This is a genomic window from Psychrobacter sp. TB15 (genome assembly GCF_000511655.1).
GTDB classification, from domain to species: domain Bacteria; phylum Pseudomonadota; class Gammaproteobacteria; order Pseudomonadales; family Moraxellaceae; genus Psychrobacter; species Psychrobacter submarinus.
Genome location: NZ_AYXN01000041.1, coordinates 115,343 through 173,013 on the forward strand (window position 1 = coordinate 115,343; position 57,671 = coordinate 173,013).

Annotated in this window: 44 protein-coding genes and 1 pseudogene (1 of these 45 cut by a window edge); 23 read left to right on the plus strand and 22 right to left on the minus strand. The window is 46.1% G+C overall.

Features of this window, described 5'->3' with window-relative positions; translation table 11 throughout:
• From pheA to W234_RS0111165, 6 genes are all read left to right on the plus strand, one after another.
• Nucleotides 1–233: the 3' portion of a prephenate dehydratase gene (gene pheA, locus W234_RS0111135; protein WP_025646925.1), read on the plus strand. The gene continues 907 nt to the left of window position 1, outside the view; the window shows 233 of its 1,140 coding nt (coding positions 908–1,140); the start codon falls outside the window, past its left edge; the stop codon is at nucleotides 231–233.
• Between the two features lie 64 nt (nucleotides 234–297).
• Nucleotides 298–1,425 (plus strand): histidinol-phosphate transaminase, encoded by a 1,128-nt coding sequence (gene hisC, locus W234_RS0111140; RefSeq protein ID WP_025646926.1) that lies wholly within the window; start codon nucleotides 298–300, stop codon nucleotides 1,423–1,425.
• 172 nt (nucleotides 1,426–1,597) lie between these two features.
• Complete coding sequence (locus W234_RS0111145; protein WP_025646927.1) at nucleotides 1,598–3,949, plus strand: bifunctional prephenate dehydrogenase/3-phosphoshikimate 1-carboxyvinyltransferase; 2,352 nt, start codon at nucleotides 1,598–1,600, stop codon at nucleotides 3,947–3,949.
• 313 nt (nucleotides 3,950–4,262) lie between these two features.
• Entirely contained in the window at nucleotides 4,263–5,195 is a 933-nt protein-coding gene (gene rarD, locus W234_RS0111155; protein WP_025646928.1) for an EamA family transporter RarD, read from the plus strand.
• A gap of 66 nt (nucleotides 5,196–5,261) precedes the next feature.
• On the plus strand, nucleotides 5,262–5,642 hold the full coding sequence (folB, locus tag W234_RS0111160) for a dihydroneopterin aldolase (RefSeq protein WP_025646929.1): 381 nt from the start codon (nucleotides 5,262–5,264) through the stop codon (nucleotides 5,640–5,642).
• Between the two features lie 3 nt (nucleotides 5,643–5,645).
• Nucleotides 5,646–6,209: a 2-amino-4-hydroxy-6-hydroxymethyldihydropteridine diphosphokinase gene (locus W234_RS0111165; protein WP_025646930.1), complete on the plus strand. Its 564-nt coding sequence runs from the start codon at nucleotides 5,646–5,648 to the stop codon at nucleotides 6,207–6,209.
• Nucleotides 6,210–6,344: 135 nt separating this feature from the next.
• Here the strand turns inward: W234_RS0111165 and cysE are convergent, their stop codons facing one another.
• The 8 genes from cysE to W234_RS13995 form a co-directional block, all read right to left on the minus strand.
• Nucleotides 6,345–7,280 (minus strand): serine O-acetyltransferase, encoded by a 936-nt coding sequence (cysE, locus tag W234_RS0111170; protein ID WP_025646931.1) that lies wholly within the window; start codon nucleotides 7,278–7,280, stop codon nucleotides 6,345–6,347.
• A 240-nt stretch (nucleotides 7,281–7,520) separates the two neighbouring features.
• Complete coding sequence (locus W234_RS0111175) at nucleotides 7,521–7,964, minus strand: YtoQ family protein (RefSeq protein ID WP_025646932.1); 444 nt, start codon at nucleotides 7,962–7,964, stop codon at nucleotides 7,521–7,523.
• A 66-nt stretch (nucleotides 7,965–8,030) separates the two neighbouring features.
• Nucleotides 8,031–8,924 carry an RNA methyltransferase gene (locus W234_RS0111180; RefSeq protein WP_051397507.1) on the minus strand — a complete coding sequence of 298 codons (894 nt, stop codon included), beginning with the start codon at nucleotides 8,922–8,924 and terminating at the stop codon, nucleotides 8,031–8,033.
• 2 nt (nucleotides 8,925–8,926) lie between these two features.
• Nucleotides 8,927–9,325, minus strand: coding sequence for an Hpt domain-containing protein (locus tag W234_RS0111185; RefSeq protein WP_025646934.1), 399 nt, complete (start codon nucleotides 9,323–9,325; stop codon nucleotides 8,927–8,929).
• An 83-nt stretch (nucleotides 9,326–9,408) separates the two neighbouring features.
• A complete protein-coding gene (dnaE, locus tag W234_RS0111190) occupies nucleotides 9,409–13,095 on the minus strand; it encodes a DNA polymerase III subunit alpha (protein WP_025646935.1) in 3,687 nt (1,228 codons plus the stop codon).
• Nucleotides 13,096–13,616: 521 nt separating this feature from the next.
• Nucleotides 13,617–15,518 (minus strand): gamma-glutamyltransferase, encoded by a 1,902-nt coding sequence (gene ggt, locus W234_RS0111195; protein ID WP_025646936.1) that lies wholly within the window; start codon nucleotides 15,516–15,518, stop codon nucleotides 13,617–13,619.
• Nucleotides 15,519–15,630: 112 nt separating this feature from the next.
• Nucleotides 15,631–16,821 carry a patatin-like phospholipase family protein gene (locus W234_RS0111200; protein ID WP_025646937.1) on the minus strand — a complete coding sequence of 397 codons (1,191 nt, stop codon included), beginning with the start codon at nucleotides 16,819–16,821 and terminating at the stop codon, nucleotides 15,631–15,633.
• A 6-nt stretch (nucleotides 16,822–16,827) separates the two neighbouring features.
• On the minus strand, nucleotides 16,828–19,470 hold the full coding sequence (locus tag W234_RS13995; RefSeq protein WP_198013375.1) for an alpha/beta fold hydrolase: 2,643 nt from the start codon (nucleotides 19,468–19,470) through the stop codon (nucleotides 16,828–16,830).
• A 478-nt stretch (nucleotides 19,471–19,948) separates the two neighbouring features.
• On the opposite strand from W234_RS13995, the gene W234_RS0111210 reads away from it, so the two are divergent.
• The gene (locus W234_RS0111210; RefSeq protein ID WP_025646939.1) at nucleotides 19,949–21,940 is read left to right on the plus strand and encodes a hypothetical protein; all 1,992 of its coding nucleotides are present in this window, start codon (nucleotides 19,949–19,951) and stop codon (nucleotides 21,938–21,940) included.
• Nucleotides 21,941–21,991: 51 nt separating this feature from the next.
• Complete coding sequence (locus W234_RS0111215) at nucleotides 21,992–23,845, plus strand: hypothetical protein (protein ID WP_025646940.1); 1,854 nt, start codon at nucleotides 21,992–21,994, stop codon at nucleotides 23,843–23,845.
• Between the two features lie 111 nt (nucleotides 23,846–23,956).
• Here W234_RS0111215 and hutI read toward each other — a convergent pair whose 3' ends face one another.
• The 5 genes from hutI to hutU all read right to left on the minus strand — a co-directional run bounded on the left by hutI (nucleotide 23,957) and on the right by hutU (nucleotide 31,339).
• Entirely contained in the window at nucleotides 23,957–25,252 is a 1,296-nt protein-coding gene (gene hutI / locus W234_RS0111225) for an imidazolonepropionase (RefSeq protein WP_025646941.1), read from the minus strand.
• A gap of 123 nt (nucleotides 25,253–25,375) precedes the next feature.
• On the minus strand, nucleotides 25,376–26,458 hold the full coding sequence (gene hutG / locus W234_RS0111230; protein ID WP_025646942.1) for a formimidoylglutamase: 1,083 nt from the start codon (nucleotides 26,456–26,458) through the stop codon (nucleotides 25,376–25,378).
• A 38-nt stretch (nucleotides 26,459–26,496) separates the two neighbouring features.
• Nucleotides 26,497–28,059: a histidine ammonia-lyase gene (gene hutH / locus W234_RS0111235; protein ID WP_037059733.1), complete on the minus strand. Its 1,563-nt coding sequence runs from the start codon at nucleotides 28,057–28,059 to the stop codon at nucleotides 26,497–26,499.
• 128 nt (nucleotides 28,060–28,187) lie between these two features.
• Nucleotides 28,188–29,552 carry a YjiH family protein gene (locus W234_RS0111240; protein ID WP_025646944.1) on the minus strand — a complete coding sequence of 455 codons (1,365 nt, stop codon included), beginning with the start codon at nucleotides 29,550–29,552 and terminating at the stop codon, nucleotides 28,188–28,190.
• Nucleotides 29,553–29,623: 71 nt separating this feature from the next.
• Nucleotides 29,624–31,339 carry a urocanate hydratase gene (gene hutU / locus W234_RS0111245; RefSeq protein ID WP_198013376.1) on the minus strand — a complete coding sequence of 572 codons (1,716 nt, stop codon included), beginning with the start codon at nucleotides 31,337–31,339 and terminating at the stop codon, nucleotides 29,624–29,626.
• 251 nt (nucleotides 31,340–31,590) lie between these two features.
• On the opposite strand from hutU, the gene W234_RS0111250 reads away from it, so the two are divergent.
• Together W234_RS0111250 and W234_RS0111260 are read left to right on the plus strand one after the other, a co-directional pair.
• Nucleotides 31,591–32,376 carry a UTRA domain-containing protein gene (locus W234_RS0111250; RefSeq protein ID WP_025646946.1) on the plus strand — a complete coding sequence of 262 codons (786 nt, stop codon included), beginning with the start codon at nucleotides 31,591–31,593 and terminating at the stop codon, nucleotides 32,374–32,376.
• Nucleotides 32,377–32,723: 347 nt separating this feature from the next.
• Complete coding sequence (locus W234_RS0111260) at nucleotides 32,724–33,050, plus strand: GNAT family N-acetyltransferase (protein ID WP_051397508.1); 327 nt, start codon at nucleotides 32,724–32,726, stop codon at nucleotides 33,048–33,050.
• Nucleotides 33,051–33,161: 111 nt separating this feature from the next.
• Here the strand turns inward: W234_RS0111260 and W234_RS14570 are convergent.
• Nucleotides 33,162–33,329, minus strand: a pseudogene (locus tag W234_RS14570) (DUF1275 domain-containing protein); the annotation flags it as partial.
• Nucleotides 33,269–33,415, minus strand: coding sequence for a hypothetical protein (locus tag W234_RS14950; protein ID WP_413771578.1), 147 nt, complete (start codon nucleotides 33,413–33,415; stop codon nucleotides 33,269–33,271). The gene W234_RS14950 and the pseudogene W234_RS14570, both read right to left, overlap by 61 nt.
• Nucleotides 33,416–34,118: 703 nt before the next feature.
• Here W234_RS14950 and W234_RS0111270 point away from each other — a divergent pair.
• Complete coding sequence (locus tag W234_RS0111270; protein ID WP_025646949.1) at nucleotides 34,119–34,727, plus strand: YceI family protein; 609 nt, start codon at nucleotides 34,119–34,121, stop codon at nucleotides 34,725–34,727.
• A gap of 112 nt (nucleotides 34,728–34,839) precedes the next feature.
• Complete coding sequence (locus W234_RS0111275; RefSeq protein ID WP_025646950.1) at nucleotides 34,840–35,748, plus strand: LysR family transcriptional regulator; 909 nt, start codon at nucleotides 34,840–34,842, stop codon at nucleotides 35,746–35,748.
• 111 nt (nucleotides 35,749–35,859) lie between these two features.
• On the opposite strand, the gene W234_RS0111280 is transcribed toward W234_RS0111275, so the two are convergent.
• A complete protein-coding gene (locus tag W234_RS0111280) occupies nucleotides 35,860–36,516 on the minus strand; it encodes an IS1595 family transposase (RefSeq protein WP_025646951.1) in 657 nt (218 codons plus the stop codon).
• A 99-nt stretch (nucleotides 36,517–36,615) separates the two neighbouring features.
• Here W234_RS0111280 and cadR point away from each other — a divergent pair, with 99 nt between their 5' ends.
• Together cadR and W234_RS0111290 are read left to right on the plus strand one after the other, a co-directional pair.
• Nucleotides 36,616–37,038 carry a Cd(II)/Pb(II)-responsive transcriptional regulator gene (cadR, locus tag W234_RS0111285; protein ID WP_037059735.1) on the plus strand — a complete coding sequence of 141 codons (423 nt, stop codon included), beginning with the start codon at nucleotides 36,616–36,618 and terminating at the stop codon, nucleotides 37,036–37,038.
• A gap of 161 nt (nucleotides 37,039–37,199) precedes the next feature.
• Complete coding sequence (locus W234_RS0111290) at nucleotides 37,200–38,126, plus strand: bestrophin family protein (protein ID WP_025646953.1); 927 nt, start codon at nucleotides 37,200–37,202, stop codon at nucleotides 38,124–38,126.
• 37 nt (nucleotides 38,127–38,163) lie between these two features.
• On the opposite strand, the gene W234_RS0111295 is transcribed toward W234_RS0111290, so the two are convergent.
• Entirely contained in the window at nucleotides 38,164–38,982 is an 819-nt protein-coding gene (locus W234_RS0111295; protein WP_025646954.1) for an IclR family transcriptional regulator, read from the minus strand.
• 36 nt (nucleotides 38,983–39,018) lie between these two features.
• Nucleotides 39,019–40,173, minus strand: a complete 1,155-nt coding sequence (locus W234_RS0111300; RefSeq protein WP_025646955.1) for an acyl-CoA dehydrogenase family protein — start codon at nucleotides 40,171–40,173, stop codon at nucleotides 39,019–39,021.
• 365 nt (nucleotides 40,174–40,538) lie between these two features.
• On the opposite strand from W234_RS0111300, the gene W234_RS0111305 reads away from it, so the two are divergent.
• The 8 genes from W234_RS0111305 to W234_RS14000 all read left to right on the plus strand — a co-directional run bounded on the left by W234_RS0111305 (nucleotide 40,539) and on the right by W234_RS14000 (nucleotide 52,401).
• Complete coding sequence (locus W234_RS0111305) at nucleotides 40,539–41,315, plus strand: enoyl-CoA hydratase (RefSeq protein ID WP_025646956.1); 777 nt, start codon at nucleotides 40,539–40,541, stop codon at nucleotides 41,313–41,315.
• Nucleotides 41,316–41,360: 45 nt separating this feature from the next.
• A complete protein-coding gene (locus W234_RS0111310; protein WP_037059738.1) occupies nucleotides 41,361–42,941 on the plus strand; it encodes a 3-hydroxyacyl-CoA dehydrogenase in 1,581 nt (526 codons plus the stop codon).
• Nucleotides 42,942–43,031: 90 nt separating this feature from the next.
• Nucleotides 43,032–44,234, plus strand: coding sequence for a 3-oxoadipyl-CoA thiolase (locus W234_RS0111315; protein WP_025646958.1), 1,203 nt, complete (start codon nucleotides 43,032–43,034; stop codon nucleotides 44,232–44,234).
• 546 nt (nucleotides 44,235–44,780) lie between these two features.
• On the plus strand, nucleotides 44,781–45,932 hold the full coding sequence (locus W234_RS0111320; protein WP_025646959.1) for an acyl-CoA dehydrogenase family protein: 1,152 nt from the start codon (nucleotides 44,781–44,783) through the stop codon (nucleotides 45,930–45,932).
• A gap of 280 nt (nucleotides 45,933–46,212) precedes the next feature.
• Nucleotides 46,213–47,421, plus strand: coding sequence for an acetyl-CoA C-acetyltransferase (locus W234_RS0111325; RefSeq protein ID WP_025646960.1), 1,209 nt, complete (start codon nucleotides 46,213–46,215; stop codon nucleotides 47,419–47,421).
• A 55-nt stretch (nucleotides 47,422–47,476) separates the two neighbouring features.
• Nucleotides 47,477–49,657, plus strand: coding sequence for a 3-hydroxyacyl-CoA dehydrogenase NAD-binding domain-containing protein (locus W234_RS0111330; protein WP_025646961.1), 2,181 nt, complete (start codon nucleotides 47,477–47,479; stop codon nucleotides 49,655–49,657).
• On the plus strand, nucleotides 49,650–50,738 hold the full coding sequence (locus W234_RS0111335) for a CaiB/BaiF CoA transferase family protein (protein ID WP_025646962.1): 1,089 nt from the start codon (nucleotides 49,650–49,652) through the stop codon (nucleotides 50,736–50,738). Before W234_RS0111330 ends, W234_RS0111335 begins: the two co-directional genes overlap by 8 nt.
• Nucleotides 50,739–50,811: 73 nt before the next feature.
• Nucleotides 50,812–52,401 carry an AMP-binding protein gene (locus W234_RS14000; protein WP_227501960.1) on the plus strand — a complete coding sequence of 530 codons (1,590 nt, stop codon included), beginning with the start codon at nucleotides 50,812–50,814 and terminating at the stop codon, nucleotides 52,399–52,401.
• A 181-nt stretch (nucleotides 52,402–52,582) separates the two neighbouring features.
• Here W234_RS14000 and W234_RS0111345 read toward each other — a convergent pair whose 3' ends face one another.
• Nucleotides 52,583–53,293 carry a TetR/AcrR family transcriptional regulator gene (locus W234_RS0111345; protein ID WP_025646963.1) on the minus strand — a complete coding sequence of 237 codons (711 nt, stop codon included), beginning with the start codon at nucleotides 53,291–53,293 and terminating at the stop codon, nucleotides 52,583–52,585.
• 489 nt (nucleotides 53,294–53,782) lie between these two features.
• Between W234_RS0111345 and W234_RS0111350 the strand changes: the two genes are divergently transcribed.
• Nucleotides 53,783–54,859, plus strand: coding sequence for an RNA-guided endonuclease InsQ/TnpB family protein (locus W234_RS0111350; RefSeq protein WP_025646964.1), 1,077 nt, complete (start codon nucleotides 53,783–53,785; stop codon nucleotides 54,857–54,859).
• A 142-nt stretch (nucleotides 54,860–55,001) separates the two neighbouring features.
• Here W234_RS0111350 and phoU read toward each other — a convergent pair whose 3' ends face one another.
• The 3 genes from phoU to pstA all read right to left on the minus strand — a co-directional run bounded on the left by phoU (nucleotide 55,002) and on the right by pstA (nucleotide 57,606).
• The gene (gene phoU, locus W234_RS0111355; protein ID WP_025646965.1) at nucleotides 55,002–55,730 is read right to left on the minus strand and encodes a phosphate signaling complex protein PhoU; all 729 of its coding nucleotides are present in this window, start codon (nucleotides 55,728–55,730) and stop codon (nucleotides 55,002–55,004) included.
• A 76-nt stretch (nucleotides 55,731–55,806) separates the two neighbouring features.
• Nucleotides 55,807–56,550, minus strand: a complete 744-nt coding sequence (gene pstB / locus W234_RS0111360) for a phosphate ABC transporter ATP-binding protein PstB (RefSeq protein WP_051397514.1) — start codon at nucleotides 56,548–56,550, stop codon at nucleotides 55,807–55,809.
• A 243-nt stretch (nucleotides 56,551–56,793) separates the two neighbouring features.
• Nucleotides 56,794–57,606: a phosphate ABC transporter permease PstA gene (gene pstA / locus W234_RS0111365; RefSeq protein WP_227501963.1), complete on the minus strand. Its 813-nt coding sequence runs from the start codon at nucleotides 57,604–57,606 to the stop codon at nucleotides 56,794–56,796.
• Nucleotides 57,607–57,671 lie beyond the last annotated feature (65 nt).

Sequence of the window (57,671 nt, forward strand, 5' to 3'; positions counted from 1 at the left end):
CTCATGACAAAGCCGGTGCCTTGATCGAAATACTTAAGCCGATGTCCTATCATGGTGTGTCGATGACCAGCATTGAAACCCGTCCTGAGCGCCCGAACAAGTGGGCGTATGTGTTCTTTATCGATATGGAAGGCCATATTGATAGTCCTAACGTCAGCGCCGCTATCGCTGATATACGTCCATTGGTCAAAGACGTGCGCATCTTGGGCTCTTATCCAAAAGCGGTGCTTTAAGATATAGAGTGTGGTCATTCGTAACAAGATATCTATTTGAGTCAGCGTAAAAAAGGACAAAGCCATGCCATCCTCCAAAAACTTGCAAGCTAAGACACTTCAGCCACTAACGCCAGCCTACGAGAGTATAATGGAGCTAGCACCTTATCAAACGGGTAAGCCGGTAGAAGAGCTGACGCGTGAATATGGCGTCTCAGATGTGGTCAAGCTGGCAAGTAATGAGAACCCTATGGGCTGCTCACCAAAGGTGACTTTAGCGATAACGGAGCAGTTAAGTCAGTTGGCGCGTTATCCGGATGGTAATGGCTATTATCTCAAGCAAGCGCTGTCAGACTTTACCGATATGAGTATCGATAGCATCACTTTAGGCAATGGCTCTAATGACTTGCTCGATATCTTAGCGCGCAGCTTTGTCGGTGCTGATGATGCGATCGTCTATAGTCAGTACGGGTTTGTGGTGTATTCGATGCTAGCGAAGATGCAGGGCGCGACTGGTATTGAGGTACCAGCGAAGCGTTTTGGTCATGATCTAAAAGCGATGCGTCAAGCTGTCCTAGATAATGCCAATACCAAGATCGTATTCATCGCCAATCCCAATAACCCAACGGGCACTTTATTAGATAGCGAGGCGCTACGCGAGTTTGTCGCAAGCATGCCAGCTTCAGTATTAGTGGTACTAGACGAAGCCTATATCGAGTATAGTCCTGAGAGTAATAATCGGGCGCTATTAGACGAGTTTGATAATGTGGTGATAGTACGTACTTTCTCCAAAGCTTATGGCTTAGCCGGCCTACGTGTCGGCTATGCGCTCAGCTCGCCGCTAGTGGCGGATTTGCTCAACCGTATTCGCCAGCCATTTAATGTTAGCCGTATCGCTCTTGCGGCAGCAGCAGCGGCACTAACGGATCAAAGCTTTATTAGCGAAGTGCGAAAAATCAACGCCGGACAAATGCGCTGGCTTGAGAAGCAGTTTGATGCGCTAGGACTTGAATTTATCAAATCATATGCCAATTTTATTATGCTAAAAATAGAAGGTGCGGCTGATATTAACCAAGCGTTATTAGAGCAAGGGGTGATTGTACGGCCTTTAAAAGGCTATGGTCTAGAGGATTGGTTACGAATTACCGTAGGCTTAGCAGAAGAAAATACACGCTTGATCGATACTTTAAAATCTATCTTAAATGCAGAGTGACTCCTTTTAATAGTCACTCATTTATATCTATTAGCTATTCCATCTAGTCGGTATTAAACTAGGCCGGGTTGAAGATTTGATATGCTTTATGATGACTGCTCAATACGCCTTAGCCGAGACACTAGATCAATTTGTAAGATACATATAATAAGATACCTATAATAAGAGATCCATGAGCTATCTAAAATCCACAAACCATCTCACTACAGAGCCGTTATTTGAGCAAGTCTGTATCATAGGTCTAGGGCTGATCGGGTCTAGTCTTGCGCAAGCGATTAAAGATAATAGCCTAAGCAAACGCCTAGTCGCTGTCGATAAGCATCAGCCGAGCATCAGCGCCGCTCTTGATCAGGGTTTGCTCGATGCTGGCGGTAGCTCTCTAGCCCAAGTCGTGAGTGGCTCTGATTTGATCGTTATCGCCATCCCAGTGCAAGCGGTATCAGCGGCATTCACTGAGATTAAAGCGGCAATGCAGAGCGGTATACTTGCCTATGACTGCGTGATCAGCGATGTTTGTAGCACCAAAGCCAATGTCATCGCCGCTGCTAACGATGTTTTTGCGACTTCACGAAAGGGCTTGCCTACTGGATTGGTACCTGCGCATCCGATTGCCGGCGCTGAGAACTCAGGCTATCATGCCCGCCGCAGCGATTTATTTATTAACCATAGCGTCATTATTTGTCCATTAGCGAGCACCGATGAGTCAGCTATCACTAAGTTGCGGCAGTTATGGGAGTCGGTCGGGGCAAGTGTGATGTCGATGGACGCTCAGCATCATGATGCGGTGCTGGCCCATACCAGTCATTTACCGCACTTATTGGCTTATAATCTAGTCGATCAACTGGCCAGCCACGATGACAATTTAAATATGTTTCGCTATGCCGCTGGCGGTTTTCGCGACTTTACCCGTATCGCGGCGAGTGACCCTAAGATGTGGCATGATATCTTCTTTGCCAATCAAAATGCGATAATCGATGCACTCGATGAATACAGCGATTATCTACAAAATATACGTCAACTTATTATTGATAAAGATTCAACTGCCCTGATGGGCCTTTTGGGCCGCGCGCAAGCCGCACGGCGACATTTTGGTCATATGCTAACCAGCACCCCTTATACGGATACCTCTGCTATGTCAGCTTCTTATATTATTTCTCCTAATACCAGTAATGCCGTCAATGGTACGATCACCATTCCAGGTGACAAGTCGATATCGCACCGTAGTATCATGTTCGGTAGTATCGCCGAGGGCGTCACGCGCGTGACTGGGTTTTTGGAAGGGGAAGATGCGTTAGCGACGCTACAAGCATTCAGAGATATGGGCGTGACTATCGAAGGGCCAGACAACGGTAAGCTCACTATTCATGGCGTGGGGATGAATGGGCTAAAGCCGAGCAAGACACCTATCTATATGGGCAACTCTGGCACCAGTATGCGCCTGCTGGCTGGTATCTTAGCCGCGCAAGAATTCGATAGCGTATTGACCGGTGATACGAGCCTCAATAAACGCCCAATGGAGCGTATTGCCGCGCCACTACGGCAGATGGGCGCTATCATCCAAAGCACGGGCACTAGTGGCACCTCACCGCTTAGTATCACCGGCCGCGACAAAGCGGGTAAGCCGCTGCAAGGTATTGAGTATCAGATGCCAGTGGCTTCTGCGCAAATCAAGTCTTGCTTGTTATTAGCTGGTCTGTGGAGTGAAGGTACAACGACAGTGACGCAGCCGGAAGTCAGCCGTGACCATACTGAGCGTATGCTATCGGCTTTTGGTTATGACGTGAGCGTCGATGGCAATCGTATCAGCGTGGAGGGCGGCGGTAAGTTAACCGCTGGCGATATCGCCGTGCCAGCCGACATCTCTTCAGCGGCATTTTTTATGGTGGCGGCAGCGATCAGTCAAGGTAGCGAGCTGACGTTGAGTCAAGTGGGTATCAACCCAACGCGCACTGGCGTTATCGATATCCTAAAGCTGATGAATGTAGATATCAGTCTAAGCAATGAAACTCATGTTGGCGGCGAGCCCGTCGCTGATATTACTATTCGCTCCTCAAACCTACAAGGCATTGAGATACCTGAGCACTTAGTGCCACTGGCAATCGATGAGTTCCCAGTATTATTTGTCGCTGCCAGTTGTGCAAAGGGTCGTACCGTATTAACAGGCGCTAAAGAGCTAAGAGTAAAAGAGTCTGATCGTATCGCGGTCATGGCCGATGGCTTACAAACCTTAGGGATTGACTGCACCGTAACTGAAGATGGGCTAATCATTGAGGGCAAGGGCACACAAGGTCAAAGCGATGAGATTGATAACCAGCAGCCTATCTTTGGCGGTGGTCATATTACCTCGCATCACGATCACCGTATCGCGATGAGCTTTGCGGTTGCTAGCCTGCGTGCCTCCGAGCAGATCATTATCGAAGGCGTGGAGACGGTGAATACCAGCTTCCCAGGTTTTGCAGAGCTCGCCAATCAAGTGGGGATGTCTATTGAGGTAGATAAAGGCGCTGAAACTGATAACGCCTAAAGCTTGCTATATTTTATTATTGATCAGTTAAAGTGCGATTAAAAAAAGCTTGATGATATAAGTAATTGGTAAGTAGCAATGTGTTGATGTCCTTATGACGTTGACGCATTGCTTTTCTATTTAAGTCATAAGCGCTCAGTAATAAAATGTAAGTAATAAAATCTAAATAATAAAACCAAAATAACAAAGTCCAAATAATAAAACTCTTTATCTCACAAACGCATCTTTCTCCTTTTACTTACCTGCCTGTAAGCAAATGCAGGAGATATAAAAGAGCATAAAATGCGCTTTGCCTAAATAAGTTGTCTGATGTATGACTACCCAAAATGTGCTAAAAAAACCAGTAGCCGTAGTGCAAACCACAAGACGCGGCATTATTACGGCGCTGATAGCGTTCTCCATTTGGGGCACGTTTCCGCTGTATTTTAAGCAACTAAGCGCATATGACGCGACCGAGATCATCGGCCATCGTATTATTTGGACATTTTTATGCTTATTAGTGGTTTTAGTCGTAACCAAACGTTGGCAATGGATTAACACCCTTAAAAAAAACCCAAAATGGTTAGCGCTAACTTTTTTATCTGGTTTGATTATCGCAACTAATTGGCTCACTTACGTCTGGGCGGTGAATCACGATCAGATACTAGAAGCCAGTTTAGGGTATTTCATCGGGCCTTTGGTCGGCGTAGCGCTATCGATGATCTTATTTAAAGAGCGTATGCGGCCGTTGCAGTGGGTAGCGATTGGCTTTGCTTTGGTGTCGGTGCTCATTCAAGTCGTTATGCTAGGGAGCCTGCCTTGGATATCATTGATATTGGCTTTTAGTTTTAGCACTTATGGCACTATTCAGCGGCAAACCCCGCTAACTGCCGTTGATGCAATGTTTATCGAAACCGCGATGCTCGTACCGATATGCGTATGGTGGTTTTGGCAGGCGGATGTCGTCAGTAGTCAGATCAGCTTTTGGTTCACCTCCAATATCTGGCTATTGATGCTGGCAGGGCCGATTACCTTGATACCCTTACTGCTGTTTAATAAGTCCACTAAGCTCGTCGCTTATAGTATTCTAAGCTTTATGAATTACTTGACGCCGACCTTTATCTTTTTCTTAGCGGTGTTTTACTATAAAGAACCGTTTGATCTGCATCGCTTAGCCGTATTTGGCTTGATATGGTTCGGCTTATTATTGTTTAGCATCGATTTATGGCGACATCGTCCAAGTAAAATGCTAAAAGCCAAACACTAACCCTATAAAATTTATAATCTTAATGCATTCATATGACTATTAGCAGAGAACTTTAAGGATAAGCACATGTTACCTAACGAAGCAGATGTCGTATTTGTCAAAGGCTTGAGCGTTGAGGCAGTCATTGGCGTCTTCGACTGGGAGCGCGCAATCACACAGCCAATCATGATAGATATTACGCTTGAAACCGATATCAGCAAGGCGGCGCTATCAGATGACGTCAAAGATGCTTTGAGCTATAAAGACGTCTGTGATGATGTGGCAGAGTGGTGCAAAGAGCTCAAAGCCAAACTGCTTGAACATCTAGCCGAACAACTTGCCGAGAAACTATTAGCCAAATATAACTGCCAAAAACTGACCCTAAGCGTCGCTAAGCCGACAGCTATTAAAGAAGCAAACGCAGTAGGGGTACAAATCACGCGTTTTGCAAAAAATGGCAACATGTAAACAATGAGCAATAATAATTTAGTGGGTTTGCCGCTAGAGCATTTACCAAAGATTAGTTTTGGTAAACTGCAAGCACTGCCAGTGAGTGCAGTATGGTTAGCTTTAGGCAGTAACTATCAAGCGAATCATCACTTGGCGAATGTCCGGTCAACTCTAGCTAAGCTTGGCGAAATTGAGCTATCTTGCGCCATTAAAAATCCTGATATTACCGCTAGCAAAGAGCAGCCAAAACCTGATTATATCAATCAAGGCGTTTATTTAGCTTTGAACAAAGATATGACTTTAGGGCAGCTACAGACGTTTTGTAAAAACTTAGAAGACGAGTGTGGTAGGGCGCGTGCACAGAAGTCACAAGGCTCCGGTCAGCAAGTAGCAGTTACCAAAGTGAGTATGGATATCGATATTTTGATGGTTAAGCTAGAAGATCAACAAAATAGCCTAAGCAGTAGTAAGGATAAATGGATTATTATAGCGGAGCGCTTTCCTTTTGCAGACCATGAGATGACTGGGATAAAAGCGCTCAAAAAAGAGCTAGAGTTTTTAACACAACCGAATTCATCATTTTAAAGGTTTAAATACAGGTAGTGTTCTATAAAGGAGTCATTCTTTATGCACGATATAAAATGCAATATTATTTCAAGAGTGAATAAAAGTGAGAAGTGGTTTAGACATCACGCCTCACTTTGCTAATTATATCGATGACTATTTTTCAGTTGTATCCGCTTGATCCAGATCACTTTGGCCAATGACATCGATATCTTCTAAACACAGCTTATCGTACTGTTTTTGACAAAACTCAGGATCGAGCTTGCACATAGCTTGCTGCATCTGGTCTAAGCGCGTTTCAGACTGCTGAATATGCTCAAGCATTTTGGCAAAAGCTTCAGCAACAGGGTCTTGTGAATAAGGATCGATACCATAAGCTTGGAAAGTTGTATCACGTGCTGATGTTGTAGAAGGCTTATCGTCTCCGGCTTGTTCGGTTTTCTTAGGCTCATCCTTATCAGTGATAGTGCCTTTGGCCGCTTTTTCTTGTTGCTTAGAGTCATTGATTTTTGCAACGATAGGGTTGCCTTTTTCATCGTGGTACTCAGAGATCATACGCGCGGCACTACCGACCATAGTGGCGTTAGCAGGTACCGGCTTGACCACTACCGCATTCGAACCAATTTTGGCATTTTTGCCGACCGCGAATGGGCCTAAAACTTTTGCGCCCGCACCAACGGTGACGCCATCTTCTAGCGTAGGATGACGTTTACCATTATTTTGTGAGACGCCGCCTAAAGTGACACCGTGATATAAGGTGACGTCATCGCCAATCTCAGCGGTCTCGCCAATCACCACGCCGACGCCATGATCGATAAAAAAACGTTTCCCAATCCGCGCGGCAGGATGTATCTCAATACCGGTCACGATACGTGAGCCGTAAGAGATCACGCGCGCAGCGAGCTTTTGCTCATGATTCCATAAGTAGTGGGCACCGCGGTGTAGTATCAAGGCATGAATACCGGGATAAGTCAGAATAACTTCTAAGCTATTGCGGGCGGCAGGGTCACGCTTAAAGACCGCATCAATGTCTTCTTTAAGATCTTTTTTGAACGTCTTGAGCGATTTAAGTAGGGTAGATGGCGATGGCATAACGCGTCCTATCATATTCTTTGATGACATACTTAATGAAACTGCTTGTTTATCATTTTAGTTATAGCAGCTTTGCTTGACAAAATATAGCTATAAGCCATAAATAATAACAGATTCATAGATAATGTAGATTTATTTACTAAAAGCAGAATGTATAGTGTCGTTATGCTGACAGGCGCACAACCTAGCCATACAGCTCATCGTAACATTCTGCTTAGTTTTATTTTAAATGGCGACTGCTTAAGTATTACTAGTAATATATTTAAGAATCTCGACGATTTGTTCAGGGGTTTGCGCCCATGCCATAGCGGCCGCGTCGACTTCTTTTAACGGATGAATAATATCGTCATTATGTAGAGTGATGTAGGGCTTATCTAAGGCGGCGCAGAAGCCGGCATCAAAGGCTGCGTTCCACTGCTTGTATTTATCACCAAAACGAATAATGGCAATATCACAGTTCTGGATTAAGGTCTTAGTGCGGATGGAGTTGACCTTAGATGACTGATGATCGCGCCAAAACTGTTTGTCGTTCTCACCCAATAGATCACCCGCAGCATCGCTAGCGTCGTGGTCAGTCACAGCTGAGGTGAACTTAATATTAAGGCCATGATTTTTTGCGCCTTGCATGATTTGCTCGCGCCAGTCTGTGTGGATCTCGCCTGATAAGTATACTGTCCAATTCATAATGAACTCCTTTTAGTTTTTAGTGCATAGCGCTTTAAGATATAACAGCGTTAGGTGTTTATGAGTTTAGCGATCCTTGGATAGTTTAGCTATTAAAGCACTTAGCAGCTGATATTCCTTTTGATCAAGCTGAAGACGTGAGCCTAGGCGCGATAAGCGTGCTGGCAGGGATCTTAGGTGCTCGCTATTAGCAAGATTGAGCGCTACCATCAGCTCAGTGCTGCGCTGCGTGAGATTTTGCAGTTGTTGCTGAGTAATAGCGGGCTCATCCCATTGCTGACGGATATAAGTGTTGACTAGGGGTGAAGCAGTTTGGTCCTCGTCATGACTACTAGTGGTTGTTTTGCTCTCATCAATGAGCTCAGGATTCGCACCCGCTTTATGAGTTTGCGCATACGCGAAAATAAAGCTTGCGATGACTTGCACGGCAGAGGCGACATTGAGCACCGGGTAGTCAGGGTTGGCGTCGATTTGGATATGATAGTCGGCAAAGGCCAGCTCGTCATTGGTGAGGCCTCGATCTTCACGGCCAAAAAGGATAGCAATCTTAGGGCGGATCGCTGCTGAGAGTTCGGACTGATCGCTAATATCAGCCTGCATATCTATAAAGTCCAACATAATCTTAGCCGCCTGCGTCGGAGTCACCACGGGGCGCGGCAGATGACGACTACGACTACTGGCGGCGAACACTAGCTGACAATCACCAATTGCTTCTTCTAGAGTCGGTGCGATTTTAGCAGCTGCTAATATCTCACTACCACCCGCTGCGTGCGAGACACTAGTTTCATCTATCGGCAGCTTAGGGTCGACGACCGTCAGATGAGACAAACCCATAGTATGCATAGCTCGCGCTGCTGAACCGATATTGGCAGGTAGGGTGGTATTGACCATCACAACTTGCAGGCAGGATAAATAATCGCTAACTTTCAGGGCGCTGGGTGCAGAAGAGGTAGATGTCATATCTATAGCCCTAAACGTTGGTTGATCTCTTGTTCGACGTCCAAAAGTGCAGCTGACAAGCGCTTAATTAGCTCACTTTGGTGGCTTATCTGCTGCCTACGACAAGCACTCTCTAGCTGCTCGCTGAGCGCTACTAATTGCGTAGCGCCTAAAGTAGCACTAGCCCCCTTTAAGGCGTGAGCAAATTCAAAGCCATTGGCATTATCGTTATTGGTTTGCGCCGCTTGCATCAGTACAATTCGCTGTTTACTGTCGTTGACAAAGGTCTGTACTAAATCGGCAAAGTCTTCTTCTAGTAAGTCGCGCATCTCTTCGAACTGGGCATCATCAATGATGGCGTGAGCGCTATCGTGGTAGCTATCGCCAATCGTGTTAATGTTTTTGTACTCAGCATCCGTCATGATAAAAAGGTCCAATAAGGGTAAGAAAAAGTGAACTAAGTTAAGTTTACTAACGACTTATACTGCCATCAGTGGTACAGGTTTTAGTTGTAATGAAAATGTAGGTTGTCATCACTGATCATTGTTTTCAACTGTTGTAGATTATCATCATTAGGATAGACGCGCCAATGCTCTGATAAGCCGACATTGGCGATGCCATAATCGGCGTAGACGCTGAGGCCAAGCGGCGTACAGTTGTCATTTATGACGCCATCATTAGAAGTAAAGTTATCTTCAGCAGTATTAGCAGCATTTGTATCTAAGGCCATAAGGTCATTGCCGTCCTCGTCATATAAGCTTGCACCCATAGCGCTATCGTAATAGTCTTGAGCGCCGCCCTCTAGCTCATCATCCTCGCCATAGTGGGATAGTCTTGGCGCTGGAATGATGTCAGCTTGTGCTGATTTTAATAAAGGCTGCAAGCGAGCAAGCAGATTAAGATCTTCATGGTGCACTTTGATACTGATCTTTTTAAGCCAGCGTAGACGCGCATCGACCATCGTCAACGCATTATCAAGGCGAGCAAATAGGCGTCCATCACGCTCACGGATACTGCCTTTAATGATGACCACCTCATCGACTTTTAACTGCTCTTTGACGCGATTAAAACGCTCAGCATAGCAGCTGACCTCAAGCCGTGAGGTGCCATCATCTAAGGTAATGACATGGCGATTACCAAAGTTTGCCATGTCGATAATCAGACCCGCGAAATGACAGCTACCGTTATAGCCGGTGTCAGTGAGTTTGTTGAGCCGCGTCCCTGAAGTATAGCGTTTGAGCTCATCTAAATACTCATTAATCGGGTGACCGGTGAGATACAGGCCTAAAGTATTCTTCTCAGCTTTTAGGCGGTGCTTATCGCCCCAAATTAGCTCGGGCGTCATTTTCAGCGGCGGCGCAGCAACCACGCTGTCCATCTCACCGAACAGATCCATCATGCCAAGCTCACCATTTTTGCGGTCTTGCTCAGCGGCTTGCACCGCGCTTGGCAATTGACTCATCAATGCCCCGCGTATCTCATAAGCGGCATCGCTTGGCAAGTCAGGCCGTAGCGTAGCAGCAAAGTCATCAAAGCAGCCGGCACTGACCAAAGCTTCAAGTGTGCGTTTATTGACCTTTTTAATATCGACACGGCGACAAAAGTCGTATAAGTCGGTAAAAGGTCCATCAAGGCGACGCGCTTCGACAATAGATTCAACCGCGCCTTCTCCGACGCCTTTGATTGCGCCTAGGCCGTAGATAATATTGGTCGGGGTATCAGCGACAAAGTGCCATTCACTGCGGTTTACCGATGGATTGTCTACAGTCAATCCAAAGTTTTCACGGCAGTCATTGATAAAGAACACCACGTTGTCGGTGTTGTTCATATCGGATGTCAGTACCGCAGCCATAAATTCGGCAGGGTAGTACTGCTTAAGATAAGCGGTCTGATAAGCGAGCACCCCATAAGCAGCAGAATGCGAGCGGTTAAAACCATAACCGGCGAACTTCTCCATCAAATCAAATACACCGCCTGAGGTGACCTCATCGATACCTTGATCGGTGGCACCAGTGACAAAGATATCGCGCTGTTTGGCCATCTCTTCGGGTTTCTTTTTACCCATAGCTCGGCGCAGCATATCCGCGCCGCCGAGACTGTAGCCGGCCATTACCTGCGAGATCTGCATGACTTGCTCTTGATAGACAATAACGCCGTTGGTGTTTTGCAGTATCGGTTCAAGATTGGGATGATCGTAGATGACTTCTTCGCGGCCATGCTTACGGTCAATGTACATCTCTACCATGCCGGCATCGAGAGGGCCGGGGCGGTAGAGGGCGCACATGGCGATGACGTCTTCGATGTTCGTCGGTTGCAGCTTGGCTAGGTACTTTTTCATACCCATGCTCTCTAACTGAAACACGGCGGTGGTTTTGGCATCTTGAAGTAGTTTATAGGCTTTGCTGTCATCTAGTGGCAAATCTTCTAATACTAAAGCCTCTTTACCTTCACGAGCGCGGCGCTCATTGATGTTTTTCACTGCCGCATCGATGACAGTTAAGTTACGTAGTCCCAAAAAGTCAAACTTCACTAGTCCGACATCTTCGACATCGTCTTTGTCAAACTGACTAACACGGTGACCTTCGTCATCACAATAAATAGCGCTAAAATCAGTGATCCTATGCGGCGCGATCAGTACGCCGCCGGCATGCTTACCGACGTTACGGCACACGCCCTCTAATTTGACCGCCATCTCCCAAATCTCGATGGCATCTTCATAGTCCATATTGTCTGGATTGGAGATTAAGTCTTTGAGCTGCGGCTCTTGCTCTAGCGCTTGGCTGAGAGTGATGCCAGGCGTCTTAGGAATGAGCTTGGACATTTTATTGGCCAAAAAGTACGACTTACTTTGTACTCGTGCCACGTCACGCACCACCGCTTTAGCCGCCATAGTACCGAAGGTGATGATTTGCGAGACTGCCTCACGACCATAAGTTTGCGCCACGTAATCAATGACGCGGTCGCGACCTTCGATACAAAAGTCAATATCGAAATCGGGCATCGATACCCGTTCGGGGTTCAAAAAACGCTCAAAGAGCAAGTCATAATGGATGGGATCAAGGTCAGTAATGTTCAGTGCATAGGCCACTAAGGAGCCAGCGCCAGAGCCACGCCCCGGACCGACAGGCACGCCGTTGGCTTTTGCCCAGCGGATAAAGTCCATAACGATTAAGAAGTAACCGGGGAACCCCATAGACAAAATAATATCGAGCTCATACTCTAAACGCTCATCATACTGCTTACGAAAGTCGCTCCAGCTCTCGTCGCGCTCAGCCACAGGAAACAGCTTGTCCAGTCGATGCTCAAGACCGCGCTGCGATTCGGCTCGAAAAAACGACTCTATGGTCTCGCCCTCTGGTACAGGAAAGTCAGGCAACACGTTGATGCCTAGCGTTAGTGTCACATTACAGCGGGTGGCTAGGCGGATGGTATTGTCGACCACCTGCGGAATATCGGCAAACAGTTGCGCCATTTGGTCTTGGGTTTTTAGATACTGCTCATCTGAATACAAGCGCGGACGGTTAGGGTCAGCCAGTACGTACGAGCCTGCGATACAGACGCGGGCTTCGTGAGCATCGAAGTCCTCTTGCTCCAAAAACCGCACGTCATTGTGAGCCACTAGTGCTATACGATGCTTAGCGCCAGCATGAATAGCCGCTTGAATAAACGCGTCTTCACCGCTGCGATTGGTACGTTTTATTGCAAAGTATAAGCGATCGGCAAATTTGGCCTGCCATTCAACAAGGAGCTCATCTGCGCGCTCTGGCATAGAGCCAATAAGCGCCTGTCCGACATCAGATTTTTCAGTAAATAAGACAATAACGCCGGCGGCATGAGCAAGGATGTCACTACGCTTGACGATAGGGGTGCCATGATTGGCAGGATCAGCGCGGCCCTCGGTGAAGCCCAGCGAGACGATACGAGTGATGTTTTGATAGCCCTCATTATCCATAGCCAGTAACGTCAGTCTCGTGTCTTCATCGTCCATAATGACTTCGCTGCCGATGATAGGCTTGATACCAGCGTTCAAACAGCCGCGATAAAACTTCACTGTCGCATAAAGGTTGGATAAATCAGTCAGTGCTAGTGCTTGCTGATTATCTGCCGTCGCCGCCTTAATAAGTGGCTTGATACGCACGATAGAGTCAGTAATAGAATATTCGCTATGAATGCCAAGGTGTACAAATGCCATAGGGTACTCTTAAAAGCCAGGAGAAAAGCGAGTTGGAGATCAGATAAAGGTGCTATTTTGCTATTGTGTTCATCACGTCGTAATGAGTTTCTTATCAAAAATAGCGCTTCTTATCAGGAATTTACCTCGCAACAAGCGCTATTAATACAATAGCGACAGCTTTTGTGTCAGCCGTTAATGATAGCATTTTTTGATACTGACAGCTACATTTTCAAACGCTATTGATGGCGTAAGAAGTTCAGAAGATAAATGGATAACATATCGTGAATACACTATAAACGATAACGTACGACTGAGAGGTTTAATTTTCAATAAAGCTTGCGCAGCATCAAAGACAGGCAGGAAGCAAGCAGCAAGCAAATAGAAAATAAGTAAAGTGCATACCAGTAGCGCATCTAAACGTATGAGTGTTCTATACTTATTAGCGACGACAAAAGCCTTCTATACCTGCATTCTATACCTGCATAGTAAAGAGGGCTCGTTACGTTTATTTTATAGGGCGCATTCATAGCTTGATACCACTAATAGCCAACCACCGCTGCATCGACAATACGCGGATCAGAAGCACCATAAATCCCAGTAGGTGTCAGCATAATAGACTGAGTCGAGCCCATAGTGTCTTTGGGGCTGACTTTATGCCCCATAGATTCTAGTTTTTTTACCGTATCGATATTGAGAGCTTTCTCAACACGAATCTCATCAGGCAGCCACTGATCATGGATACGCGGCGCGTGCGTGGCCTCAGCGATATTCATATCGTGGTCGATAACGTTAGAGATGATTTGGGTAACGGTAGTGATGATGCGGCTACCACCGGGACTGCCAGTGACGATATAGGGCTTACTGTCTTTAAATACTAAGGTCGGGCTCATAGAAGATAAAGGACGTTTGCCCGCTTCAACGGCGTTTGCCGCGCCGCCGATAAGTCCATAGGCGTTTGGGGTGCCAGGCTTAGCAGAGAAGTCGTCCATCTCATTGTTGAGCAGTATGCCTGTACCTTCGGCGACAAGGCCGGTGCCATAAGAGAAATTGAGCGTATAGGTATTGGCTACTGCGTTACCGGCTTGATCAACGATAGAAAAATGCGTGGTTTGATCGCTCTCATAGGGCAGTGGGTTATTGGCTTTGATACTAGCCGCTGGCGTGGCCTTATTAGGATCGATTAGGCTGCGTAGTTTATTAGCGTAAGGACGGGCGGTCAGTCCGCTAGTCGGCACATCGACAAAGTCAGAATCGCCTAAATACTCTGCACGGTCAGCATACGCCAGTTGCATCGCCTCGCTCATTAAATGTATCGTTTGCGCGCTATTTTGCCCATAGTCCCCTAGCGGATAGCCTTCTAAGATATTTAGGATTTGCACGATATGAATGCCACCAGAGGACGGCGGCGGCATAGAAACAATCTCATAGCCGCGGTAGTTGCCGGTCACAGGCTCGCGGGCAATGGCCTCATAATCTGCTAAGTCCTGCAAGCTCATAGCGCCGCCAGCCGCGTTGACCGCTTTCACGATTTTGCTTGCAGTATCTCCCTTATAAAAACCATCTGCGCCTTGATCAGCGATAAGCTGTAGCGAGCGCGCAAGCTCTGGCTGACGCAAACGCTCACCAGGTTGATAGGTACTGCCATCAGGTTTGAAGAATATCTTTTTGGTACTTGGCCACTTTTGTAGCCGCTCTTTTAAAGCCTCCAAAGATTCAGACAAGCCTGCGGTGACATCAATACCATCAGCTGCCAGCGCTATAGCAGGTGCCATCACTTGCTGGCGCGTCATAGTGCCGTGATCCTCAAGCGCTTTAAGTAGTCCGGCAACGGTACCCGGCACGCCAACCGCTAAGCCGTGATAACGCGACAAATCACTGATCGCTTCGCCATTAGCATCCAAATACATATCGCGCGTCGCACGACTAGGCGCTTTTTCGCGATAATCAAGGGCAATGGTCTTATCTTGCTTGGCATCATAAATCATCATAAAACCGCCGCCGCCAATATTACCGGCTCGCGGCAGGGTCACGGCCAAAGCAAAACCTACCGCGACCGCTGCATCAACAGCATTGCCGCCGTCTTTTAGAATTTGTAGCCCTATATCTGAGGCCAGTGCTTCTTGGCTTGCGACCATGCCGTTTTTGGCCCATAACGGATGCTGAATAGCCGCGCCTGAATAGATAGCTTGTTCGGCTTTAGCGGTAGCAGGAGAGGACAAAGCGTTGGGTGCCGCATTTGACTTAGCTGCAGTTACGCGCTGAGTTTCAGAGATGAGGGTTGGGTTCTCAGTCATAGCCGCTAAGTTGATAGCGCTAGTATTGATAGAGGTGTTATTCGTCACTACTGGGCGGTTTTCCGCGCCGTGAGCAGATATTGCTAGCAAGAGGGTACTACTTAGAAGTAAAGTAGCCCTGTTAAAATTGATTTTTGAAGGTAGCATCGTAACGTCCTTTTAACGAGTTAGAGTAGAGACTAGCGAGCAGGTATTTTAGTTAACGATAGAGTTTATATCCTCTCAAAATGAGGACGCGCTCTATAGGAGATAAAAATAACTAAGCCAAATTAGTTCTCTGTAAATATTTAAGCGTACGCTGATAGCCATAGTGCCACTGCGCTTGCATTTGCTGGACAAAGTCGTCGTAATCAGCATGAATGAGATCAATTCGTCCCTGTCGTATGTTCAGTCGTTTACGTACATGTTGACCGGCTAGGGCTTTGCCATTATCAGCGAAGGGCAACCAATGAATATTATTTTGCTTAATATCGTTAGTACTATTCTTATCAGTCTTAAAGGACAAAACCTCAGCTAATCTTTCATTAGGATCAAAGCCAAAAATACGCTGAATCGCAGGTGCCGCCAGTACTTTATCATAGCCCGCTTTGGTTTCAGCAAATACGCTATTGCCAAACTGAGCTGCCAACTCGATAGGTGTCAAATCTATAACGCCGCCTAAGCTCCAACCCAGCCCTTCGATAAACGTCGGCTGCAGATAGTACATATCTGCCATCGATGCTCTGACCGCTTGCGCAATATCACAATCCGTAACGAGATGAATCTGTTTTTTAATCCTTAATGGCGCATAGCGATGAGTAGGGCAAGCTAAAGTTTGCTTATCGATACAAGCGCGCAGGTGAGCTGGGGTGAATAACACTTCTTGTAATTTGGCCGCCAGCTGCAGGTTTTTTGCTTGAGGTGTTTGTTTTAGCGAGTCCTCTGTGGGCACAAGACGGCTAGCAATAATCGCAGTATCAGGAGAAGCATTCATGTCAAGGCTTGGTTGTAGCTGGATCAATTCATCTAGCCAAGTCGTCTCGTCGGCAATCTCAAACATGGCAAAATTATGTAATTCTGCCAACAGCTCGTCATAAGTTTCGCGCTGATGTAATTTTAAAGTCCTAGAAGCGCTTGTTGATAGTCCTAAGCGTTTTAGCCCTTGATAAAAATAGCTAGGTTTTCGTTGTTTTGCGCTTAGCGTAAAATCTTGCCGATGCCGACTGGCTTTTACGACGTTATAGAGCGCCTTACTCTCAATTAATAGTTTTAGATCTTTTGGGTCTGGGGCGATATTGACTAAAAGGCTGGCTAGACTCCCGCCGCAAGTGGCTAGTATCAAATCAGGCTTTAGGCCGTACTCACACAAAGCAGCGTAACTGCCTAAATAGTAGCCAAAACGGTAGCCACCACCCGAGAATAGCTGCACGCGTTGATAAGGTTTGGACTCAAGTAAGCTATCGTTATTCATTGGAGACTAGTCCACTTTTATCGCCAAAGATACGGTAAAAATACCAAAGCGATCGATGCGCATATCAATCTTTTTAAACCCTGCCTGCGTGACAAGTTGATCCATCTCTGCTTGCGAGCGGCAGCGCATCACCCAGCTACTGCCGCGATGATTGTTTAAGGTTTTGCTAATAAACTCTTGCTCAGGATGCCATGGCTGATTGGTATAAAGCAAATAACCGTTAGGCGCTAAGCTGTCATTTATACCTGCGAGCGCAGTACTGACCAAGGTATTGTCGGAGAATAATTCAAACACCCCTGAAGCGATTGCTACATCGAAGGCGTTTGCGGCACTATTTTTGACATTTGGTAAATTATTGCCTTGATTATCTTTATAGCTGGCATCGTCAAAAGCGTCTTTTTGCACCGCATTGACCCGATTATCTAAGCCTAATTTGACTGCCTTATTTGTGATCACTTGCACATTGTGCGCGTCATAATCGCGCATCTCAGCTTGTAGTTGCTCATACTCTGCTAATAAATCAAAAACGTAATAGCCATTACCACTAGCAATATCGAGAATACTTAACGTTGACTCATTATTTTCGGTTTCGCTGTTTGTAGTCAGGATTTGCATACGCTGATCCAGTGCCTTTCGCCCAAGCTCTAACAAATGCTGACGGCGTATCCGAATCCCTTGCCAACCGATATTGCTCAGATAAAACTTATCGACCGCTTTACCAAAAGCATTGCTACCTTTTGGCGCGTTGGCATAGACTTTGTCAAGCGAGCTGCCAGAGTCAAAACCATGCTCTAGGCCGGTAGCGATAGCATCGCTGACATGGCCAAATTTTTGCATAGCAAAGCGGGTCATAGCAAAGCTTGGGTTAAAGGGTTTAAGGGCAAGGCGATCGACTTTATCTTTACTGGCGCTATTGAGGTGAGCGCCGGTTAGATCCATTTTATCAGTGCTGTTCGCGAATAAGCTATCGGCAAAGTCGATACAATCAGCGAAGATGTCAGCCTTATTAGTCTCATGAAATATCGCATGAAAGCTATCTGGGTATAGCTGCCAGCGCTTATTAGGCGAGCTTAATTGCTCATAAAACTGACGTTCAGCTTGCTTGTCGACCACATAGTCTTTGCCCGCGCATAGTATAAAAGTTGGCGCGGTAATAGCGCCAGCATCATCAAGCAGACGTTGACCAGTTGCATGAGTGTCAATAAGCAAGTCACTTGATATTGATCCTGAAATCAGTGGGTCTGCATTATAAGCGGCTTGCGCGTCTTTATCATGGGTCAGGACTTGCGCTTTGACATAGCTCGATACTCTGGACATCAAACCAAATTTACGCGCGACTTTAAGAGCCGGAATCGCAAAGGGAATATATAGACGGATGCTGAGCGCCGGCGTGCCAAGGATCATACCGCGAATATTTGGCGCATAATCGTGTACCCAAGCGGCAGTTAATACCGCTCCTATACTACTGGCCACGATCACAGTATCCTCTAAGCCAATACCTGTTTGCTGAGTGACTAAGGTCACAAAGTCATTGAGGTCGCGCTCAAGCTCTGTAACGCTATCGGCGTGGTCTTTGATACCGCCTGAGCGCCCATTACCGCGTGCATCCCAAGCAAACACTTGATAACCGGCTTGGACAAAGCGCTCTGCTAACTCTGTTAAACGTCCCGAATGCTCATGACCTCGGTGCAAGAGGATGACTTGCTTTTGCTCGGGCTGTTGCTTAGATAGATTAGCCAATTGCGCTAATGGCATGGTTAACCAATAGCGATAATAGAGCGCCGTACCATCGTAAGCATTAAAGCAGCTGTGCTCAGTGATAATACGAGCTGATATATTAGCGGTATTGGCTGATGCTTTGACAGAGTTTTTTTCAGCTTTATTAGTAGGTTCGGTTGGCATATTAGCGCGTCCTTGTGAGCGAATGGTGGAAGAGGCCTCGACAGACTTGGCTATTGGCGGCGGATGATAGTGGTTGAAGTAAAACTTTGCGATAAAAGCGAGGCGATTAAGCGAGGTCTTGATGAGTAATAGCTGATTGAGCAAAAATAAAGGCTTTATATAACCAATACGAGGCTGACGATGAGCCATACAATTAACGCAAGGCTGAGCAAAGGCCATAAAAAACCCAATAGCGCCTAACTCAAAGGCTCGATCGCTTTTACCCAATGGCCCATGATTGGCGCGTTCACCAGTGGTTAGACTGGCGCTAATGGCCACCACTTCCGTTAGCATACTTAAGCTATTAATGAGCTTTAGATGAGTGTGATTGGAGAGTTTGGCGGAAGACAGATCCTGTGGAAGCTGTAAAGCCTTAGGACTAAAATATAGCTTGTTGCCAGTAGTGGTAGGTATATGCGGGGACAAACTCGCTATTAATAAATAGTCTGAGACTATATCACCACCTTCATTGAGCACCGCTCCTAGATTTGAGGCTTGCTGGTGCTCCTTTGCCATCATGCCATCGATGGCGTTTAATGCCATACGCACAAAGAGCGCTACAGGTAATATGAGCCAGATACGCGCATTTCGCTCAGTAGGGTTGTTCGTTAGGGTGTTATTATTCGCTTGCGGCGCTATATTGGCTATAACATAAGCGCTACCAGCACTAAGCACAATAGCGCTAACAGTGACTTGATTGGCACTCACGCCAAAACTTACCAAGGCATCACTGATAGGCCGCAACTGATTTTGAAATTGAGTCTTTAGCTGATATATAGACATAGTCAATAAGGTTCAGATACGAGTGATAAAATGACAACTGACCAATAAGCGCAGATGTAAAAGTACTAACAAATCCTACCACAACTATAAAGCGTTAAGATAAATAAAATCAAACATTAGTTCTAGGGATGATTTAGCCAATTTTTGTATGAACAGAATTAGGGCGTGTCCCTAATGTTTTTTTGAATAAATATCTCCTTTTTTTCGTAATATCCCTTAAACTTGTTGATATGTTGCTCAATCGTAACGTTTCTTGTATCAAGCAACTACAATGGAGCTAAATTAACCGAAGCAAATGGTAGCAACCCTGTATAGCACTAGATAACTTAAAACAAAAAAAGGGATTTTTATGTCAGTTATTCATCACAAGAAATCACCATATTCACTTTCAATGCTAAAGTTGATGCCAATTTCTATGCCGATGGCGCATCTGCAGCGTACCAAACGCAAATGGCTATCGCGCGCCAGTTATACGTTACTATTAGCGAGTAGCGCTGCGGTTATGAGCGGTTGTCAGTCTAATAAGTCGTTAGATAGCTCTAATCACAGCTCCGCTGCGCTCATCGATTTTAGCGTTGTCGACCCTGCGGTTATGCAAGCACAAAGTGAAGCTTTTAATCAAAGCCTACAAGCGCACGACGAGCGTTATGAGCGGCTCTTCGATCAAACCCGCTTCCCTAATAGTGATAGCCAAGCCAAACGGCATTTAATAAGTGCTATTCGTCAACATTTAGCGACTGGTCATGTCGCGGTGGCACAGGCTAACTATAATGCCGTGCCTTTTATCGATGCCGATAGTATCGATGCTGGCTCGACAGGGTTACTCAGAACGATTCTTGAAGTCTACGGCCATCGCGAAGCGCAAGAGAATGATGATTACGGAAATCATAGCGATTATGACTATGATGACTATGATGACTATAATAACTATAACGACTATGAAAGCCATAACGAAACCGCTGCAGATGCAGTGAGCGCAGCGGCTGACTTTGAAGTCGCTTATGAAGTGGATGGTTATGAGTATGATAGCGATGGCTACGATATCGATGGTTATGACGAATACGGTTATGATCGCAGCGGCTACGATTATGACGGGTTTGATGAGGAGGGCTATGACAAAGAAGGCTATGATTACTACGGTGAAACCGCAGAGGGTTATAACAATGGCAGCCGCGATACTAGCTTGCGCGCGCGTATAGCCAGTAACAATCCAAAACAGTGGTTGGCAGATTTTGAAGCACTGCAAGCGGCCAAACAAAGCGAGAAGGTTAAACCAACCAACCCTGCAGCCAATCCGGTCAAATCCTCTCCTGGCGCTATCAGTATGGTTTTAGATATGCTGCATAAAACCCCCGAGCAAGTCGCAGCTACCAACGCTTATCAGTATAAATATTTGACCTTTAATAGCGTTAGTCAATATCTACCAAAACAGCGCCAGTTTAAGATCGTCTACAGCTACGATTACGCTGCACCTACTATTAGCTCATCGGTGCAGTTGCCGTTAGCTTTAGATTTCAATACCAGTAAAGTCACCTTAGATCCAGCGCTTATCATGCCGCTGGTGGCTTTAGCCAATCCTGAGGATACGCCGACGCAGATGACAGCGCATACGGTGGACTTTGGTTTACCTGAGGCTATCACTTCTCAAGTGCCAACTGCAGTCATCTATGACGCTGCTATCAATGCTATGCAGGCAAGCATGGCAGAGTTGGCGCCCGAACACTTCAGCGCCGTTGATATTCGAGAAGATGAATTTGCAAAACAAGTGGGCGCCGCGCGAGCAGTCAAAGTTAACTTTGGTAGCAAGCAAACAGGCGAGATCATCGGCAAAATGCTCAAATATATGAGCCAGTCGCTACAACAATATGTCGACGCTAATCCTGCTCAGTACCCAGATAACGCTATGCTAAAAAAGGCAATAGATAAAATACAGCTCTACAACAAGGGCTATCAAAGCGCTGATGTCGGTGCCTTATTGCAGCTGGTAGAAGCGATCTTCCCTATCTCCTTTAATCAAGTGAATTACTACTACCTTGATAGCTCAGATGATTTATTGGGCAAGCAGCAACGGATCAATTTCGGTGGCGACTTGATAGGCTCAAACACGACTGTATTGAACCAAGTACGCTATGATCGCCGCAGCTTTGAGAGTAGTCCATTAACTCCACTACTGACGCAAACATTTGGCGCAAACTCGCAGCCCGCACTTGATGGCAACGCTTGGCTTGCCGAGCAGCATCAACAAAAACAAAGATTAGAGCAGGCTCGCTACGCACGTTATGACTACGCTTATGAAGATGCCTATGAAGATGTTTATGAAGACGCATACGAAAATGGCTATGAAAGTGCTGACGATGACAACGACATGGATAACGCTACTAATAGCGCAGATTAATAAAGGATATAACTAATTTAAAATTAGTAACAAGCTTTTTAAGGATAAAAAATGAAAACTCAAATCAAGCCAGTAGCGTTATCTGTAGCTACAAATACCATTATGGCTAAGCGCTCGCTAGTCAGTAGCGCCTTGTTGGTTGGTAGTGTAGCGCTAACGGGTTGCCAGTCTATGAGTACCAACTCAAGCAGTGTGACTAATGTTGCCGCCAGTCAAAACGCGGCAAAAACAAGCTTAGAGAGCGCTCTAAAAAAACAGCGCCGTAGCTCGTTTAGTTACCATAGCAACATTGAGATCAGCAATGAGCAGCAGTTTACCAATGTAGACCAAACGCAACTAGTCGCCGCAGAGACTGCCGCCAGATATTGTGAAGAGACCCATGATCAGGCCTATGCAGATTTGATTGCCCAAGCACAAGCGCAAAACTTAGAGCTGTCCGCACCGCAGTATAAGGTACAGCGCAGCGCACTTAAAAACAAATATTTAGCGTGTAGGGACGCTTATCAAGCTTGGCAGGCTAAGAGAGCTGATGACTATTATGATAGCTATGATGACTATGACAGTGACGAGAATGAAGCTATAGTCGAAGTCAGTGAACCGTTAGCTATCGAAGCGGAAGGGCAAGAGGGCGCCACTATCCTTGAAACCAGTATGATAAAGGGCAATCCTCTTAATGAAAAACAGAATGGAAGTACTTCACAGGCGGTAAGCCCTTATTATCAGCAGCTATTTAATAACTATGAGGATAAATCAACGCCACTCGATATTAAAAAAGCGCAATTGCTTGACGCGTATTTGCTCAAGCCTTTATCCATCAATGCGCAAGGCGTTTATCAGCCGCTAGCTGGCAGGTTTACGATGCTGATGAGCGCTCAGTATCATGCGCGTAATAATCGTACTACTATTAGTCAGCCTATCTATGTCGATTTTAAGACCGGTAATATCTATCTATGGGCTGATAACTTTGCACTACTGACCTCTGAATTTGCCGATGATAAGCTTGGCACTCAGTGGCAAAACAAATGGCTACGCTTAGCGCTTGATGACGGTAGCTTGCCCAAAGGCTTCGGTAAGTCAGTGATTAAGGCGCACTTTGAAGCCTTAGACCGCACTTATGAAGCGGCGCCCGAGAGTCAGTTTGACTATATTGCGCCGACGACTTTAGCGACTCTATCGCCCAAACTGCCTACGCCGCAGCTAAATACTATGCAGCAAACGCCGCAAATCATCCGCCGCGTACAAAGTGCTGAGAGCTATGAGCAGTTTTATAAAGATTACGTCAGTATCTTTTATGAGCGGATGACTAATCAGTATCCTGAGCTTATAAAAGAAGCCAAGGCTTATGAGCCAAGCGCTCCTCGCCCTGATGCAACTAAGCTCACTAGCAAAGTACTCGTGCAGCAAGCTTTATCCTTGATGAAAAACGTCACTGATCGACAAGCAGATAGTATCGTCAATGACGTATTCGAAGGCGCAGCGCGTTCTGATAATGAAGCGATGAATAATAAAGTTGCAAACCAGCAGCCAATGATTCAAACGCTATATGGTTTGAGCCCACGCGGGCAGATACAATGGCAGCATCAGCGCAGCCAATATGCAGACTCACAAAAAGTCAATAAAGGGCTGACAATCGATGTTCTGCAGCAATATATGCCTGTCTCCTCAGCTATAGCGTTCCCAAACTTGCCAGCGGATAAACAAATCCCCAATGCTAGTAATAGTATCGATATTAGAGAGTACGGGCGTGAGCTGATGCAGTATTATGAAGAAGGCAATGGTACTGCAATTGGAAAAATGCTCTATAGCACTTTGCCTATGGCCAAGACCATGTACAGTGGAACCGTGGAGCAAGCACAGTATCAACAGACGAACCTAGAAGCTGTTGAGGAAGAGATTGCAGAGTAGTGGTTTTGGCTAAACTCTAAGTATAAAATAACCGCTTGGCGCTATTTAACGATAGCTTCAAGCGATTATTATATTCAACAAGACCTAAGTCATAAGTCTTATGGTTATAAATTAGCGCCATTGACCTTGATACATCGTTCCTAGGATAGGATTGAGCCCGATCTGATAAGCCAGATCAGCAGGGCGGGCGATGTCCCACAGCACTAAGTCTGCATCGCAGCCGACAGCGATTCTGCCCTTGTTGTTTAATCCTAGTGCCTTGGCCGCATGAACCGTAGCTCCTGCGAGCACCTCTTCTGGCGTTAAGTAAAACAACGTACAGCCCATATTCATCGCGAGCAGCAAAGAAGTTAGGGGTGAGGTGCCAGGGTTGCAATCGGTGGAGATAGCCATTGAGACCTTGTGCTGACGCAAAGTCTCTATCGGTGGCAGCTTAGTATCACGTAACGTATAAAATGCGCCGGGTAATAATACTGCGACGGTGTCGCTTGCGGCCATCTTCTTGATATCGTCCTCTGATAAATGCTCTAAGTGATCACTAGATAGTCCTTGATAATCAGCGACCAGTGCACTCGCGCCAATATTAGAGAGCTGCTCTGAATGCAGCTTGACCGGCAATTCAAGCGCGCGCGCCACTTCAAAAACCTTTCTGATTTGCTCACTACTAAAAGCTATCCCTTCACAAAAGCCATCGACAGCATCGACTAAGCCCTCACGATGCAAGATAGGCAACCACTCACACACTTGCTCGATATATTCATCAGCGCGGTCTTTATACTCTGGAGGCAAGGCGTGGGCGGCAAGATAGCTGGTGCGGACATCGATATGATGTTTTTCGCTAAGCTGACGGGCGACAGTGAGCATTTTGCGCTCAGTCTCCAAATCTAAACCATAGCCGGACTTGATCTCGATACTAGTCACGCCCTCGCGCATGAGTGCAAGTAGCCGCTTCTCACTTTGTGCAAATAATTCATCGCTACTGGCGGCGCGGGTTGATCTCACCGTTGAGACAATACCGCCGCCTTGCTCGGCGATGTCTTGATAGCTGGCACCATGTAGGCGCGCTTCAAACTCGTTGCTGCGGTTACCGGCATATACCAGATGAGTATGACAATCAACGAGACCTGGCGTTATCCAGTTGCCCTTAGCATCAGTAATCTGCTGGTTTTGATAGCTAGATAAAAAGCTTGATATCTCATCTTGAGCGCCTATCCAAGCAATTTTGCCATTGTTAATACCGATAGCGGCATTTTCTAGCTGACCGTAGGGCATATTATTACTGTTATTATCTGCACTTATATCAAAGCCATACTCAGCCGAAAAAGTCGCGAGATTGGCATTGATGATGAGGCTGTCAAACGATGTCATAGCGTCATCATTATTGATCTGTTTGGTAGAGTTGGTCATAATATGCTCCTGCTCATTTTAGGTGAAAGCTAGCGCGTTTATAGTTTTCAATCGAAACGGGGTAGAGTGCATTTCATGCACTATTTAACTCAGGTTTTATTAAATTATTCAGGTTTTATTAAATTATATAGTTAGTAAGCAGCGTTCAACGATGGTAGATAATAGACGCGCCGCCACCTTACAACTGCGGTTGTCAATATCATAAGTGGGATTAATCTCGGCAATATCTGCTATTTTAACTTTGCCTGAGTCCATGATGAGTTTGACCGCGCGCTCCACAAAACCTAAATTGATACCATAAGCTGCCGGAGCGCTAACACCAGGCACCACGCTTGCTGGCATACAATCCATATCAATCGTAAGATAGATAATGTCCACTTGCTCGATAAAGTTAGTGATTTGCGACGCTAGCTTTTTCCATTTTTTATGATTACAGTCTTCATCGCTAATGATTTGCACGCCTAAATCATCGGCGCGATCAAATAGGGCAGCAGTGTTTGATAGACGACTGACGCCAATGCAACAGTAATGAAAAGGCTGATTAAAGGCTTGTAGATGCTCAGCGATTTGCCGAAACGGCGTACCAGATGTGGGAGCATTGGCGGCACGAATATCAAGGTGCGCATCGAAATTAATAATACCGATGACTGTCTGAGCTTTTATTTTGTCTTGATCACTCGGCGCTGTTTGCATGGCTTGCCATAGACCCAAAAAGCTACCGTAAGCTATGGCGTGACCACCACCAAGACCGATCGCTAAGCTGCCTTGTTTAATCACACTTGTAATGACATCAGCATAGCACTGCTGCGCCTCCTCCAAGATTTGTTCAGCAAACTCATCATTGTCCTCACACTCGATGTCGCCGGCATCAGCCATTAAAGTTGTCAGCTTACCCTCAAAGCTGTCTTGAATCTCTTTGATAACAGGGAGACTAGCAAAGGTGCTTTTTAGTAGTGGCGGAGCCGCCCGTGCACCAATACGGCCTTGATTGCGGCGCACGCCTTGATCGCAAGCAAAGCCTACTAAAGCAATGTGTTGACTGGGCTTGTCGCCTTTATTACCTTTATTAATTTCATCAGCTTTATTAAAGCTATAAGGCTGAGCAAGCTGATACCAATAGCGGGCGCGCTGTGTCTCGAACGGCTCAACGCGGCCTGTCCACAGACTCATATCTGCTTTTGTATGCTGTACCATGATGGCTGGCATGATCGGGCTCCTTTACAATGCTCTATTAATACAAGGCGCTACTTTGATAGATACCAGTCTGCGCGCAAATCTTGCCAGTGGCGCGTGAGCTCACCACTTAATACCAGCTGTTTGGCCGCTTCTATATCAGGCGCAAGATAGCGGTCTTTATCATAAAAGCTCACTTTATCACGCAAGCTGTTATGAGCGGTTTGTAGGGGCTTTGAGGTATCAAGACCTTGTCGAAAATCGATACCTTGTCCGGCAGCCAGCAGCTCTATACCGACAATGGTCGATGTGTTTTGTACCATCTCATATAGTCGGCGCGCTGCATACGTTGCCATCGATACATGATCTTCTTGGTTAGCAGATGTTGGGATGCTATCGACGCTACCAGGATGGGCGATAGATTTATTCTCAGAAGCCAGTGCTGCTGCGGTTACATGAGCAATCATAAAGCCTGAGTTTACCCCAGCGTTATCGACTAGGAATGGTGGCAGACCAGCTGACAAAGTTGCATCGATCAGCAAAGCGACACGGCGCTCAGACATCGAGCCGATCTCAGCAATCGCTAATGCCAAGATATCAGCGGCAAAAGCCACCGGCTCGGCATGGAAATTACCGCCAGAGATTGCCACGGGGCCATCTTCATTATTGAAGATCAGCGGATTATCAGTCACTGCATTGGCTTCGATAAGTAGCGTTTGCCCGGCTTGATTGATAATGTCCAAGCAAGCACCCATCACTTGTGGCTGACAGCGCAGACAGTAGGGATCTTGTACGCGATCATCTTGCTCGCCCGCGTGTGAGGCACGAATCGCGCTGCCTTCGATCAAGCTTCTATGCGCCTGAGCAATCTGAATCTGCCCATGATGACCACGCACTTCATGAATACGCGCATCGAACGGGGCATCTGAACCTTTAGCAGCATCAATGGACAGTGAGCCGACGATAGTGGCTGACTCTAGTAAATCACGCGCGTGGAAATAACCACGCAAAGCAAGCGCCGTCGATACTTGTGTGCCGTTGATGAGCGCCAGCCCTTCTTTGGCTGCCAGGGTGATTGGCTCAAGACCATGCTGCGCTAGCGCATCAGCAGCTGATACGAGCTTGTCTTTTACAAATACTTGCCCTTCGCCCATAATCGCCAACGTCATGTGCGAGAGCGGCGCTAGATCTCCTGAGGCGCCAACTGAACCTTTAGCCGGAATATACGGGGTAATTTGGTTATTGATTAAGCCCAGTAAGCTGTCGACAACGAGGCGACGTACGCCTGAGACGCCTTGCGCTAGACTGGCAACTTTCATTACCATAATCAGTCTGACTACATCAGCAGGTAGGGCATCTCCCGTGCCGACTGAATGCGAGATGATCAAATTGCGCTGTAGCAGCTCTAATTGATCATCGCTGATTCGGGTTTTAGCCAGTAAGCCAAAGCCGGTGTTAATGCCGTAGGCGCTCTTATCACGCTCAATAATGGTTTTGACATTGTTATGCGAGGCGTCAATATCCGCGTAAGCACTCTCAGGCAAGCTCAATACCACGGGCTGATCGTAGATGTCGCGTAGCATCTTAAAGCTAAGCTGGCGTGGGTGTAGGGTTAGTTGTTTGATGTTGCTCATAAGGGTAATCCTAGGGTTGTAAGCGGTGTTAATGGTATTATTTTTAAGACAAATCGTTATAAAGTTGAGCTATCTAGGTGTTTTTAGGTACTTCAATATTTAATACGTCTCATTTGATGTCACTGCTATCAACCAATCCAGTTAAGGTAGATGGCCAATTGACCAAAAGGCGCGGCAATTAAAATACTAAGTACCACGCGCTCAAACCAAATGATGACCATTTTACCAACAGAGATTGGAATCTCGGTTGCAAGGACACAAGGAATCATGGCGGAGAAAAACAGCACGCTACTAATGGAGATGACCCCTGCGACATAGCGCGTCAGTACATCTGCGTCACTCAGTAGTAGTGCTGGCAAGAACATCTCAGCCAATCCTGCTGACATACCTTTGGCAGCGACCAGCGGGTCTGGTAGGCCGCCAAGCCATGTAAATGGATAAAGCAGTAACCCTAAGGCATCGAACACGGGTGTATATTTTGCTAATAGCAATCCAGTCAAGCCGACCGCAATGATAGAGGGTACAATAGCCGCTGCCATCGTCAGGCCATCACGAAAATTAGACCACAAAATTTGTTTGAGGTCAGTGGCTCGGCGTGAGGTGGACAAACCCAAATCAAAAGCTGCCGCTAGTCGTTTACCTCTTGCGTGATCGAGGGTTGGACGCTCCATCTTATCATCAAACAGACTAATGGGCGGAATCCGAGCAGTAATCGCAGTGACCAAAAAGGTGATGATTAGTGTTGACCAAAAAAAGAGGTTCCAAAATTCCATGATTCCAAGCGTTTTGGCAACAATTACCATAAATGCGGCCGATACCGTCGAAAAGCCAGTGGCGATAATGACGGCTTCACGCGCTGAATACTGTTTTTGCAAATACACACGATTGGTAATGAGCAGACCGATAGAGTAGCTACCGACAAAGGAAGCAACGGCATCAATCGCCGATGATCCCGGCGTTTTCCAAATGGGTTTCATGATGGGTTGCATCAGCACACCAACCATCTCAAGCAGCCCAAAGCCCACCAAAAAGGCTAAAATCAGCGCACCAATGGGTACAATCATTCCGACGGGTAGTGCCAGTTTTTCAAATAAAAACGGCAGCATATCGGCTTCCATTATAAAGGAAGGTGCCGCGCCAGAAACATACATTACCGCCAATATCAGACCAATGACCTTGAAACCAGTCATAATCATATGAGTGATATTCTTACGCCACGAGCCGTCGATAAATGGTTTACTCACGCCGTAGAGCATGAGTAAAAACAATAGCGTGACAGATAAAGTATGCTGCTGCGTCACCAAGTAGGTCGCGCCATGATCGAACAATATCGTGCTTTTTTCACCAATGGTAAACGGCACAAAGAACATCACCAGACCGATAGCACTAAAGACAATCAGCTGTATCAGTGCCACAGGCTTTGATAGCAGTTTTTTTGACGATGTCGTTGCATGGTCATCATGCAGATCAGAGGTGGTGTCTTGTTCAATCATATTATCCTCCTTGATAAATAGGCGATTATGTCCTTCTGCCTAGCTACAAGCTCATAAGGACAGAGGGCAAATTATTTGATCATCGGTAGCTTTAAGCCATAGTCTTTTGCGGTTTTGATCGCCAGCTCATAACCAGCATCGGCATGACGCATGACGCCTGAGCCGCAGTCATTGACCAATACGCGTGACAAGCGTTTGGCTGCGGCATCTGTGCCGTCAGCGACAATCACCATGCCTGAATGCTGCGAGTAGCCCATACCAACGCCGCCGCCATGATGTAGTGATACCCACGTTGCGCCGCCTGCGACGTTGAGCATAGCGTTGAGTAGCGCCCAATCAGAGACCGCATCCGTGCCATCTTTCATGCTTTCAGTCTCACGGTTGGGGCTGGCAACCGAACCGGTGTCTAAATGGTCACGGCCGATGACGATAGGGCCTTTGAGCTCGCCATTTTTGACCATCTCATTAAACGCCAGACCCGCTTTGTCGCGCTCGCCAAGGCCAAGCCAACAGATCCGCGCCGGCAAGCCTTGAAAGTGAATGCGCTCTTTTGCCATATCAAGCCAGCGATGTACATGGGTGTTCTCGGGGAATAGCTCTTTGATTTTCTGATCGGTTTTGTAGATGTCCTCAGGATCTCCTGATAAGGCGACCCAGCGAAACGGCCCTTTACCTTGGCAAAACAGCGGGCGGATATAAGCAGGGACAAAACCGGGGAAATTAAAGGCATCTTTGACGCCTTCATCAAACGCCACCTGGCGGATATTGTTACCGTAGTCAGTCGCTGGTATACCCATGTCTTGTAGATCTAGTATGGCCTGTACATGCACCGCGCAAGACTGCGCCGCCGCTTTGGTCAGAGCTTGGTGTTGACTTGGGTCTTCTTGCGCCGCCTTCCATTCTGCAACCGTCCAGCCACTTGGCAAGTAGCCATTGATTAAATCATGCGCTGAGGTTTGGTCAGTGACTAGATCAGGTTGTATCTCGCCGTCTTTGGCGCGCTTAACTATCTCGGGTAAAATATCGGCGGCATTGCCGAGTAGGGCGATAGAAATAGCTTCGCCTGCAGCAGTATGCTGCTTGATCAGCTCGTAGGCATGGTCAAGATCGTCCGCTTGCTTATCGACGTAACCGGTACGCAAACGAAAATCAATGCTCGACTGTTGGCACTCAATATTCAAAGAGGTTGCGCCAGCAAAAGTCGCCGCTAGCGGCTGCGCGCCGCCCATGCCGCCAAGTCCAGCAGTCAAGATCCAGCGTCCGCTCCAGTCACCATCATAATGCTGACGACCTGCCTCGACAAAGGTCTCGTAAGTGCCCTGTACAATGCCTTGAGTCCCGATGTAGATCCAGCTCCCCGCTGTCATCTGCCCATACATAAATAAGTCTTTACGATCGAGCTCGTTAAAGTGCTCCCATGTCGCCCAGCGCGGTACTAGGTTTGAGTTGGCAATCAAGACGCGCGGCGCGTCTTCATGAGTTTGAAATACGCCCACCGGTTTGCCAGATTGCACCAACAGCGTTTGGTTATCTTCAAGCTCTTTGAGGGATTCTAATATCTGATCATAGCTCTCCCAATTGCGCGCCGCGCGGCCGATACCACCATAAACGACTAAGCTCTTTGGGTTTTCGGCGACATCAGGATGTAAGTTATTTTGTAGCATACGAAACGGCGCTTCGGTCAGCCAGCTTTTACAGTGCAGCTCGCTACCAGTAGGCGCAGCGATTTCACGGCTGTCATCACGGCGAGTAAAGGTAGACTCTTGAGGGGCTAATGGAGTAGTCATCATCATTCCTTATGATTATCTAAAAAGCAGTTTCGGTATTAGTAAATAATTGCACGATACATATTCGTATGAAAAAGTTGTATATACAAATTATCAATAATTGAATCGGCTTGCAAGTACTTTTTATCATTATTGACTCTGTCAAAATCGTATAATGATGGTTATAGTAAGGCTCATAATCTCATAAGAATGTTTTCTCAGTGCAGGCTGATGCCCTGTAACGACAGGGCGAAGCAATAGGTATAATTGAAATGACTACCAAAAATAGTAAAAAAAGCCCGGCGTATCAGCGTATTAAGACAGCAATTCTGCATAACATTCATAGCGGTAAATGGCAGGCAGGAGAGGCGATATCGACCGAGATGGCGCTAGCAGAAGAGTTTGGGGTGTCGCGTATGACGGTCAACCGGGCGTTAAAAGAGCTCAGTGAAGAGCGGGTATTAGAGCGCCGCCAAGGCTCTGGCACCTTTGTAGCGCAGCAGCAGTTTAATCATACCTTTGTCGAGGTGCGTAATATCGCCGAGGATCTAAAGTCCGCCAATCGCGATTATCAAGCGCAAGTGGTGAGCACGCGAAGTCTTACCCAAGAAAATTTAGCAAACGAGTTGCCTAAAGAAGTGTACGATAGGTTTAGCGATATCCTAGTAAAGTCTAAGCAAAGTAATAGCGCTCAGTTAGCAAAAGAGGATCTTCCAGAAGCACTAGTATACGAGGTGAAAATTATCCATTTGGCTGATGGACTACCAATACAGTTCGAAGAGCGCTGGGTTGACGCGCAGCAGTTGCCTGATTTTATAGAGCAAGATTTTAGGGTCGTGAATACTAGCGACTATCTGATTGAGCAGACTCCATTAGAGCGAGGTAGCTATACTATTCAAGCGCTAGCGGCGCCTAAAGATATCGCTCAAGCTCTACAAATAGCGCCTAATTCGCCAACTTTAATGCTCCAGCGCCAGACTTATTCAGCGGGTAAGGTGCTAACGGTGGTAAAGATGTGGCATGCCGGCGAGCGCTATCAGTTTGCAGGGGAGCTATGATTAGTGATGATTGTTATTTTAGTCCGTCATCAAACGCTTATCGCTATTATCAAGTTTAAAGAGGCTAAGCTAAAAAAAGCATACAATTGACGTACTATAATATCTGCGCTGTTGTTGACATAAGCTACTAGGGCGTGTCCCTAATTCAAGCGTTTATGACTAAATGGGCTAAAAATGGCTAAATCTTTGGCAAACGGTGTCAAATAGCTGGTCAATATCTTGATATTACCTTCGCTATTTTCCTTGTTTGCCTGCGATTTATCTCATTTTCATCACCATTTTTGAAATAGGGACACGCCCTAATATGAATTGGCGTATTAAATTCAAACCATAAAAAGAGAGTAACAATGTCGAATCAAGGTGAGATGAATTACGAAGTTATTGATAATAAAGACAAAAAACGTTTTGAAATTCATATCGATGATCAAATCGCTTTAGAGGATTACGAATTCTTTACCACCTCTCAAAGCGAGAAGGGTATTAAGTATAAGCATACTGAAGTGCCTGATGCGCTTGGCGGCCAAGGTATCGCAGGCTACTTAGTCAAATATATCTTAGACGATGCAGCGGCCAAAGGTTTACGGGTCAAACCCACTTGTCCTTATGTAAAGTCCTATATCGACAAGCATCCAGAATACCAAGCCGATTCGGTATTTCATGACGCAACAGCTTAAGGTATTAAGCTAAGGTATCAAGGTACTAACTTAAGCTGCTAAGCCGATATAGATAGTACGATAGTAATAGCCAACAAAGAAGCCATGACGAATCATGGCTTCTTTTCTTGTTGCAATCATAAAAGCGGTCAAAAATAGCGCTTCTGCGAGTAATAAATGGCTGAGTACCCGCTGTTGCTGCTTGCTCCTATCGATATATACCTTTGTAATAACGACCGTTAAGATAAACAGTGGCACCGATGCCAGCTTAATCCACAAGCCATCTTCCCTTTTAACCAAACCCTAGATACGCCCATAGACTCCATATAGTCGGCCGTACCTGCATATCCTGTAATCTTCGAAAACCCTAAAAAAATAAAAACCATTGATATGAATAAACGGTTAATCGGTGCACTTAATTCTTGTAATTTATCGATAGTGCTTCTTCAAAATTAGTTTATAAGTTAAGACTTTATAAGTAAAACGCTTGTCATAAGCTGCATAATGGCGCTATTATATTTTTTAACAAAAAAGTAATAAACCATATTAATTACAAATATGAGTTCTTTATATAAGAACAATACTAATGTTAAAAGTATGGTTAAATATCTAAATCATGTAACTAGCTCACCTAACTTATACCAGTATGAGAGCTTGACCTAAATCTTTTATAGTCCAAGCGCTTTATACCAAGCTTTGATGTGTTTTAAGTTATAAGTGCCAAAAGTTATGTGTGTTTATGTGTGTTGAAGATACTGAAATTACATTATTAATTGCGCTACTAATATAGTAGCTAAGCAATTAGTATAGGGCTTATATAGTAAGAATAAACATTTGACAAGTGGCTTTGGTAAAACCATACAAAAAGCAACGCAATGACACATATCTTTAGCAGGTTCGGCATTTATTTTTTCTAGTTTTTGCTAAAATTAGTGTCTTAATCTATTAGGCATGCTTAATAAAGCGTGCATTTACATGAATGCAAATCTCTGTGCTTAGCTCGTTTCACTTAACTTAACTGCACTTAACTGATTTGTATTTAAACGGTTTGACTTAATTAGTCTGTACTCAATAAAAGGATGATCCAATATGGCCTCACAATTTTTAAAACAAGCCAATCGCGCTGTCGCTATCGCCGCTGTCAGTGGTCTTGGTGTATTTAGCACAGTTGGACACGCTGCAACTTATGAGCTCGATCCCAACCACACTGCGGTACGCTTTAGCGTAGATCACTTCGGTACTTCTACCAATGCAGGCGGTTTCTACGATTTGTCAGGTATCCTTGAGTACGCGCCTGAAGCACAAAAGGGCTTCGTTGGCATTACTATTCCTATGGGCAGCTTGAGCACAGGACTCAAAGCCTTTGATAATCATCTAAAATCTGAAGATTTTTTTAATGTCAAAGAATATCCGACGGCATATTTCAAATCTACCAACTGGCAGTTTGATGGTGATAAAGTCAAAACAGTCACCGGCGATCTGACCTTACTAGGGGAGACGCATCCGGTAACTTTGACAGCCACTAAGTTCAATTGCTACAACAGCCCAGCATTAGGCGTCGAGGCTTGTGGTGGTGATTTTGAAACCACTATCGACAGAACCAAATGGGGTATCGATACCTACACAGACGGCGGTGTCATGAAAAACGTCAAGCTAGTGGTGCAGGTTGAGGGTAGCAAAAAAGCTGATCTCAAATAGCCGCTTTTAAGTGCTAACTTAGTTTGTCAGCTAACTTTTGATTGAGTAAGGGAGGTTCTCTAGATAGAATCTCCCTTACTTTTTTGAAATAAACCATAATAAGGCGGTTAACATGGGACAGTTTGAAGACATGTCGATGTTTGTACGTGTTGTCGAAGCAGGTAGTATCACCAAAGCCGCTGAGCAATTAAATATCGCTAAGTCAGCGGTAAGTCGGCGCCTAAAAGATTTAGAGACGCGCTTAGGTAATCAGCTTATCAGCCGAACCACGCGTCAATCTAATCTGACTGAGGCTGGCGAGCAGTACTATCAGCGAGCGTGCAGTATATTGAACGAAGTTGACGCGCTCAACGAGCAGACCAGCGGCTCGCCTACGCGTATCGAAGGTACACTGAAGATGACCGCGCCGTTAACTTTTGGTTTGATGCATCTTAGCGGTGTGATTGATGATTTTGCCAATCAGCATCCCGGCTTGAGCTTTGAGCTGGACTTCTCTGATCGTCATGTAGATCTGGTCGAAGAGGGCTTTGAGTTGGCCATTCGTATTAGAGAATTGCAAGACTCTACACATCAAGCCAAGCGTTTAGCGCTGATTCGTTACGCTCTGTGCGCGAGTCCTGATTATCTAAAAAAAATGGGCACGCCAACAACTTTAGAAGATCTCAAGGAGCATCAGTTTTTGCAGTATGGCCTTGGCAAAGATAGCAGCATAGCGCTAACGGACGCCGAAGGTAAAACGCATACAGTCGCTACTCAATCAAAAATAAAAGCCAATAACGGCGACTTTTTACTCGATATGGCAGTAAAGGGTCAAGGTATTGCTTTTTTGCCTACTTTTATTACCTATAAGACCTTGGCAAGCGGTGATTTGGTATCTTTGCTTGAGGACTATCAACTGCCGACCTTAAATGCTTATGCTGTCTATCCAAAAAATCGATTTTTGTCGCAGCGCTGCCGCTACTTAATTGACTTTATTGCTGAGCGTTTGGGTGATGATCCTTACTGGGATAACCCTCTATAAGTGCGGATAAGTGATAAGCAAAAGCAAGCAGACCTTAGTAGTATGTGAAAGCGGGTATAAAGCGTAAACCATTGCTGCTAGTATTATTTTAGGGGCTGTAGTAGATAAGGATTAAATATCACACCATTTTCTCAAGGTTTTCAGCTGATTAGATGGTGAGCCATAGTTAAACCTAAACTCGCACTCTTTTAAAAATAAATGGAAATGCTTCTTATCAATCCCATTATACTTTCTGAGTGGTCGTTTAGACTGATTCCAAAAGTTCTCAATGCCATTGATGTGATTGTTTTTACCACAAGTAAACTCTTTAGAGTGACTGACTCTAAAGAGTTTAAACTCGCTCACATCTAATGCATTATAACTTCGATAGCTATCCGTATAAACAAAGCTGTCAGGCTTGATTTTACGCTTGATGACAGGCATTAGGGTGGTTTGTTTGGTGTCTGCTACGACAATGGTATAAACCTTACCATTTCGTTTTAGGATACCAAATACAGCGGTTTTACCAGCAGCCCCGCGACCTCTTTTACCTTTGCGTACACCGCCAAAATAACTTTCATCTAATTCGACCTTACCATCAAAAAGTTCATCAGCTTCTAATGAGAGATGGTAATCTATCACAAGTCTTATTTTATGATAAAAAAGTGCAGCAGTATTAGGCTGAATATCAAGCAAATCTGCGGCTGTTCTAGCAGTCACTTCAGCTGTGAAAAACTCTAACAGTCGTCTCTGTACTTTTTTACTGAGTTTACAACGGGTTATCTTCATAAAAGTAGTCTAGCATAGTGCTTATCTACTATAGCCCCCAGATTTTTATAATGAACCTTATAGCTACTTTATGGTTTAGAGCAATAAAAGGGGAGGGTAATGGCAGTCAAAGCACCCATTAAAATCGGTGAGCTTGCTCGGCGCACAGGGGCGACGGTTGAGACCATTCGTTATTATGAAAAAGAGCAGTTATTGCCGGAGCCTTTTCGTAGCCAAGGCAATTATCGGTTATATCGTGAAGAGCACATCGAGCGCCTGCAGTTTATATTGCACTGTCGTACGCTTGATATGAGTTTGGATGAAGTGCGCGTGTTACTGCAGTACTGGGATACTCCAGATAAAAACTGCGGAGAGGTCAATGAGTTATTAGAGGAGCATATTGAAACCGTAGAGACACGCATGCAAGAATTGCGGCAATTAAAGCAGCACTTAATACAGCTGCGCCAAAAGTGTACAACAGAGGCACCTGCTGAATCGTGCGGGATACTACACGCGCTTGCGGATGACTCTTGTCATGATTAGTCGAATATTCTAATGATTAATAACGGTATGCAAGTTATTACCTAAGCACTGCCACCGCATGGAAAAGTTTCATGCTAAAATCGCCAGTCATTATTTCTCAGTAGCTAGTACCCAAGTAGTTGACCCCGCGTACCTCGATATCAGATTTATAGGAAGCTGTCATGATCGTTTGGCAAAAACCGAATGCCTTTAGAATACTCTTCACCTTACGCGGTTCTGTCATTCCTCATATCTATCTGCAAGTTTTACTGATTACTTTACTTAGCGCAGTCATCTCAGCCGTCCAGCACTGGATTCCAGGCTCCTTTCCCTCTTATGGTGCTGCGCCTTTTACCTTACTGGGTATTGCTTTATCTTTGTTTCTCGGCTTTCGGAATAATGCCAGCTACCAGCGCTGGTGGGAGGGACGCTGCTTATGGGGTCAGTTGGTATACGATGCTCGTAGCTTTACTCGGCAGGTACTATCCTTTATAGACGACGACACTGATAGTGGACAGCGCGCGCAGCGCTCTATGGTGCAGCTGACGATTGCTTTTACTCACGCCCTCAGGCACAGACTTCGTAATACTTGCCCTTGGGAGGATGTTGAGCGTTTTGTAGCGCCGGAGCATCACGCCAGTATGCGTAAAGCCGGTAACCTTCCTGAATATCTCTTGCGATTAATCGGCAAAGAGCTTAGCCGTAGTCGACGTGAGCAGCTGACATCTGATCTTATGATCCAAAATATGGACGAACGCGTCACCTCGATGACTATAGTTTTGGCAGCTTGCGAGCGCATTCATAACACGCCATTGCCATTTGCTTACACCTTGCTGGTGCACCGTACCACTTACCTGTACTGCTTTATGCTGCCTTTTGGCTTGGCGACGTCTTTAGGCTGGGTCACCCCTTTAGTCTGCGGCGTCATTGCGTACACCTTTTTTGGCTTAGATGCTCTCAATGAGGAAATTACCAATCCATTTGGCGTGGATGCTAATAATTTGGCTTTGACTTCTATTTCTCGCACTATCGAGATCAATTTGCTAGAAGCTCTGGGCGAAACGGATCTGCCGCCTGAGCTTATGTCTGAGGGCGGTTATTTACAGTAGTTGGTTTGAGTGTAAGTGCTCGTTTTTCTTGATTGAACTAAAGGCTGCTCTCAATATTATACTTCATATGCAGTAGACGCGGCGCAATGTCCTCTTCAATCTTAGTACAGCTAAGTACAAAACTTGGCGCGCCGCAGTTAAAGGTGAGTAGACCCTCGGTAGGGTGCATGATAGCTGTGGCAACGGCATTGACCTCTTTTTGCCAATCACCAAATGAGAAGCAGTAGCCAAAATCCTCATAATCTTTAAACGCTTGCTCTAGGCTTGACTTGATGTTTAACCAGTCTTTATCGTACTTATGACGTATCGCATTCATCATAAAATCTTGTTCAGCAGGTGGCATGCTTGCTAAGCACGCGCGGCCCATAGCTGTTGAGTACATAGGTAGATATGAGCCAACGTTACGCCGCATCGTCGTGGCGCTAGCGCCTTGTACCACATTGAGATACACCATCATCAGCCGATCGCGGGTTGCCATAGCGACGGCGCTATCGGCATAATCTGCTAGCGCCTCCATGTAAGGCGTGACTAAGTTATTGATAGCCATGTTCGCGATCATCGTATAGCCAAAGCCTAAAACTCCAGCCGCTAGCTGATATTTGCCTTTGTTTGTCGCCTGCTTTAGATAACCAAGCTTGACTAAGGTGTAGGTCAGGCGAGTCACCGTACCTTTCGGTAGTCCCGTTAATTGGCTGAGCTCTTGATTGCCAAGCATGGGCTGCTGCGGAGTAAAACATCGGAGTAGCTCAAGCCCGCGAGCGAGCGCGGTGACGAATTGCCGATCGCTTTGATCTTTCATCTCACTTATAGGCTCTAGCAGCTCAAGAGCGCTGCTCGTAGTATTACGAATCGTCATAGGGCGTAGTATTGTAGGTAGTATTCTAGGTTAAGGTTATTCGCTCGCTTCTTTTATCATGTTGCGTGCGATAATGATTTGCTGGATTTGCGTGGTGCCTTCATAGAGACGATACAGACGCACATCACGATAAAAGCGCTCAATACCATAATCCGCAATATAGCCTGCGCCGCCATGTATCTGCACCGCACGATCTGCCACGCGGCCACACATCTCAGTGGCGAACATCTTAGCACAGGAGGACTCAGTCACCACATCTTTACCTTCATCACGCAGGCGCGAGGCATCAAGCACCATAGATTTGGCGGCATAAATCTCCGCCTTTGAGTCTGCGAGCATTGCTTGGATGAGCTGAAAACTGGCAATCGGTTGACCAAACTGTTTGCGATCCACCGCATAACGCAGCGCATCATCTAACATACGCGTGGCAGCGGCAGTACTGGCAGCCGCGATATGCAAGCGACCTTTATCCAGCACCTTCATCGCCGTTTTAAAGCCGATACCTTCGACGCCGCCGATCAAAGCACTCGCTGGCACCACGCAGTTATCAAAGATGACATCACAAGTATGGGCGCCTTTTTGCCCCATTTTTTTATCCCACTTACCTAAGGTAATACCTGGGGTATCGCTCTCAACGATAAAGGCGGAGATGCCGCCCGCGCGTTTGTTTTCAGGGTCCGTACGTGCCATGACAGTGAAAACACCGGCCTCTGGCGCGTTAGTGATATAGCGCTTGGTGCCGTTAATGACATAAGTATCGCCGTCTTTGATAGCGGTGGTTCTAAGCGACGCAGCATCCGAGCCTGCTTCAGGCTCAGTCAAACAAAACGAGCCAATGATCTCGCCGCTGGCAAGTTTGGGGAGGTACTTTTGCTTTTGCTCTTCGGTGCCGTCGATGACCAGACCTGAAGAGCCAATACCATTATTGGTACCGATAAGTGAGCGAAACGCAGGGGAGGTACGACCCATCTCAAAAGCGACAATTACTTCTTCTTCCATCGTGAGTCCAAGACCGCCGTATTCTTCTGGAATGGTCAGCCCAAATAGACCCAGCTCGCGCATTTGATCGATAATCTCTTCTGGCAGGCGATCATTTTCTGCGACCCAATCCTCCATAGGTATCAGCTGGTTATTGACAAACTGGCGCACGGTGTCGACGATGTGGTCGAGGACTTCTTGATCTCTAATCATGAGACTTCCTTGTCTGATGGGAGTAAATGTTAAACACAGTTTGGATAAGTTTGACGTTTATGACTAATAGTACGAATAACGGTTTTACATAAAGCGCTTGTATGAGCTAAATAGCATAATCTATACTAAAGCATATTACAATGATTTCAGTTATGAAAACCGCAGTGCGATATTTATGGATTATTGTTATATAGCTAATCTTAAATAAAAAGAGTATAGCTACAGTAGCGTGCTACTGCTACAAATTTTCCTTGCGTGCTGCGTTCCCAGAGGCTGCGCAAAATTCATCCCAGTAGCACTGTATTTATCTTATATTGGATTGGCTATAAAAACCTACTACTCAAGTACCTATTAAGGATAGCATCATGGAAGAGCTCATTATTACTTGTGAGACGCTAGATAATGGCGTAAGTGTGATAACCCTCAATCGCCCCAAAGTGCGCAACGCCCTAAACGCTGAGTTACGCGCACAGATGGCAGAGATTTTTATTCGATTAAACAATGACCCAAAGACCAAGGCTATTGTGCTCACTGGCGGCAATAAAGTGTTTGCCGCGGGCGCCGATATTAACGACTTTTTGACCGCAAAGACCGTCGATGTTTATTTGCGTCATAGCGAACGCTATTGGGATGCCATCACTGATTGCCGTAAGCCCATTATTGCCGCGGTCAATGGTTATGCGCTGGGCGGTGGCTGTGAGCTTGCCATGCATGCCGATATCATTGTCGCGGGCAAGTCTGCGAAGTTTGGACAACCAGAAATAAAAATAGGATTAATGCCAGGGGCAGGGGGCACGCAGCGGTTGTTTCGTGTCATAGGCAAACATAAAGCCATGAAGCTCATTTTAACGGGCGATATGATAAGCGCTGATCAGGCGGATCAAATGGGGCTAGTGTCTGAAGTGGTGGACGATGAGGCGACTATTAAGCGTGCTATCGAGATTGCTGAGCAGTTGGCAAGCTATTCGCCTATTGCTTTAACCCAAATCAAAGAAGTCGCCAACCTTGGGGTAGACATGCCACTACCCGCGGCATTGGCCTTAGAGCGTAAAGCCTTTCAGATTTTATTCGATACCGAAGATCAAAAAGAAGGCGCGAAAGCATTTTTGGAAAAGCGCGACGCCAACTACAAAGGACAGTAGTCGTTTAAGGGTTTAAGACACCGCTAAATCATATAAAGGAATATTATGACTATCACATTATCAGATATGCAATCATTAGCCATTGTTGGTACGGGTATCATGGGTATGGGCATCGCCCAAATCGCCGCGCAAGCAGGCATTAACGTATTGTTATTTGATGCCAAAGCAGGAACCGCTGAGCAAGGACGCCAATCGCTTCAAGCGACGCTTGAAAAACTTGCGGCTAAGGGGAAGTTTACTGATGAGCAATTGCAAGCGACTCTATCAAACTTAACCGTGATTGAAGATATCGCGCAAATTGCTGAAGTAGACATCGTTATCGAAGCCATTATTGAAAATTTAGAGATCAAACAGCAGTTGTTTAAGCAATTAGACAGCCTTGTTCCTACCGACACCATTTTAGCAACCAATACCTCATCGCTATCAGTGACTGCCATTGCCTCGGTTTGTCAGCATCCAGAGCGGGTAGCAGGGTTTCACTTCTTTAATCCTGTGCCGCTAATGAAAATCGTTGAGGTGATTCCGGGCATCTCTACTGACCATTGTGTTGTAGAGACACTTACCAGTTTAGCCAAACGTATGGGACATTTAGGTGTCGTGGCAAAAGATACGCCAGGGTTTATCGTCAACCATGGTGGTAGAGCTTTTGGTACAGAGGCGCTAAAAATACTAGGCGAAGGAGTCGCTAGTCTTGAGCAGATTGACCGTATTTTGCGCGATGGCGCAGGCTTTCGTATGGGACCGTTTGAGCTGATGGATCTGACAGGGGTCGATGTCTCGCATCCCGTTATGGAGTCGATTTATAATCAATATTACTTCGAGCCGCGCTACCGCCCGCATCCGTTGACGCGGCAAATGTTAGAAGGCAACAAGCTGGGTCGTAAAGTTGACGAGGGGTTTTATCAGTACATAGATGGTAAAAAGCAAGACGGTAAAAAAGCAACAGCAGATACCGCTCAAGAGTCTTTTTCTAACGCTGTGTTTGACAAAGCCGTTAATTCAGTTTGGATTGGCGCAGATTTAGCGGCAGATAAACAACAGCTGGTTGATTATCTAAACGCTAATGACATCACTATCGACGATAACAATACCCCAAACCCTAACAGTTTAATATTACTAGCAATTTATGGCGAAGATACCACCAATGCCGCTATGCGTTATCAAGTTGATCCTAAGCAAGCAGTTGCCATCGATATGCTAACGGACTTATCGAAGCATCGTACGTTGATGCCTAGTATTGTTACAGAGGACAAATTTGTCATGCAGGCTTATACTTTATTCGGTAAAAGTTTGGATGAAGGCTCAGATGGTGCTTCGCTAATTAAAGAAAGCACGGGCTTTGTGGCGCAGCGAGTGGTCGCGATGGTAATTAATTTGGGTTGTGATATGGCGCAGCAAGGCATAGCTACACCAAAGGATATCGACAATGCCGTCAAGCTTGGCTTGGGTTATCCGTTCGGTCCGATTTCGTGGGGCGATGCGCTGGGAGCCAAGCGTATTTTACTTATCTTACAGCGTATTTACGCCCTAACAGGTGATCCGCGCTATCGTCCCAGCCCTTGGCTACAGCGCCGCGCTAAGCTTAGTATTTCTCTGTTTACTCAACAAAACAACTATTTAGGTTAATGGCTTATTAATGACTTAGCGCGCCCAAGTATAGTTACGAAATCCCATATTTTAATCAAATACACTCTTAAAACACAACAAGGATAAGTGATGTTAGATGCCTATATTTATGATGGCTTAAGAAGCCCTTTTGGTCGCCATGGCGGCGCACTTGCCACCGTGCGTCCCGATAATATGATCGCGGCAGTGATAAAAGCTTTGGTTGAAAAGCACCAACTGCCCAGCGATATCTTTGATGAAGTGCTCATCGGCAATACCAACCAAGCGGGTGAAGACTCACGCAATATTGCTCGCAATGCCGCATTACTAGGGGGATTAGATGTGACAACGCCCGGTCAAACCGTCAATCGTCTATGTGCGTCAGGGCTATCTACTGTCATTGATGCCGCTCGTAGTATCACTTGTAACGAGGGGGATGTATTTTTGGCAGGTGGCGTTGAGTCCATGACCCGCGCGCCATTTGTGTTTGCCAAAACTGAGCAGCCTTTTAGTCGCGACTTTAAAGTATTTGATACCACTATTGGTAGCCGATTTCCCAATCCTGTTTTAACCAAAGCATTTGGTAGCGACAGTATGCCGCAAACGGGCGATAATGTCGCGCGCAAATACGATATCAGCCGAGAAGAAGCAGATAAATTCGCAGCCGCCTCGCAAGCGAAATATCAAGCTGCTAAACAAGCCGGGTTCTTTGACGATGAAATCACGCCCATTAGGGTATCGCAAGGTAAAAAATTACCAGACGAAGCGATAATGGAAGATGAGCATCCTCGCGCTAGCTCTACTGTGGATGCTTTGCAAAAACTGAAACCTTTGAATGAGAATGGCGTGGTCACAGCAGGCAACGCGTCGGGTATTAACGATGGCGCAGCGGCGCTAATTATTGGCTCAACGCAGGCAGAAGAAAGGTTAGGGTTTAAACCTATCGCTAAGATTTTATCCTCAGGCGCGATGGGCGTTGAGCCAAATATTATGGGCGTGGGTCCTGTTGAGGCGATTAAACTGGCACTAAAACGTGCCAATTTGACCCTTGATGATATGTCCATCATCGAGATTAACGAAGCCTTTGCCTCGCAAGTACTGGGTTGTCTAAAGGGTTTGAATATTCACTTTGATGACACCCGCGTTAATCCAAACGGCGGGGCGATTGCGGTCGGTCATCCGCTAGGTGCATCAGGTGCAAGGCTCGCGTTAAGTACGGCGCGCGAGCTACAGCGCACGGGTGGACGATATGCGGTCGTTAGCTTATGCATTGGTATCGGGCAAGGGCTGGCTATGGTCATAGAGCGGGTCTGAGCCTATAAGTCATCTCTCAAATCTCATGCAAAAGGGCCTGTTTTTTCACCTTGTTCTACTTATCTATTCTTTGATAGGTTATCAACGATATGGCCCTTATATGCTGATTTATTTTCATTTTTTTAATCGAGCTTCCACAACTAAGCTTCTTTAACCAAGCATCTTTACTTAAGACTCTTAATATAGAATTCTTAAAGCTCCAGCAATCTCATCTCAGTCTCATTTCAGTTATCTAATTTTATCTACCTATGCTGCTACCCCGCGGCTATTTACTTTTTCATAATCAGTATGAGCAATTGCGTTACTGATACAAACTATTAACTCATATTTAAACAATGGTAATTATAATTACCATTGTTTAAATATGAGTTGCAACATAATACTTGCTATTCTAGTATAAATCCCATGGCTTGATATCTGAAGACGGTATCAAAGAATTTATAAGGGTAATAAATATTACTATTTATTATTAACCTGCCATAAAAAGTTTTGCACTATCATTATTGATTTAATTATTACTAGAAAACCTTGTCAAGGAAAGACATTATGAGCATCAGAACATTTTCAGCAAAGTGGATGACCGAAGAGCACGAAATGGTGTACGACAGTGCTCTAAAAATGTTTCAAAGCTGGGAGGACAGAGACGAAGGATGGCGCGAGGCTGGCATGATCGATCGCGATGCTTGGGAAGAGGCGGGCGAGATGGGCTTTTTATGTGCCTCAATACCAGAAGCATACGGCGGCGGTGGCGGTGATTTTGGTCATGAAGCGGCTATCATTTTGGCGCAAGCGCAGGCGAACCAAGCCGGGTATGGCGGTATGGTGCATTCAGGTATTGTGGCGCCTTATATCTATAAGCTTGGCACAGAAGATCAGAAAAAGTCGATATTACCAAAAATGGCAACAGGCGACTATATCGGCGCGATTGCGATGACCGAACCGGGTACGGGTTCTGACTTACAGGCCATTAAGACTTATGCGACAAAAGACGGTGACGACTATATTATTAATGGTTCAAAAACCTTTATCACTAACGGTCAGCATGCCAATGTTGTGCTACTCGCGTGTAAAACAGATCGTGACAAAGGCGCGCAAGGCGTCTCTCTTATCCTAGTTGAGACAGACGATCTACAAGGGTTTTCGCGCGGTCGTAACCTCAAAAAGACGGGCCTTACCGGACAAGATACCTCAGAGCTATTCTTCGATAATGTCCGTGTGCCACAAAAAAACATACTCGGCGGTATGGAAGGTCTAGGCTTTATGCATATGATGCAGGAGTTGCCACAAGAGCGCCTGATTATTGCTCTGAGTGGCTGCGGCGCTATGAAACTGGCTTTAGAGCTGACCCTCGATTATGTCAAACAGCGTGAAGCTTTTGGCAAGCCGATTTGGGGTTTCCAAAATACGCGCTTTAAGCTCGCTGAGGTGCAAGCGGATTATTTAGCGGTAAAAACCTTATGCGATTCAGCAGTAGAGGCACAAATAGAAGGTAAACTTGATGCCGCGCAAGCCTCGCTCATTAAGTACTGGGTGACAGAAAAACAGTGCAAAACGATGGATGAGTGTCTGCAACTGTTTGGCGGTTATGGCTATATGTCAGAGTATCCAATCGCTCGCATGTATGCCGATGCTCGGGTACAAAAAATATACGGCGGCACTAATGAGATTATGAAAGAGCTGGCGTCACGCTTTATGTAACCATTTTTTTAAGTCACTGTTTTATTGATATTATCGCTATAGTTAATTCACTTTAAAAACGATACAGTGCGGTTGGGATGAATTTTTCGCAGCCTCTGACTGCAACGACACAGCACGCAAGTAAAATTTATAACAACTGCACGAATACATTAGCGTATCGGTTGTATTTCGAACTGAATATAGTATAAAAGCTAGAGCTGGATTTATGACAATTAAGTTCAGCCTTAGAATTAAGGCTTAGTGACAATAATTTATTTGAAGGACAGAAAAAGGGAATTTTATGACTGAGACGGCTTATATTTTTGACAGTATCCGTACGCCGCGCGGCAAGGGTAAGCAGGACGGCTCTTTGTATCAAGCATCGCCGATTTGGCTGGTGCGTGGTTTATTAAAAGAGATGCAGCAGCGTCATCATTTGGATACAAGTCTAGTCGATGATGTGGTACTCGGCTGTGTGACACCCGTTGGCGAACAAGGTTCTGATATCGCGCGTATTGCCGTGCTCGATGCCGATTGGGATCAAAGCGTTGCAGGCGTCACGCTGTCTAGATACTGCGCCTCAGGGCTTGAGTCGATCAACCTTGCCGCAGCAAAAGTCATGTCGGGTATGGAGGACATGGTCGTCGCTGGTGGCGTCGAGTCAATGAGCCGTGTGCCTATGGGTTCTGATGGCGGTGCTTGGTACATGGATCCACGGGTCAATGACGGTACTGGTTTTGTCCCACAAGGGGTGGGTGCCGATACCATAGCCACGCTCAAAGGTTTTAGTCGCAGCGATGTCGATGCGTTCGCTACCCAGTCACACCAAAGAGCTGCCAAAGCTTGGGAGCAGGGCTATTTTGATAAGTCAGTAGTACCTGTCAAAGATCTCAACGGTATGCTGCTATTAGCGAAAGATGAGACTATTCGTCCCAGTACGACGCCTGAGACGCTAGCAGGCCTAAACCCTTCTTTTGCTATGCCTGGTCAAATGGGTTTTGATAGTGTGATTTTAGATAAATACACCACTATCGAAACTGTCAATCATGTGCATCATGCGGGCAATTCCTCAGGCATCGTCGATGGTGCCGCGTTATGCCTAGTCGGCAGCGCTGCTGCAGGCAAAAAAGCCGGTCTGAAACCACGAGCCAAGATTACGATGGCCTCAGTCATAGGCTCTGAGCCTTCGATCATGCTCACAGGTCCAACCCCTGCTTGTAGAAAAGCACTCGACAAGGCGGGTATGCAAGCCTCCGATATCGATCTTTGGGAGATTAATGAAGCTTTTGCCGCTGTCCCTATGAATACAGCGGATGATCTTGGCATCTCGCTTGATATCGTCAACGTCAATGGCGGCGCTATCGCTATGGGTCATCCGCTTGGTGCTACAGGTGCGATGCTGATGACAACGGTGCTCGACGAGCTTGAGCGCCGTGATCTTAAAACCGCCATGCTTACCTTATGTGTCGGCGGTGGTATGGGTATTGCCACCATCATTGAGCGCGTATAACACTCTACCTGTTAAATAGATAGTGATAACTAAGAGATCATTTAAGGGACAAAAAATGACAACGACTACAGACAGCTTTGATGCAATAAACAAGCTAGCAAATTTTTCAGCTGAGCGGGATGATGAGGGTATCATCACCGTATCTATCGATCAAAGCGATCGTAAAATGAACGTTATCGGCGATGGTTTTAACGACGCTTTTGCGACTGTGACGGACAGCTTTATTGGTGATGATTCTGCGAAAGGCTTAATTCTAACCTCGGCAAAAAACAGTTTCGTGGTTGGCGCAGATATCGATCAGCTCTCTAATATACAAACCGCGCAGCAAGCCTTTGACTTGGTTGAAGAATTAAAAGGCAGCCTCCGCAGGCTTGAGACCGCAGGCAAGCCCGTCGTGGCTGCGATGACAGGAACGGCGCTTGGCGGCGGGTTGGAGCTGGCATTAGCTTGTCATTATCGCATTGCGATTGACTCGCCAAAGACTAAGCTGGGTCTGCCAGAAGTCAAACTTGGCTTGCTACCTGGCGGCGGTGGTACTCAGCGTCTACCAAGGCTAGTTGGCATTCAAAAATCGCTAGAGCTAATGACCCAAGGCAAAGAGCTACGGCCTAAAGCCGCAATGGATATCGGTCTTATCGACGCTATAGCGACGGACAATGAAGATATGTTAGCGCAAGCCAAAGCGTGGATCAAAGCCAATCCGCAAGCAAAGCAGCCTTGGGATAAAAAGGGCTTTAAAATTCCCGGCGGTGATAGCAAGCATCCAAAAGTAGTACAAGTATTCTCTATCGCGCCTGCGATGGCGAATCAAAAGTCGCATGGTAATTATCCTGCGACCACTCATATAATGTCTTGCGTCTTTGAAGGATGCATTGTCGATATCGACACTGGCCTTGAGCTTGAGTCGCGCTATTTTGCCGCTTGTGTGCTATCGCCTGAATCTAGAAATATGATCAGCACGCTTTGGACGCAGCTTAACAACATCAAAAAAGGCCAATCACGTCCTGATAGCTTTGAGCGCTATCAAACCAAAAAGGTGGGTATCTTAGGTGCGGGTATGATGGGCGCAGGCATCGCTTATGTCACGGCTAAAGTCGGTATCGATGTGGTTTTACTCGATACAGATATAGCAGGAGCTGAAAAGGGCAAAGCCTATTCTGAGACTATTTTAGATAAAGCCATCAGCCGTAAACGTTCTACCGAGGACAAAAAACAAGCGCTGCTAGCTCGTATTAAACCAACCGTCTCCTATGACGACCTAAAAGATTGTGATTTGATAATTGAAGCGGTGTTTGAAAACCGTGAAATCAAAGCTAAGTGTACTGAGCAAGCGGAAGCCGTTATACCAGAAACGGCCGTTTATGCGTCTAATACCTCAACTCTGCCTATCACCGGACTGGCTGAGGCCAGCCAGCGCCCGCAGCAGTTTATCGGTCTGCATTTCTTCTCGCCAGTTGATAAGATGCCGTTGGTTGAGATTATCGTAGGCGCGCAAACCGATGATGCAACTTTAGCCAAAGCTTTTGATTACGTCGGTCAAATCGGCAAAACCCCAATCGTCGTCAATGATAGTCGCGGCTTTTATACCTCGCGGGTGTTTGGTACTTATGTCTCAGAAGGCGTCGCTATGCTAGGCGAAGGCGTGCATCCCCGCAGTATTGAGGTCGCAGGTCTAAAGACGGGTATGCCTATGCCGCCCTTAGCGCTACAAGATGAGGTGTCGTTAAGCTTAGCGCTGCATGTTAGCGAGCAACAGCAAAAAGATATGGAGGTGGAGGGTAAAACCATGGCGATGCGTCCCTCTTACGACATTCTTAAAACCTTAGTCAAAGAGCATGAGCGCGAAGGTAAAAAGAACGGCAAAGGCTTTTATGACTATCCAGACAAAGGCGACAAGCATCTATGGCCTAAGCTGACCGAGCTCTATCCAACCAGTAGCGAGCAGCCCTCGCAACAAGATCTAGTCGATCGCTTGATGTTTATTCAAGCCAACGAGTCGGCGAAATGTTTTGAAGAAAACGTGGTGCGCTCGGTCGCAGATACCAACATCGGCTCTATCTTTGGTTGGGGTTTTGCTCCAAACCAAGGCGGCACTTTGCAGTTTATCAACTCCATGGGTGTCGAGCGCTTTGTCGCTCGTAGCCGTGAGCTAGCCAAGCAATATGGCGAGCGTTTTGAGCCGGCTAAGATTTTGGTAGATATGGCTGCAAGTGGCGAGGAGTTTGTGGATGGCTAATTTAGCTCACGCAATAGAGGGTATGAGCGACTGCTTACAAGGACTGCGCGTTGTAGATTTGACGCGCAACCTACCTGGGCCCTTTGCCACGCGTCTGCTTGCGGATTTGGGCGCTGAGATTACCAAGGTTGAGCCAAAAAGCGGCGATCCTGCCCGCGCTTTAGGCGGCTTGTTTGAAGCTTTAAATCACGGCAAAACTATCGGTAAGGTTGATTTTCGCGACCCCAAAGGCATAGAGGTTATCAAAGCGCATCTCAAAGACGCTGATGTCATGCTCGATAGCTTTCGCCCTGGGGTGCTAAAAGGGATGGGGTTAGACGCCCAAACCTTACATGCTATTAATCCAAAATTGGTTATCGTCTCTATTACGGGTTACGGCATGACTAACGATAGTGATAACGCTCAAATCGCTCACGACTGGGCAGATAAAGCCGGTCATGATATCAACTTTATGGCGATGAGTGGCGTACTTGATCAGCTGCGCACAGCAACTGGTGAGCAGGCCATGCCTAACATTCAGTTTGCCGATTTGGCAGGTGGTAGTGATACGGCAGTAATTGCCTTGTTAGCAGCGGTATTCGCCGCACAGCGCACAGGTAAAGGTCGCCATGTTGCGATGAGTATGACTCATAGCTTGTATAACCATATGGTCATGCCAAAAGCGACAGGGGAGCTCGTCAAAAGCTTCTCAGGACAAAACCCGCCGCCAAATTATGACTTCTTGGGTGGACTATTGCCTTGTTATCGCTTATATCAAACGTCTGATAAACGCTACATAGCGGTAGGCTCACTAGAGCTAAAATTTTGGCAAGGGCTGTGCGAGGTATTGGGGCTGCCTGAGCTCAAAGACGCGCATTGGCAGCGCGGGGTGATGCCAAACCTGCCTGAAAGCCGTGAGGCGGCCACAAAAGTCAGTGATAAGTTTGCCAGTCAACCGCTTGAGTTTTGGCAGCAAGCTTTTGAGACTACAGACGTTTGTGTAACGCCAGTACTGAGCTTAGAGGAGGCCAAGAGTCATCCACTATTTGCCCATCAAGATGAGCACCAGACAACATTAGGATGGCAAGTTATAAAAGACTGAATTTAAAAGCTAGTTTTTGTGGATGCAGGGTCAACATTATCTACTATAAATCGATTACCAAGGAAGGTAAGTTATGGATAAGTTTTGGACACAGGGTTATCCAGCGGGGGTTAATGCCTATATAGATCGACCACATAGTACGGTGCTAGATATATTTGATGATAAATTGCAAGCGTTTGCTGATCGTCAGTTTACTAGCAATATGGGCGTCAGCTACTCCTATGCGCAAATCGATAGCATGTCATTGCAGATTGCCGCTTGGATTCAAAATTTGGGACTCGCTAAAGGCTCAGTCATAGCTATTATGATGCCGAATGTTCATCAGTACCTGCCTATTGTCATCGGTGTTATACGTGCAGGTATGGTGACCACCCTCATTAACCCGCTGTATAGCCCTCGCGAGTTAAAGCATCAGCTGATTGACTCCGATGCAAAAGCCATTTTTATTTTAGAACCTTTTTGTAATACGCTTGAAACAATAATCGATGAAACTCTTATCAGAACCGTCGTCGTTAGTAAAATTGGCGATATGTTAGGAGCGGCTAAGGGGATGGCAATAGATATCGCCGCAAAATATCTAAAAAAAGCCGTTCCTAGTTATCAGCTGACATCCAATGCTAGCTACAGCGTCATCAGTTATAAAGCGCTACTAAAACAAGCCAAAATCCTACCTTATACGCGTCCAGACATCAGCCCAGATGATTTACTCATGTTGCAATATACTGGCGGCACGACAGGGGTTGCTAAAGGTATCTTAATCAATAATAAAAATGTCGTCACCGCGACTTATCAGTACGTTGAATGGTTCAAACCGGTCTATGCTGGTATGGCTGATAACGTGCAGATGAATACCATTATTGCCCTGCCGCTGTATCATATCTATGCTTTTATCTGCTCGATAGTTGGCTTAACGGTCGGTCAGCATCTGACTTTAGTCACTAACCCGCGTGACCTTGATAGCTTTATTAAAATTTTAGCCAAACGTCCTTTTCATCTGCTGCCCGGGGTGAACACGCTGTTTCAAGCTTTTGTCAGCCATTCTGACTTTCGTAAACTGGATTTCTCAGAATGTAAATTAACGGTAGTGGGCGGTATGGCAGCCACGCCTGAGACGGCCAAACGCTGGCTTGAAATCACAGGACTGCCTATTTTGGAAGGCTGGGGGATGTCTGAGACACTAGGCGTAGGAACTGCCAATCCATTTGATGGTACCGAGTACACGGGCAACGTCGGTTTGCCGCTACCTGGCGTGGATATTAGTATTCGCAATGATGGGGATGAGGTGCTAGGTTTAAATGAGGTGGGCGAGATGTGTATCAAAGGCGATAACGTCATCACAACCTATCATAATATCGATAATGCCAAATTTTTCACTGCTGATGGCTACCTAAAAACCGGTGATATCGCCTCGATGAATGAGCAAGGTTTCATCAAAATATACGACCGCAAAAAAGATATGATCATCGTCAGCGGCTTTAATGTTTATCCTAATGAAGTCGAAAACGTCATCGAGACTCAACCCAATGTTGCCGAGTGCTCTGTCGTTGGTATTGCTGATAAAAGCCAAGGACAGGCGGTCAAAGCCTATATCGTTAAGGCTGATGAAAACTTAATGGCGGAGGATATAAAAATGCTGTGTAAAGAAAAATTTAGCCGGCTATAAATGTCCTCGCCATATCGAATTTATAGACGAGCTGCCAAAATCTACTGTCGGTAAAATATTACGTCATGAGCTGAGAAAAGCGGCCAATAAAGCGTAAAAAACGCTTTAGTTTAAAGGCTATTAAAAAACTGAGTTTAACTAAATTAGCTTTTTAATAGCTGGGTTTGAATGAATGATCTGCTTATAAGTCGGATAACTCAGGCTTCGACATAGAGCGCCACAATATACTAAATAAAGCATCAAAATTTGCGTTTAGTGGTGCCTCTGCTTGACGAATTGTTTGCATAATACCAAGGCGACTAATAAAGCCCATAAACACATCAAATAAGATGTGCAGTGGCACAGTGTCTACTAATACTCCGCGCTTTTGACCATCTTCAAGCACGCTTAAAAATGCATTAATTAGCTCTTTATTATTATAAATTGCGATGTTATGAAAACGCGCTATCGAGACTTTAGACAGCACCATCACCGCGTCTGGATGCGTATCGACAAAATCTAAGCATACCCATAGCGTTTTACGCAGGCGATCTTCAACGCTATCGATACCTTGCAGATGATCCATCATTCTAGTGGCAAGTCTGCCTAGCACTAAATCCATAATGGTATAAAGTACCGTTTGCTTATCGCCAAAGTACTTATAAAGCGTCTGCAGTGACACATTTGCCGTCTTGGCAATTTGTATCATAGTAATATCGCTGGCATCACTATCGGCAAAAAGCAGACGAACCGCTTTTTCTACTTTCTCTAATGTCGCAGGACGCATCTCACTCAGAGGCGCTACAGCTAAAGGCGTAGTACGCGTGTCTTTTTTAAGTTTACTGCTCTTTGGTTGGCCAGTTTTGTTTTTACGATTAGAGTTAGAAGGCGGTTTTGATCGAGTAGGTGGCATATCTTATTGTTCCTTATAGGCTCATTATTTAACTAACTTTTCGCTCAAACTATTCAGTGATGATAATAAAAATTACCATTGTAAAGCATTTTATTGCAATGAGTCAGTGGGATATCTAGAATAAAAGCAGTAAATCCTATGCTTAGTTTATAGTTATAAACCAGCAATAAGGTAATTACAATTACTATTATAATTCAAGCGTGCATACCACAAGAATATCAAAATAGAATTTGATTATGTCGTGGTTGGTGGGGTTCGGCAGGTTGCATGCTCGCAGCGCGCCTTCTAGAGCATGCAGACGTTCATGTTTGCTTGCTCAGGAAGCGGTGAGGGTAAAGACTTAGCCGTTCGTGTGCCGGCAGGAAGGGTGTTTATCATTCAGCGCCGTAAAACCACGTCCTTCTAGGGCGTAGATATCAGACGTCAGTCGTTGTCGTACAATATTGTGAATACCTTGATAAACAACTGCATTGAGATCATAATTAATCCATGAAAACGCTCAAACTACGCATCAAAGACAAACACGCCACTCAGCTTAATATCTTAGCTGGTGCAGTTAATTTTGTCTGGAACTACGTCAATGAGCTGAGTTTTAAACATTTACAGCGCACTGGCAAATTCTTTTCAGCCTATGACTTGGCCGCTTATACCAAAGGGGCGGGTGAATACCTAAATCTGCACAGCCAAACCTTGCAAGCGATTAGTGAGGTTCACTCCAAAAGCCGAAAACAGTTTAAAAAAGCCAAACTCAACTGGCGCACCAACAACCCAAAGGCCAAGAGAAGAAGTTTGGGCTGGATTCCTTTTAAAAAGACCGCTATTAAGCATCTAGCAACCCGTCAATCAGGCAAGAAAAGCCTTAAGTCCACTATCCAACTAAGCCTCGCTAAAGGCAAAAAACTTACTATAGATCTATGGGACAGCTATAACCTAGCCCTGTACCGCATCAATACTCTGGAGCTAGTGCAAGACAATCGCGGCTACTGGTATGCCTGTATCACCGTTAAAGAATTTCCAAAGATTAAGTGCGGCACTGGCCAAGTCGGTATTGATTTAGGCTGTAAGGATTCAGCGGTCAGTAGTAATGGCGATGTTCTAACCACTAAGCTGACCCATCAATACGCCGAAAAACTGGCCATTGCCCAAAGAGCCAAGAATAAAAAACGGGTCCGTGCCATTCACGCCAAGATCAAAAACACCCGCCAAGATCTGATCCATAAATTCACATCAAAGCTTGTTAAAGCCAACAGCCTAATCGTTGTTGGAAAGATTAAATCAACATCATTCACTTCATCCAAACTGGCCAAATCCGTCTATGATGCTGGTTGGTTTGAGATTAAGCGGCAACTGGATTACAAATGCGCGAACGCAGGTTGCCACTATCTTGAAGTCAATGAAGCGTACAGCACCCAAACCTGCTCGTGTTGCGGCTCCCGCCAAGACAGTCCGAAAGGTAGAGAAGGTCTTGGTATAAGAGTATGGTTTTGTCGTTCTTGTAAAACGACCCACCAACGTGATGTTAATGGAGCAAAAAACATTCTCGCGGTCGGGCTTGGCCGTCTTTAGTAGGAATCCCCTCACTTTAGGGAGGGGAGGAAGTCAAGGTACCTAGTAAACCTTTTAAATTAAATAACTCGATGAGTCTGTTTTGTTTATGCCAACTTAGTTTACTCTTTCTCATAGTGCTATCCTAAATAATTTTGCTTATCTAGGACAGCCCCTTGTCTTTTGACGCATCGACCGCTTGCTTGACGGTATGAAAATCGCTGTGGCGCACGTCCGTGCCGCTACTGATATAAATTACCAGCTCGGCGATGTTGCGCGCATGGTCGCCGATACGCTCAAGCGCGCGCAGTACCCACATCAAATTCATCACTTGTGTGACTTGACGCGCATCTGCCATGACATACGTCATCAGCGCCCTTAGCGCCGACTGGTACTCGAAGTCAACACTACCATCATCGCGCATCACTTCAAATGCTTCATTGGCGTGTAGTTTTTCAAAAGCCAGCAGCGCATTGTTCAGCATCAAGCGTACTTGGTTGCTCAGGTGCTGTACTTCATGGTGACAATAGGTGTTGTGATTTTCGGCGGCGATTTGTTTGGCCATATGCGCAATTTTGGTCGCTTCATCGCCGATGCGCTCGATATCGACCACGCCTTTACTCATCGCCATCACGTAGCGCAAATCACGCGCGGCAGGTTGGCGACGCGCTAAGAGCAGCAAAATATGCTCATCAATTTGCACTTCCATTTGATTGATATGGCTGTCGTGCTCAATCACCTGCTCCGCTAGCGTGCTGTCGCTCTCAATCAAGGCGCGCATGGCATGCGCTACCTGCTCATCCACTTGCGCGCCCATGTGCAAAAATAAGGTCGTGGTTTCTTTTAAATCATGGTCAAAGCTGCGCGAGGTGTGCGCCATTTGATGCGGCATGATGGTGTCCTCATAAGGCAAAAATAAGACAAAAAAGATGCCGCAACAGAGCGGCATCGGTAGCAATTATGGCAACTTAACCGTAACGACCTGTGATGTAGTCTTCGGTCGCTTTTTGCGTAGGGTTGGTAAAGACTTGGTCGGTCTTGCCAATCTCAACCATATCACCCAGATACATATAGGCGGTGTAGTCTGAGATACGCGCCGCTTGCTGCATATTGTGGGTCACAATCGCGATGGTGTAGTCTTGTTTTAAATCTTCAATCAAGTCTTCAATCGCACCTGTTGAGATGGGGTCAAGGGCGGAGGTTGGCTCATCGAGAAGCAATACTTCAGGTTTGGTGGCCACGCCGCGCGCGATACACAAGCGCTGCTGCTGACCACCTGAGAGTGACAGACCTGAGGCGTTTAGCTTGTTTTTAACCTCATCCCACAGTGCCGCTTTTTTAAGTGCCCATTCGACACGTTCGGCCAGATCCGCTTTAGACAGTTTTTCGTACAGACGCACACCAAAGGCAACATTATCAAAAATAGACATCGGGAACGGTGTCGGTTTTTGGAACACCATGCCGACACGAGCGCGTAGCAAATTGACATCGACCGACTTGTCTAAGATATTTTGCCCATCAAGGATGATTTGCCCATCCGCGCGCATGTTGGGATACAAATCATACATGCGGTTAAAAGTACGCAGCAGGGTTGATTTACCGCAGCCTGATGGCCCGATAAACGCGGTCACTTTGCGGTCTGGAATGTCGATAGAGATGTTTTTTAGTGCATGAAAATCACCGTAATGGAAGTTTAAATCACGGATTTGCATTTTCGCTGCTGGCGTTGCTTCTTCTGTTGTGCTGCTGGCACCTGTCTGCGTCTGTGTGTTGGCTTGTGTGTTGATAACAGGGGCCGATACAGGTGGCTGGGTGGTTTTTGTGTTCACGGCAGTGCTTTCTTCTGTAAATACGGATTTGGTCTTTGGTGTCTTGATAGCGGTGTCGGTCATGGGAGTATCCTTTTTTTCTGTCTGATATGCGTTTGTGTGGCAATGGCTGAGTCGCGGCCGTGATTAATGACGCTCACGTGCACCGATATAACGGGCGATGACATTGAGCGCAAGCACCGTAAAGGTAATCAATAGCGCCGCTGCCCAAGCTAAAGCATGCCAGTTGTCATAAGGGCTCATGGCAAACTGATAAATGGTGTTTGGCATGTTGCCCATGGCCTTACTCATATCTAAGCTAAAGTATTGGTTGTTCAGCGCTGTAAATAGCAAAGGCGCGGTCTCACCCGTGATACGGGCAAATGCGAGCAACACCCCTGTGGTCAAGCCTGCGCGCGCTGCTTTTACCGTTACGCTTAACACCAGTTTCCACTTAGGCGTACCAAGCGCATACGCCGCTTCGCGTAAGGTATTGGGCACGAGCAGCAGCATGTTTTCAGTAGTACGCACCACCACAGGAATTACGATGAGTGCCAAAGCGCACGCCCCTGCCCAACCTGAAAAGCTGCCGCCTTTTACCATCAAGGCATAGACGAACAGACCAATCACGATAGAGGGTGCCGACAGCAAAATGTCATTTAAAAAACGAATGACTTGACCCAGCTTGTTGCCGCCTGAAAATTCCGCCAAATAAATACCCGCCAACATGCCAATCGGCGCACCGATAAACAAACCGCTACTGGCAATCATGATTGAACCCACGATGGCGTTGCGCAAACCACCCTCTGTCATCGGCGGCGGCGTGTCTGCGGTAAATACTGGCATCTCAATCAAGCCGCTCATGCCTTCGATACCGAGCGTGACCAAAATCCAAAGCAGCCAAAACAAACCAAAGACCATGGCAAAAGACGCAAAGCCCAGTCCGACCTTGTTCCACATACGGCGGCGGCGGTATAAGCCGCGGTCAATCTTTTGCGCGGGCGGGGTTGAGACAGGTGACACAG

Bases quoted from the DNA above. Each gene is read 5' to 3' on its own strand.
- cysE (WP_025646931.1), bottom strand. From the start codon at position 7,280: ATGCCATCGCCATCTACCCTACTTAAATCGCTCAAGACGTTCAAAAAA.
- hisC (WP_025646926.1), top strand. From the start codon at position 298: ATGCCATCCTCCAAAAACTTGCAAGCTAAGACACTTCAGCCACTAACG.
- W234_RS0111250 (WP_025646946.1), top strand. From the start codon at position 31,591: ATGACTACCAAAAATAGTAAAAAAAGCCCGGCGTATCAGCGTATTAAG.
- W234_RS0111290 (WP_025646953.1), top strand. From the start codon at position 37,200: ATGATCGTTTGGCAAAAACCGAATGCCTTTAGAATACTCTTCACCTTA.
- W234_RS0111185 (WP_025646934.1), bottom strand. From the start codon at position 9,325: ATGACGGATGCTGAGTACAAAAACATTAACACGATTGGCGATAGCTAC.
- W234_RS0111300 (WP_025646955.1), bottom strand. From the start codon at position 40,173: ATGATTAGAGATCAAGAAGTCCTCGACCACATCGTCGACACCGTGCGC.
- W234_RS0111350 (WP_025646964.1), top strand. From the start codon at position 53,783: ATGAAAACGCTCAAACTACGCATCAAAGACAAACACGCCACTCAGCTT.
- pstB (WP_051397514.1), bottom strand. From the start codon at position 56,550: ATGCAAATCCGTGATTTAAACTTCCATTACGGTGATTTTCATGCACTA.
- hutI (WP_025646941.1), bottom strand. From the start codon at position 25,252: ATGACCAACTCTACCAAACAGATCAATAATGATGACGCTATGACATCG.
- hutG (WP_025646942.1), bottom strand. From the start codon at position 26,458: ATGCCAGCCATCATGGTACAGCATACAAAAGCAGATATGAGTCTGTGG.
- W234_RS0111175 (WP_025646932.1), bottom strand. From the start codon at position 7,964: ATGAATTGGACAGTATACTTATCAGGCGAGATCCACACAGACTGGCGC.
- W234_RS0111310 (WP_037059738.1), top strand. From the start codon at position 41,361: ATGACTATCACATTATCAGATATGCAATCATTAGCCATTGTTGGTACG.
- W234_RS0111145 (WP_025646927.1), top strand. From the start codon at position 1,598: ATGAGCTATCTAAAATCCACAAACCATCTCACTACAGAGCCGTTATTT.
- W234_RS0111210 (WP_025646939.1), top strand. From the start codon at position 19,949: ATGCCAATTTCTATGCCGATGGCGCATCTGCAGCGTACCAAACGCAAA.
- W234_RS0111215 (WP_025646940.1), top strand. From the start codon at position 21,992: ATGAAAACTCAAATCAAGCCAGTAGCGTTATCTGTAGCTACAAATACC.
- W234_RS0111275 (WP_025646950.1), top strand. From the start codon at position 34,840: ATGGGACAGTTTGAAGACATGTCGATGTTTGTACGTGTTGTCGAAGCA.
- W234_RS0111240 (WP_025646944.1), bottom strand. From the start codon at position 29,552: ATGATTGAACAAGACACCACCTCTGATCTGCATGATGACCATGCAACG.
- cadR (WP_037059735.1), top strand. From the start codon at position 36,616: ATGGCAGTCAAAGCACCCATTAAAATCGGTGAGCTTGCTCGGCGCACA.
- folB (WP_025646929.1), top strand. From the start codon at position 5,262: ATGTTACCTAACGAAGCAGATGTCGTATTTGTCAAAGGCTTGAGCGTT.
- W234_RS0111165 (WP_025646930.1), top strand. From the start codon at position 5,646: ATGAGCAATAATAATTTAGTGGGTTTGCCGCTAGAGCATTTACCAAAG.
- W234_RS0111200 (WP_025646937.1), bottom strand. From the start codon at position 16,821: ATGAATAACGATAGCTTACTTGAGTCCAAACCTTATCAACGCGTGCAG.
- W234_RS0111180 (WP_051397507.1), bottom strand. From the start codon at position 8,924: ATGACATCTACCTCTTCTGCACCCAGCGCCCTGAAAGTTAGCGATTAT.
- rarD (WP_025646928.1), top strand. From the start codon at position 4,263: ATGACTACCCAAAATGTGCTAAAAAAACCAGTAGCCGTAGTGCAAACC.
- W234_RS0111335 (WP_025646962.1), top strand. From the start codon at position 49,650: ATGGCTAATTTAGCTCACGCAATAGAGGGTATGAGCGACTGCTTACAA.
- W234_RS0111345 (WP_025646963.1), bottom strand. From the start codon at position 53,293: ATGCCACCTACTCGATCAAAACCGCCTTCTAACTCTAATCGTAAAAAC.
- hutH (WP_037059733.1), bottom strand. From the start codon at position 28,059: ATGAGCAACATCAAACAACTAACCCTACACCCACGCCAGCTTAGCTTT.
- W234_RS0111320 (WP_025646959.1), top strand. From the start codon at position 44,781: ATGAGCATCAGAACATTTTCAGCAAAGTGGATGACCGAAGAGCACGAA.
- W234_RS0111260 (WP_051397508.1), top strand. From the start codon at position 32,724: ATGTCGAATCAAGGTGAGATGAATTACGAAGTTATTGATAATAAAGAC.
- W234_RS0111280 (WP_025646951.1), bottom strand. From the start codon at position 36,516: ATGAAGATAACCCGTTGTAAACTCAGTAAAAAAGTACAGAGACGACTG.
- phoU (WP_025646965.1), bottom strand. From the start codon at position 55,730: ATGCCGCATCAAATGGCGCACACCTCGCGCAGCTTTGACCATGATTTA.
- W234_RS0111295 (WP_025646954.1), bottom strand. From the start codon at position 38,982: ATGACGATTCGTAATACTACGAGCAGCGCTCTTGAGCTGCTAGAGCCT.
- W234_RS14950 (WP_413771578.1), bottom strand. From the start codon at position 33,415: ATGGTTTTTATTTTTTTAGGGTTTTCGAAGATTACAGGATATGCAGGT.
- W234_RS0111325 (WP_025646960.1), top strand. From the start codon at position 46,213: ATGACTGAGACGGCTTATATTTTTGACAGTATCCGTACGCCGCGCGGC.
- pstA (WP_227501963.1), bottom strand. From the start codon at position 57,606: ATGTGGAACAAGGTCGGACTGGGCTTTGCGTCTTTTGCCATGGTCTTT.
- W234_RS0111330 (WP_025646961.1), top strand. From the start codon at position 47,477: ATGACAACGACTACAGACAGCTTTGATGCAATAAACAAGCTAGCAAAT.
- ggt (WP_025646936.1), bottom strand. From the start codon at position 15,518: ATGCTACCTTCAAAAATCAATTTTAACAGGGCTACTTTACTTCTAAGT.
- W234_RS14000 (WP_227501960.1), top strand. From the start codon at position 50,812: ATGGATAAGTTTTGGACACAGGGTTATCCAGCGGGGGTTAATGCCTAT.
- W234_RS0111305 (WP_025646956.1), top strand. From the start codon at position 40,539: ATGGAAGAGCTCATTATTACTTGTGAGACGCTAGATAATGGCGTAAGT.
- W234_RS0111315 (WP_025646958.1), top strand. From the start codon at position 43,032: ATGTTAGATGCCTATATTTATGATGGCTTAAGAAGCCCTTTTGGTCGC.
- hutU (WP_198013376.1), bottom strand. From the start codon at position 31,339: ATGACTACTCCATTAGCCCCTCAAGAGTCTACCTTTACTCGCCGTGAT.
- dnaE (WP_025646935.1), bottom strand. From the start codon at position 13,095: ATGGCATTTGTACACCTTGGCATTCATAGCGAATATTCTATTACTGAC.
- W234_RS0111270 (WP_025646949.1), top strand. From the start codon at position 34,119: ATGGCCTCACAATTTTTAAAACAAGCCAATCGCGCTGTCGCTATCGCC.